Annotated in this window: 55 protein-coding genes (1 of these 55 running past the window's edge); all 55 read right to left on the bottom strand. The window is 35.6% G+C overall.

Annotated features, from left to right (window positions below; genetic code table 11):
• Window positions 1-859: hypothetical protein (locus AB1349_00130; GenBank protein ID MEW6555742.1), on the bottom strand; the 859-nt coding region annotated here is incomplete at its 3' end.
• 73 nt (window positions 860-932) lie between these two features.
• The gene (locus AB1349_00135) at window positions 933-1,076 is read right to left on the bottom strand and encodes a hypothetical protein (GenBank protein ID MEW6555743.1); all 144 of its coding nucleotides are present in this window, start codon (window positions 1,074-1,076) and stop codon (window positions 933-935) included.
• Window positions 1,077-1,245: 169 nt separating this feature from the next.
• Window positions 1,246-1,776 (bottom strand): hypothetical protein, encoded by a 531-nt coding sequence (locus AB1349_00140; GenBank protein MEW6555744.1) that lies wholly within the window; start codon window positions 1,774-1,776, stop codon window positions 1,246-1,248.
• Window positions 1,777-1,983: 207 nt separating this feature from the next.
• A complete protein-coding gene (locus AB1349_00145) occupies window positions 1,984-2,265 on the bottom strand; it encodes a hypothetical protein (protein MEW6555745.1) in 282 nt (93 codons plus the stop codon).
• A gap of 170 nt (window positions 2,266-2,435) precedes the next feature.
• Window positions 2,436-2,702, bottom strand: coding sequence for a GxxExxY protein (locus AB1349_00150; GenBank protein MEW6555746.1), 267 nt, complete (start codon window positions 2,700-2,702; stop codon window positions 2,436-2,438).
• Window positions 2,703-2,709: 7 nt separating this feature from the next.
• Window positions 2,710-4,854 carry a tetratricopeptide repeat protein gene (locus AB1349_00155; GenBank protein ID MEW6555747.1) on the bottom strand — a complete coding sequence of 715 codons (2,145 nt, stop codon included), beginning with the start codon at window positions 4,852-4,854 and terminating at the stop codon, window positions 2,710-2,712.
• Between the two features lie 59 nt (window positions 4,855-4,913).
• Entirely contained in the window at window positions 4,914-6,479 is a 1,566-nt protein-coding gene (locus AB1349_00160; GenBank protein ID MEW6555748.1) for a tetratricopeptide repeat protein, read from the bottom strand.
• 3 nt (window positions 6,480-6,482) lie between these two features.
• A complete protein-coding gene (locus tag AB1349_00165; protein ID MEW6555749.1) occupies window positions 6,483-7,055 on the bottom strand; it encodes a class I SAM-dependent methyltransferase in 573 nt (190 codons plus the stop codon).
• 286 nt (window positions 7,056-7,341) lie between these two features.
• The gene (locus tag AB1349_00170) at window positions 7,342-8,355 is read right to left on the bottom strand and encodes a radical SAM protein (GenBank protein MEW6555750.1); all 1,014 of its coding nucleotides are present in this window, start codon (window positions 8,353-8,355) and stop codon (window positions 7,342-7,344) included.
• 86 nt (window positions 8,356-8,441) lie between these two features.
• Window positions 8,442-10,649: a radical SAM protein gene (locus tag AB1349_00175; protein ID MEW6555751.1), complete on the bottom strand. Its 2,208-nt coding sequence runs from the start codon at window positions 10,647-10,649 to the stop codon at window positions 8,442-8,444.
• Window positions 10,650-10,829: 180 nt separating this feature from the next.
• Window positions 10,830-11,906: a radical SAM protein gene (locus AB1349_00180; protein MEW6555752.1), complete on the bottom strand. Its 1,077-nt coding sequence runs from the start codon at window positions 11,904-11,906 to the stop codon at window positions 10,830-10,832.
• 1 nt (window position 11,907) lies between these two features.
• Window positions 11,908-12,936: a glycosyltransferase gene (locus AB1349_00185; GenBank protein MEW6555753.1), complete on the bottom strand. Its 1,029-nt coding sequence runs from the start codon at window positions 12,934-12,936 to the stop codon at window positions 11,908-11,910.
• Between the two features lie 95 nt (window positions 12,937-13,031).
• Window positions 13,032-13,646, bottom strand: a complete 615-nt coding sequence (locus AB1349_00190) for a hypothetical protein (GenBank protein ID MEW6555754.1) — start codon at window positions 13,644-13,646, stop codon at window positions 13,032-13,034.
• A gap of 563 nt (window positions 13,647-14,209) precedes the next feature.
• Entirely contained in the window at window positions 14,210-14,986 is a 777-nt protein-coding gene (gene dapF, locus AB1349_00195; GenBank protein ID MEW6555755.1) for a diaminopimelate epimerase, read from the bottom strand.
• A gap of 29 nt (window positions 14,987-15,015) precedes the next feature.
• Window positions 15,016-16,227 carry a diaminopimelate decarboxylase gene (lysA, locus tag AB1349_00200; GenBank protein MEW6555756.1) on the bottom strand — a complete coding sequence of 404 codons (1,212 nt, stop codon included), beginning with the start codon at window positions 16,225-16,227 and terminating at the stop codon, window positions 15,016-15,018.
• Between the two features lie 367 nt (window positions 16,228-16,594).
• On the bottom strand, window positions 16,595-17,473 hold the full coding sequence (locus AB1349_00205; protein MEW6555757.1) for a tetratricopeptide repeat protein: 879 nt from the start codon (window positions 17,471-17,473) through the stop codon (window positions 16,595-16,597).
• Window positions 17,470-18,426 carry a patatin-like phospholipase family protein gene (locus AB1349_00210; GenBank protein ID MEW6555758.1) on the bottom strand — a complete coding sequence of 319 codons (957 nt, stop codon included), beginning with the start codon at window positions 18,424-18,426 and terminating at the stop codon, window positions 17,470-17,472. Before AB1349_00210 ends, AB1349_00205 begins: the two co-directional genes overlap by 4 nt.
• 3 nt (window positions 18,427-18,429) lie before the next feature.
• Window positions 18,430-19,725 carry a TolC family protein gene (locus AB1349_00215; GenBank protein ID MEW6555759.1) on the bottom strand — a complete coding sequence of 432 codons (1,296 nt, stop codon included), beginning with the start codon at window positions 19,723-19,725 and terminating at the stop codon, window positions 18,430-18,432.
• Window positions 19,722-21,032: an argininosuccinate lyase gene (gene argH / locus AB1349_00220; GenBank protein ID MEW6555760.1), complete on the bottom strand. Its 1,311-nt coding sequence runs from the start codon at window positions 21,030-21,032 to the stop codon at window positions 19,722-19,724. The genes AB1349_00215 and argH overlap by 4 nt, the downstream gene beginning before the upstream one ends.
• Window positions 21,033-21,159: 127 nt before the next feature.
• Entirely contained in the window at window positions 21,160-22,374 is a 1,215-nt protein-coding gene (locus AB1349_00225; GenBank protein MEW6555761.1) for an argininosuccinate synthase, read from the bottom strand.
• A gap of 34 nt (window positions 22,375-22,408) precedes the next feature.
• Window positions 22,409-22,678, bottom strand: coding sequence for a type II toxin-antitoxin system RelE/ParE family toxin (locus AB1349_00230; protein MEW6555762.1), 270 nt, complete (start codon window positions 22,676-22,678; stop codon window positions 22,409-22,411).
• The gene (locus AB1349_00235) at window positions 22,659-22,889 is read right to left on the bottom strand and encodes a hypothetical protein (GenBank protein ID MEW6555763.1); all 231 of its coding nucleotides are present in this window, start codon (window positions 22,887-22,889) and stop codon (window positions 22,659-22,661) included. The genes AB1349_00230 and AB1349_00235 overlap by 20 nt, the downstream gene beginning before the upstream one ends.
• A gap of 365 nt (window positions 22,890-23,254) precedes the next feature.
• Window positions 23,255-24,484 carry a PHP domain-containing protein gene (locus AB1349_00240; protein MEW6555764.1) on the bottom strand — a complete coding sequence of 410 codons (1,230 nt, stop codon included), beginning with the start codon at window positions 24,482-24,484 and terminating at the stop codon, window positions 23,255-23,257.
• Window positions 24,484-26,625 carry a tetratricopeptide repeat protein gene (locus AB1349_00245; protein MEW6555765.1) on the bottom strand — a complete coding sequence of 714 codons (2,142 nt, stop codon included), beginning with the start codon at window positions 26,623-26,625 and terminating at the stop codon, window positions 24,484-24,486. Before AB1349_00245 ends, AB1349_00240 begins: the two co-directional genes overlap by 1 nt.
• On the bottom strand, window positions 26,622-27,089 hold the full coding sequence (rimI, locus tag AB1349_00250; GenBank protein ID MEW6555766.1) for a ribosomal protein S18-alanine N-acetyltransferase: 468 nt from the start codon (window positions 27,087-27,089) through the stop codon (window positions 26,622-26,624). Before rimI ends, AB1349_00245 begins: the two co-directional genes overlap by 4 nt.
• Window positions 27,064-27,729 (bottom strand): tRNA (adenosine(37)-N6)-threonylcarbamoyltransferase complex dimerization subunit type 1 TsaB, encoded by a 666-nt coding sequence (gene tsaB, locus AB1349_00255; protein ID MEW6555767.1) that lies wholly within the window; start codon window positions 27,727-27,729, stop codon window positions 27,064-27,066. Before tsaB ends, rimI begins: the two co-directional genes overlap by 26 nt.
• Window positions 27,726-29,669 carry a YfhO family protein gene (locus AB1349_00260; protein MEW6555768.1) on the bottom strand — a complete coding sequence of 648 codons (1,944 nt, stop codon included), beginning with the start codon at window positions 29,667-29,669 and terminating at the stop codon, window positions 27,726-27,728. The genes tsaB and AB1349_00260 overlap by 4 nt, the downstream gene beginning before the upstream one ends.
• Entirely contained in the window at window positions 29,651-30,073 is a 423-nt protein-coding gene (tsaE, locus tag AB1349_00265; GenBank protein MEW6555769.1) for a tRNA (adenosine(37)-N6)-threonylcarbamoyltransferase complex ATPase subunit type 1 TsaE, read from the bottom strand. The genes AB1349_00260 and tsaE overlap by 19 nt, the downstream gene beginning before the upstream one ends.
• Window positions 30,070-31,503, bottom strand: coding sequence for a hypothetical protein (locus tag AB1349_00270; GenBank protein MEW6555770.1), 1,434 nt, complete (start codon window positions 31,501-31,503; stop codon window positions 30,070-30,072). Before AB1349_00270 ends, tsaE begins: the two co-directional genes overlap by 4 nt.
• The gene (locus AB1349_00275) at window positions 31,490-31,909 is read right to left on the bottom strand and encodes a hypothetical protein (GenBank protein ID MEW6555771.1); all 420 of its coding nucleotides are present in this window, start codon (window positions 31,907-31,909) and stop codon (window positions 31,490-31,492) included. The genes AB1349_00270 and AB1349_00275 overlap by 14 nt, the downstream gene beginning before the upstream one ends.
• Window positions 31,906-33,495, bottom strand: coding sequence for a glycosyltransferase family 39 protein (locus tag AB1349_00280; protein ID MEW6555772.1), 1,590 nt, complete (start codon window positions 33,493-33,495; stop codon window positions 31,906-31,908). The genes AB1349_00275 and AB1349_00280 overlap by 4 nt, the downstream gene beginning before the upstream one ends.
• A complete protein-coding gene (thiL, locus tag AB1349_00285; protein MEW6555773.1) occupies window positions 33,479-34,453 on the bottom strand; it encodes a thiamine-phosphate kinase in 975 nt (324 codons plus the stop codon). The genes AB1349_00280 and thiL overlap by 17 nt, the downstream gene beginning before the upstream one ends.
• A complete protein-coding gene (locus AB1349_00290) occupies window positions 34,454-34,675 on the bottom strand; it encodes a hypothetical protein (GenBank protein ID MEW6555774.1) in 222 nt (73 codons plus the stop codon).
• 96 nt (window positions 34,676-34,771) lie between these two features.
• Window positions 34,772-35,587, bottom strand: a complete 816-nt coding sequence (locus AB1349_00295; protein ID MEW6555775.1) for a hypothetical protein — start codon at window positions 35,585-35,587, stop codon at window positions 34,772-34,774.
• Entirely contained in the window at window positions 35,587-36,693 is a 1,107-nt protein-coding gene (locus AB1349_00300) for an OmpA family protein (GenBank protein ID MEW6555776.1), read from the bottom strand. The genes AB1349_00295 and AB1349_00300 overlap by 1 nt, the downstream gene beginning before the upstream one ends.
• A 70-nt stretch (window positions 36,694-36,763) precedes the next feature.
• Entirely contained in the window at window positions 36,764-37,729 is a 966-nt protein-coding gene (locus AB1349_00305) for an acetyl-CoA decarbonylase/synthase complex subunit delta (GenBank protein MEW6555777.1), read from the bottom strand.
• Between the two features lie 294 nt (window positions 37,730-38,023).
• On the bottom strand, window positions 38,024-39,952 hold the full coding sequence (locus AB1349_00310) for an ASKHA domain-containing protein (GenBank protein MEW6555778.1): 1,929 nt from the start codon (window positions 39,950-39,952) through the stop codon (window positions 38,024-38,026).
• A 46-nt stretch (window positions 39,953-39,998) separates the two neighbouring features.
• Window positions 39,999-42,659, bottom strand: a complete 2,661-nt coding sequence (locus tag AB1349_00315; GenBank protein MEW6555779.1) for a hypothetical protein — start codon at window positions 42,657-42,659, stop codon at window positions 39,999-40,001.
• A gap of 2 nt (window positions 42,660-42,661) precedes the next feature.
• The gene (acsC, locus tag AB1349_00320; GenBank protein MEW6555780.1) at window positions 42,662-43,975 is read right to left on the bottom strand and encodes an acetyl-CoA decarbonylase/synthase complex subunit gamma; all 1,314 of its coding nucleotides are present in this window, start codon (window positions 43,973-43,975) and stop codon (window positions 42,662-42,664) included.
• A 28-nt stretch (window positions 43,976-44,003) separates the two neighbouring features.
• Window positions 44,004-46,535, bottom strand: a complete 2,532-nt coding sequence (locus AB1349_00325; protein ID MEW6555781.1) for an FAD-dependent oxidoreductase — start codon at window positions 46,533-46,535, stop codon at window positions 44,004-44,006.
• Window positions 46,536-46,658: 123 nt separating this feature from the next.
• A complete protein-coding gene (locus AB1349_00330; GenBank protein ID MEW6555782.1) occupies window positions 46,659-47,060 on the bottom strand; it encodes a hypothetical protein in 402 nt (133 codons plus the stop codon).
• 31 nt (window positions 47,061-47,091) lie between these two features.
• The gene (locus tag AB1349_00335; GenBank protein MEW6555783.1) at window positions 47,092-48,327 is read right to left on the bottom strand and encodes an FAD-dependent oxidoreductase; all 1,236 of its coding nucleotides are present in this window, start codon (window positions 48,325-48,327) and stop codon (window positions 47,092-47,094) included.
• A gap of 111 nt (window positions 48,328-48,438) precedes the next feature.
• Window positions 48,439-48,744 (bottom strand): hypothetical protein, encoded by a 306-nt coding sequence (locus AB1349_00340; protein ID MEW6555784.1) that lies wholly within the window; start codon window positions 48,742-48,744, stop codon window positions 48,439-48,441.
• The gene (locus AB1349_00345; GenBank protein ID MEW6555785.1) at window positions 48,737-49,147 is read right to left on the bottom strand and encodes a response regulator; all 411 of its coding nucleotides are present in this window, start codon (window positions 49,145-49,147) and stop codon (window positions 48,737-48,739) included. The genes AB1349_00340 and AB1349_00345 overlap by 8 nt, the downstream gene beginning before the upstream one ends.
• Window positions 49,148-49,154: 7 nt before the next feature.
• Window positions 49,155-49,838, bottom strand: a complete 684-nt coding sequence (locus AB1349_00350; protein ID MEW6555786.1) for an LptA/OstA family protein — start codon at window positions 49,836-49,838, stop codon at window positions 49,155-49,157.
• Window positions 49,835-50,476: an LPS export ABC transporter periplasmic protein LptC gene (lptC, locus tag AB1349_00355; protein ID MEW6555787.1), complete on the bottom strand. Its 642-nt coding sequence runs from the start codon at window positions 50,474-50,476 to the stop codon at window positions 49,835-49,837. The genes AB1349_00350 and lptC overlap by 4 nt, the downstream gene beginning before the upstream one ends.
• Window positions 50,431-50,982 carry an HAD hydrolase family protein gene (locus AB1349_00360; GenBank protein MEW6555788.1) on the bottom strand — a complete coding sequence of 184 codons (552 nt, stop codon included), beginning with the start codon at window positions 50,980-50,982 and terminating at the stop codon, window positions 50,431-50,433. The genes lptC and AB1349_00360 overlap by 46 nt, the downstream gene beginning before the upstream one ends.
• Before the next feature lie 23 nt (window positions 50,983-51,005).
• A complete protein-coding gene (locus tag AB1349_00365) occupies window positions 51,006-52,052 on the bottom strand; it encodes a zinc ribbon domain-containing protein (GenBank protein MEW6555789.1) in 1,047 nt (348 codons plus the stop codon).
• Between the two features lie 86 nt (window positions 52,053-52,138).
• On the bottom strand, window positions 52,139-52,399 hold the full coding sequence (locus AB1349_00370) for a hypothetical protein (GenBank protein ID MEW6555790.1): 261 nt from the start codon (window positions 52,397-52,399) through the stop codon (window positions 52,139-52,141).
• Window positions 52,396-53,202 carry a 3-deoxy-8-phosphooctulonate synthase gene (kdsA, locus tag AB1349_00375; GenBank protein ID MEW6555791.1) on the bottom strand — a complete coding sequence of 269 codons (807 nt, stop codon included), beginning with the start codon at window positions 53,200-53,202 and terminating at the stop codon, window positions 52,396-52,398. The genes AB1349_00370 and kdsA overlap by 4 nt, the downstream gene beginning before the upstream one ends.
• Window positions 53,203-53,368: 166 nt before the next feature.
• Entirely contained in the window at window positions 53,369-54,103 is a 735-nt protein-coding gene (locus AB1349_00380) for a tetratricopeptide repeat protein (protein MEW6555792.1), read from the bottom strand.
• On the bottom strand, window positions 54,100-55,944 hold the full coding sequence (locus AB1349_00385) for a BatD family protein (protein MEW6555793.1): 1,845 nt from the start codon (window positions 55,942-55,944) through the stop codon (window positions 54,100-54,102). The genes AB1349_00380 and AB1349_00385 overlap by 4 nt, the downstream gene beginning before the upstream one ends.
• Window positions 55,945-56,625, bottom strand: coding sequence for a tetratricopeptide repeat protein (locus tag AB1349_00390; protein ID MEW6555794.1), 681 nt, complete (start codon window positions 56,623-56,625; stop codon window positions 55,945-55,947).
• Between the two features lie 3 nt (window positions 56,626-56,628).
• On the bottom strand, window positions 56,629-57,639 hold the full coding sequence (locus AB1349_00395; GenBank protein MEW6555795.1) for a VWA domain-containing protein: 1,011 nt from the start codon (window positions 57,637-57,639) through the stop codon (window positions 56,629-56,631).
• Window positions 57,640-57,655: 16 nt separating this feature from the next.
• On the bottom strand, window positions 57,656-57,671 hold the final stretch of the coding sequence (locus AB1349_00400; GenBank protein ID MEW6555796.1) for a VWA domain-containing protein. The gene runs 968 nt beyond the window's last position; 16 of the gene's 984 nt are visible here — the last part of the coding sequence; its start codon lies beyond the right edge, outside the window — the gene reads right to left on this strand; it ends in the stop codon at window positions 57,656-57,658.

The raw sequence follows: 57,671 nt of genomic DNA on the forward strand, positions 1-57,671 counted from the left end.
CCTGAGCGCCGAGCGCACCAGCTGGTGCTGGTGTCATTCCAACGGTTGGTGGTGTAGCATCCGGGTCAACATCACCATATGAACCCATAGCCCAGAGTGCAGATGTCGTACCGGAATCATGCGTTTCAACCGCTACTATTATATTTCGTGCTTTTACAGCGGTAGGATCAGGATGCTTGCAGATATTCACAGCGCCACCTGTAAAAAGCCACGCGGTGCTTGTACAACCGATTGCTGCTGTTACCGGTGATGCTTTCCAGGTAATCGTACCATCTGCATACAGTATGCCTACTTGGATATACGCATATGTAACTGCAGCACCAGCGCCCTGTGCCGGTGGTGTAACGTTTTTATTACCTACAACTACATACACCATCCCGTATGTTCGTTCGTTCTGATTGTACCAGATAGCACCATTCGCATTATCTGCCTGAGGGTAGGATCCCGGCGGGAAAACAGCCGTCGCATCTGACCAGGCAGCACCATCAGCGCTGGATTTGTATGCGAATGCTTCAAGTCCTGCATCAATATAAAACACATAAAAATAACCGTTTTTGCCTTTGAACACATGCCGTTGCGTAGACCATTTCGTATTCCCAGAACCCACCACACTCGCCCATACTTTCTGACAGTTAAAACTTAAAACTGTAAAATTAAAAATTAAAACCAACAAAATAGGGACAGTCTCTATTATTCTTTTTGTCATTGCGAAGGAACGAAGTGACTGAAGCAATCTCATAGCTTGCTTCGCTATCGCTCGCAATGACAGACAATTTGAGATAATACGGGCAGGTAAATCTGCCACTACAAAGTGGTATAATTTCTTTATATTCAATAACCAGTCAGGTAAATTATCCATTTTATTGTAGCATATAGAGATTAGAGACGAGCGGAGAGGGTTTTGATTATTGTGTAAATCATTTTTTGAAGTTCTATAATCCGCTCCCGAACCTTTTTACTTTCTTCTTTGTCCTCTGACAAATAGTGTAATTTTCACAAATTTTATAAATTTCTACCGTGAGAGCCATCCCTTTCTGCCATATTTTCAATTCCTGATAACTTTTAACTTTGTCCATTTCCCTATCCTCTCATCTCTCTCTGCTACCCTCTATTTTTCCGAACGCATGCGCACGCGCGCGCGAAAAAAATTCAGTCCACAGTTAATAGTTCATAGTTGACATTAAAAAACTAACAACTCTAAACTCTAAACTCTAAACTGATTTTAAGAATGCCGGGTTTGTAGTATTAAAGTCGGAGATTGTGGAAACGGTAGTAAAGATGGTGAGAAAGTGAGAAGGTGAAAAGGTAAAAAAGGAAAAACAAAAATGTAGTAGCAAAGTTTACTTTGCCTAAAAGAAGTAAGAAGAGTTTTTCAAAATACTTTTTTAGCGTTACAAATATCGCCACTAACCGCTGACCGCTAACCGCTAACCGCTCACCGCTGATATAATGTTTCGCAACTGCGAATAACTTCTGTAATGAACGGACAAGTTGGATTTGCGAATGGATTGGTGTATTGAATGTGAGTGTGATGAGCGAAGTAAGAAACAGCGTCCGAAGTCCGAAGTCCGAAGTCCGAGATTTATTGACATTGGACATTGGACATTGGACATTGGATACATCTCGTTCATCAAGTCCTTCAGCCCAATTCTGGATTGCTTGTTTTACTTCCTCGGGACAATTAGGATTGAGCGTATTTGCAAAACAAAAAGTGGTTCCTCCACTTATTAACAAGGCAAAAACCACAAAAAATATGATTGCTAATTTTCTCAACATAAATAATCGCTCAATTCGGCAACCTGCTGTCCTGTAATTACAGGAGCATAGCTTTGCACCTTCTATATCACGAATAACACATCACGAATATCATCACGAATTTTCACGAATAAAGCTGTTATGCTGTTTATTCGTGTCTTTTTCGTGATATTTGCCTTTATTCGTGAGTCACTATTTGTGATATAGAATTCGCCTTTGTCGGTTTTTTTACAATTTCTTTTTCAGTTCTTCTAACAAAACTTTTATAACTTCATCTTTTGAATTCAACGCATCAACTTTATTACTTACTCCATCAACTTTATCACGCAAACCCTGGAACTCGCTCCTTAATCCCTGGAACTCGCTCTTTAATCCATTAAACTCGCTCCTTAAAGCACTAAACTGAGATTCAAATTTATAATTGAGTTCACCTATACCATTTTTTAACTCCGCGAGTTCAGGTAATAATAACTTTTTTATAGCTTCGGTTGGAATCCTAACTTTTTTCATCCACTATAATTATAAAGAATTTTTGGCATTTTGTCAAGTACTTTTTTTTACAACGCTAAACAGACGCGGAACAGATACGCGGAACTGACGCGGAATACCGACGGGAAATCAAACTCCGAGTTCAGTTCATTTTTAATTGGACGCAGATTTACGCAGATAAATCCAGATGTTCATTTTCTTGCTTTTATTTCCACCATTACTTTGTTATCAACAAGTATATCACATAAATATTCTCCTACCACCTGATGTTCGTAAAAAACTGTTAATGGATATTGAGCTATAGCAGGAATTTCCTCTTTCTCTAATTCAATCATCATTGTTTTTTCATAGACTTTTTCCAGAAATCCATAACCTAATTTGTTATAAACTTTATAGAAAATTTTAATGATTTTCTCAGTTAATTCTTTATATTTAAAATCCTGATATTCTGCGTTCATCTGCGTCCTATTTTTTATTTTTTTCTAATTTATCCATAATCCGTTCAACAGTTGATAGGTTTCTTACACCTGCAGAATCGGCTGGATTTATCTCCAACACCTTTTTGAATGATGCTTCCGCTTCTTTATACATTCCTTTTTGAACATAAACAATCCCTAAATTATTATACGCATCAATCAAATAAGGGTTGAGTTCTATCGCTCTTTTATACTCGGTAATTGCTTCATCAAACCGCTTTGTTTTCTCAAGTAGTTCAATAAACTCCTTATGCATCTCCCAGCCATAAAGCATAAGTTCACATGCAATCCGATACTCTATTAATGCTGCTTCAATTTTGCCGTCCGCCCAATAAATTTGTGCTAAATGCCTGTGTGGTAATGGGAATTCAGGATTTATCTCTATCGCTTTTTTTATATATTGCAACGCTTTTTCTTTCTCACCTTTCAGGTAATATGCCCAGCCGAGATTCGCTTGCGAGTTATCAAAATCAGGATAAATTTTTAGTGCGGATTTAAATTTCTCAATTGCGGTATCAGTACTACCATAAACCATATAGAAAACACCAATCGCATCCTGCAGGAATGGATCTTCAGGTAATATTTTACTAGCTAATTCAAATTGTGCTAAGGCTTCTTGTTCCCTGAGTGCTTGAAGATACGAAACGCCAAGATTATAATGTGCTCTAAAATTACCTGCGGATAGTTTTAATGTTGATTCCCATAGTTGAACCGGGCTAAGCCAATCCAGGTTGCGTTTCATAGAAGCATAAGAATAGGCGAATATAAGCAGCAAAAAAACTATTTTTGACAGGATTAACAGGATTTTTAATTCTTTTAACCACGAAATTATGAAATCACGAAGTTTTAGACTTTTTTCGGAGTTTCGTGTCTTCGTGGTTGAAATTTTTCCTGCCTGCCCGACGGTCGTCAGGCGGATAAATCCTGTCAGAATTCCATCAGCAAATAATTTGCCAAGAATAAGACAAAACCCTATAGATGGAATATAGAGTCGGTGTTCTGCAACAGGTCTTGTAACAAGATACATAATATTTGAAACAGGCAGTAATGTGACCGGTATAAAAACCAAACTGAAAAGCAGTCCATGTTGCCGTTTTGTCCATAAAAAATAACAGACCAAAATATACAACAGGATTGTTGATAGTGCTATCAAAACGCCCGGCTCAGAAACCGATTTCGGCTCAGATAAAAAATGTTCTACAGTAAACCTGAAAGGCAGAAGTAACAGTTTCAGGTAGACGGTGATTGTTTTTCCTACCAGCCCAATATGGGAAACCAAACCGAGTTTAGAAACCAGCCCTGTAACCTCACCTGCTCTTACATAAAAGAACTGGAAACAGAAATAACCAACTGTTATAAGCCAGTAAGGTATCGTTTTTTTTATTGCATTAAGTAAGATTTTTGATTGTTGACTTTTTGTCCACAGGTTGTTTTTGGGTTGAAAACAGATATAATAAAGGATGAGAATCATCGGTAATGTAACCGCCATTTCTTTTGAAAGCAGTGCGAGAATGAAGCAGAGAATAGAGAATAGAGGATAGAGATTAGAGATTAGAGATTTAGAGATTAAGAAAGGTCTATTTTGTGTCAGTTCTGTGTTCTGTTTGGCGTCTGTTCCGTGTTTTAAGTTCCGCGTCTGTTCCGCGTGTTTAATAAACAAAATCAATGAAGATAGATAGAACACAGAACAAATCAAATCAATTCTATTTTTTATCCAGGCAACAGTTTCAACATGCATTGGGTGGCAGGCGAATAAAAGCCCTGTAAAAAACGCAACATTTCTATTTCTAAAAACCAACCAGCAAAAAAGATATACCAGTATAACATTTACAATATGCAAAATAATGTTTGTTATATGAAACCCTTCAGCATTAAGTCCCCAGAGCTTATAGTCAATCATATAACTTATTATTCTGATTGGGCTGAGCGGTTTTAATGGCAATTCTACAGGTGACAATGTTGTTCTATATGCCTGCCAGTAAGCAGGTTTAAAAAATGTAGAAATAGTCGGTGTTCTTATTGATACATTTTGTTTTACCTGTGCTTCGTCGTCCCATATAAATGGCACTCTGACAGTATCTGCAAAAACCAGAATTGATAAAATCGCAAGAATAGCAAAATCTGTTTTTTTCATTGTCTTTCTTTTGACGGGATTAACAGGATTTTATTTATCCTGTAAATCCTGTCAGAATCTTATTCTACCAGACCGGCTTTTTGGAACTCTTTTACTGCCTTTTCAATATCGCCCGAGTTAAAAAATAATAATCCAAGCCCTGTATGCGCAGGCGGGTAATCCGGATAATTTTTTAATACATCTTCAAATATCTGCTGTGCTTTATCGTGTTCGTTCTGTTTGATATATGCTTCTGCAAGATTGGTTTTCGCTCGCGGTGATAGCGGTGATTTCTCGGCTGTTTTCTGCCAGAATACGATTTCATTACGCCAGTCAAAATTTCGCATTACCGTCGCAAAAGAATATGCGAATATGAGCAGCAAAAGAACAACTTCTGACAGGATTAACAGGATTTTTTTTTCTGAATTTTTTTTCTTAAGCAATCCATCAGCAAATAATTTGCCAAGAAGAAAACAAAACCCAATAGATGGGATATAGAGCCGCTGTTCTGCCAAAGGTCGTGGTGCAAGATATATTATGTTTAAAACCGGCAAAATTGTAACAAAGAACCAGAACAAACAGAATGAGAGTTCTTTTGAGTAGTTAAAAACTTTTACTGCGGCAAAACCGAGTCCGCCGACGACAAACAGTGAAATCAAACTGGTCGGCTCAAAAAGCAATTTCGGTATTGTTATGACTCTATCCGCATTAAATGAAAACGGCGACACCAAGAGTTTAAGATACCAGGCGAGTGTTTTGAATACCAAAAGTATATTTGAGTATAGGTCTATTTTAGCCATCAGTGGCAGTTTTAGCCCGGGCTTCACTACAAACTGTGCTAGATAGATATACAAAAATGTCAACAGCCAGAATGGTAGCGTTGAAATTATTCGTTTCTTTTTATTTTCTTGTGGGACAAAGCAGATGATATACAAAACAAGAACTGCTGGCAATGTTACTGCGATTTCTTTAGAAAGCAGTGCGAGAATGAAGCAGAAAAGAGAGAATAGAGGATAGAGATTAGAGATTAGATATTTAGAGATTAAGAAAGGTCTATTTTGTGTCAGTTCCGTGTTCTGTTCTGCGTCTGTTCCGCGTTTTAAGTTCCGCGTCTGTTTCGTGTGTTTCACAAACAAAATCAACGAAGATAGATAGAACACTGCTGTTATCAAATCAATCCTGTTTTTTATCCAGGCAACCGATTCCGTATGCATAGGATGGGTTGCAAATAACAAAGCAGTAAAAAATGCTGTGTAATGTGTAATGTGTAATGTGTAATGTAAACTACTAACAAGAATACGAACAAGGAAATAAACTAAAAGGACATTCAGGGTATGGAATAAAAGATTAGTCAAATGATAGCCAAACGGTTTCCATTTCCAGATTCTATAGTCAATGCTTAATGCTAAAGTCCGCATTGGTGCCACAGGGACATATGCATCTACATCGTGAAACTTGCGGTAGTTTTTCCAGTAGGAAGGTGTAAGAAAAAAAAGCGGATTTTTCAGATGGTTTTGATAATCCTGTTGAGAAATCAGTTCTACAAGCCCTGCATCATCCCACATAAATGGGTTTCTTAATGTATTTGCAAAAGTCAATATTGAAACAATCACTAAAAGTAAAACATTGATATAGGTTTTTTGCATTTTTTACTTTTCGGCGACAACAAGTTGATAGAATATCGGTCCAAACCTTTCAGTTAATTTTACATAGAATTTATTCTCAACTAACAGTGTTTTCAATTGCTTAAAATTATATCTCCTTAAATGGTCGTTCGGCTTGAACCTTAAAAAAGTAGCTATTTTATCAAGAAACGGGTCAACCGCAGTCAATACAATCAGTCCATTTTTTTTTAACACACGATAACTCTCTGAGAGCACTTTTCGGACATCGGTCACATGCTCAATTACCGATGCGATAATAACTATATCAAACTCGTTCTCATTAAACGGAAGATTCTCACCGTAACCGGCTAAAAGTTCTATATACGTGTCTTTTTTTGCTAACCGAAGTTCATCCGAGGGCTCTATTCCGACTGCTTTTTTTAACTGTAACTCAGCGTTTAACCTGCTTAACATCTCGCCATCAGCCGCACCAATATCAAGCACCTGTAAGCCCGGTTTGTAATTTTTTTTTAGTATTCCTAAAACTTTTTCGGTTCTTTTACGAAGCCGGTATCTGGTAAAAAGATTCTTCTGCCGTTTCCTAAGATAACTTGTCATCGTTAAAAAAGCCTCGCTAACGCTCGGCAACCCGCAGAAACCGCAGAATACCCGCAGATTACGCAGAGATTTTTATCTCTTTCTGCGGACTCTGCGGCTTTTCTGCGTAATCAGCGGACAATACTACAGCGAACACAGAGATTTATTTCTTTTTCAATTTAAGAAACTGTATTACAACCAAACTGTCTAATGAAACCAATCCGCATAGTACTGCTGCATCAAAAGGCGTATTTATCACCTTAACCAAGTGTAAAACCAGAAACAAAATCGTTCCCATTAGTTTTTTTTACCCTGTTAAATAGCAGGGCAACCCTCCTTTTTTTATTACATTCAGTACTGATTTGATTGTGCCGAACTTAAATGCAAGTAAAAAACTTAACTCAAGCGAGCCGCAAAAGCCGCAACCACTACAACGAACTTCCGGAAGATTAGCAAATGCATTCTTAAAGCCAACCTTAAGCCAATTTGGCAGTTCTGTTTTATAGCAGATTCGGTCACAAGGATAGACCGTTCCGTCGGTATCAACAATACAGAAAAGTTTACCAGCAGCACAGTGTAATTTTGGATAATCGGGCCAGTAAAAGATATGTTTAAGTCCGAGTAGTGAATTCCTCATATATCCGTTTCCTTTTTGTTTTAGTTCAATAAGTTCTGAGAGCGCTTTTTGATATTTACTTTTTTCGGGATAAAGTGATTCTATATTATCTGTACCGTAACCGAATTTTTTTAACGGCTGGAATGCAACGATAGTCTTATATTTTTTTGCCAAGCCAAGTATAAAATCTAGCTGCTCAATATTTTGTTTGGTCAGGGTTGTAGCGATTGTTGTTTTTATACCGTGTTTTATAGCGGTTTCTATCGCTTTAATTGATTGTGTAAATGCGCCTTTTCTGCCGGATAAAAAATCGTGTGTCTGTTCATCACCGTTTATGCTCACTTTAAGCAGGTCCAGATTTTTAATTTTATGAACTTTAGTTTCAATCCCAGCACCGCGGGAATTCATCTCAGGCGAGATATCCAACGCCCTGCAATAGTCAATAATTTCACCTATATCACTGCGTAAAAGCGGCTCACCACCACTGAAAGAAATTTTTTTTGTTCCGGCAGTTTTCAGTTGTCTGATCAGTTCAAAAACCTGCTCCGTTGTCATCTCTTCAGATTTTGTCTGCCATATATCACAATAAAGACATTTGTGGTCGCACCGATTGGTCAGTTGAATCCTAACTGCAACAGGAATCCTTTTCCCTGCTTTTACTTTCAGAATAGAAACAGCAGAATTTATTATTGCGTTCAGTTTCATACTTTTTTTGACAGGATTAACTGGATTTTGACTTAATCCTGTAAATCCTGTCAGAAATATCTTTTGACTTTATCCTGTTAATCCTGTCAGGGTCTCTTTAAAGCAGAAACAGTTTTTAAACTTCTGAACATAACGCCTAAAGTGAACTTTGACTTCCCGAAAATTCTGTCGTGATAGATTATTGGAATCTCTTTTATTTTTAACCCGTTTCTGACCGCTTTATAGACCGTTTCTATAAGCACTGATGTGCCTTCAACGGACCGAACTGAATCCATGTTTATGGATTCAATTGCTCCACGGCTGTAACACCTGAATCCTGATGTGCAATCAAAAATACCGTTAAGTTTAAGTTTATTCCTGACATATAAATTGGCAAGCCAACTTGCCGATTTTCTTAAAATACTTCTGCCTGTCTCGGCGCCACCTGGGACATATCTTGAGCCGATAACTATATCAAAATAATGTATCCAGTAAAGAAATTCTGAAATATAGCCAGGGTCATGCGATAAATCCGCATCCATCTCTATGATTGTCTCCGCACCTGTAGATAATGCAGCTGAAAAACCGGCTTTAACCGCGAGACCTCTTTCATTCCAGTGATTATATTTTTTACTTTTTAGAAGATGTACCTGTGGATATAAAACCGAGAATTGTTGAACTGCTACACCGGTGTCATCAGTAGAATTATGGTCAACAACATATATCCGAATTGACGGGTACAACACAATAATTTTTTTCAATAAGCCGAGTATATTGTCTCGCTCGTTGAATGCCGGGATAACAACAGCGACTTTTGTAACAGGTTCAGTTATTATATTTTTATGTAACTGCTGATGGGCTAATTTTTGGATAAACCTTGAGCCCATAGCAATACTAACATCCGTATAAAAATAATGAAAAACCATTCTGATAGCAACTTTTATATATCTTGCCAGTTCACTGAAAGATTTTGTTCGTTGAAGCGTTTGAAAAATATAGCCGGGTCTGAAATAGAAACTGTAATATGCCCGTTTTAATAGTTTCTCTATTTTTGCTTGATTCATTCTTACCCATGGTGTAGGGATTCGCTGTTCGCCAAGTTTCATCAAAACAAAATCACGCCAGTAATCAGTGCCTGTATTTTTTACCAGTTGTTTATGAAGTTCGGTAGCGGGTTTCGCAATTGTTCTACAAATCTGAACATAGTCAAGCGCCAATTTTTTAGCGAATTTTACTGTATCGGTTACCGTATCTTCCGTATCGCCAGGGTTGCCTATCATCAAGAATCCAAGATTTCTTATGCCGAATTTTTTAGCTGTTTTTATAACAACCGCCGTTCTGTTGTGTGTTATTCCTTTATTCACTTCATTCAGTACCTTTTGCGAACTGGATTCTATACCCCAGAAAATCATCCTGCAACCGGATAAAGATGCTTCTTTTAAGATTTCGTCGTCAACAACATCAACTCGCGTTCTGCAACTCCATTGGATATCAAGATGCCGGTTTCGTATTTCCTGAAATAGTTTGATAGATTTCTGTTTGTCCACAAAAAAAGTAGCATCAAAAAAGTCAATCTCTCTTACACCATAATCATAATAACATTCTTCTATTTCGCGGATAACATTTTCCCAGGTTCTCTCTCGGTAATGGTTTAGTGCAGCGATTGCGCAGAACCTGCATCTATACGGGCAGCCGGTAGAAGTAAGCATAACGGTAAAATTCTTATTTTGTGAAACAAAAGAATGATAGCGGTCGTTCGGCAGAAGATGTCTTGCCGGGAATGGATAAGTATCAAAATTAACCAGTTCTGTATCTGGTGGATTGATATGAACTCCACCATTATTATCGCGCCAGCATAACCCTGGAATATTTTGATACGGTTCTGAATTTTCTAAATTCCGAATAAACTGCGGTAATGTGCGAACCGCCTCGCCAATCAGCCCGAAATCAATCTCTTTATGCGACATTGTCTCAGTCGGATAAAGTGACATATTTATCCCGCCGACAAGCACAGGCAATCCCGTTGCGAGTTTCAAATACTGTATCCATTCCAATGTCTCCTGAAAATTGTATGTATCCAGCCGGAATGCAATCAGGTTGGTGTTAAACATTTTTATTTTTTTCAGGACCTGCTCTTTTGATAACCCGAGTGCATGCGCATCTATTAAGATAACATCATTCCCAGCATGCTCTAAAATCGAGGATACATAGGCAAGAATAATCGGCGGTGATAGAGTGAATTCCTCGTCTACAACTTTCAGGTTTTCAGAAAATTTCCTATGATGAAACGGCGGAAAAATTAGCGCTACTCGCATAGCAAACACCATCCTTTTTTATTAAGTTCTTTAATTTAACCACGAAAACACGAAAACACGAAATTTCTACGAAACTTTAGTTTCGGTTATACCGCCACTAAAGTGGCGTAGAAAGTAGCCTTACTGATATCAATTCTATCTTTCTGTGATTCTGTACTTCAGTGGTAAATACTTTTATCGTTATATCATAATGGCTCTGATAATCAATGGTAATAACTGATTGATATTAAAAAACGAATTTATCTGCAGGTTACATTCGTTAGTGCACCAGCATCTGCCGTCGGCTATGTATTCTCTCGTTTTTTCGGCTGCATCCGAAAACCACAGAGACCTGAAATTGTAATCATAATCCCTTAAATTACCCAATTTCTTATCCAGAGATTCACAGGGATATACATCTAACGAACTATCTATTACCGTACTTAATCTGCCGGCATAACAATCAATCGGATATTTTTTCGTATTCACAATTTCAGTAACCAATTCGCTTATTTTTGTCTTGTATGCTGAATAAAACTCGTAAAAACCGAATCCATTCTTTTTTTCTTTTAACAAATCATTGAGAATCTGAAAATACAATTTCTGATAATCCGCTATATTTATATCATTAGTCGAGCTATCTGTAAAATTTCTACGGCTAAAGTTTAACCCAACAACATCCGGTGACAAATTATTTTTTATGTATGTATAAGTATCGCTGAGTGTGTCTTGATTCAACTTTGAGAATGTTAGTAGGATACCGAGTTTAAAATTTGGATATTTCTGTTTCAATCCTTTCAATACAGTAAATGTTTCAATATCTTTATTAAAACTACCGTCAATTGCTCTGATATTATCATGCTTTTCACCAATGCCGTCAATAGATATTTTAACTAAAATTTTTGTCTTACCTGCAATCTTAAGTATCTTTCGGGTTGAATCAAAAATCTTCTCCGTAAAAAAACCGTTGGTCGGAATAGAAATTCTGGCAACTTTGTTTATGTTAACAAATAGTCCAGCGATTTCTGACAAATCCTCTCTTAAAAACGGCTCACCACCAGTCAAACTCAAAAAACTGAACCTGCCTAAACTGGGAATTATTCTTTTTAATTCATCTAAAGTAAACTCCACATTTGCTTTGTTCAAATTCTGTCGGTAGAAACAATGCTGGCAGTTCATATTACATCTGTTTGTGACAAAAAATGTTACCTGTTCCGGTAGAACACCATTATGCAAAAATATCTTTTTTGACCATCGTATTTTATCAGAAACAGCCATATTAGTATCTTTTTTTTATGGGAAACATCAGCAGGGTACTGAAAATCGCCATCTGCGCTATCAGCATCTCAAAATAATATACGAAAAAACAGCCGACAGAAATAAATAATCCTTTTCTTTTCCTGATAAGATTCAAAAAATCAAAATTCAGAAAAATAAATAACAGAATCAATGCGATACTCACATAAAGGAAATACTGGCTTTTGGATAACGCCGCACCGGTAACACTAGCGGCAATCAAAAACGACAAAAAAATGCTGATAAATTCGGGCATCATTTTTTCCTTTGGGTTCAGCGAATAAGTTATCTCCACAGAATTTTCTGGTATTGCCGTTTTCGGTTTAAAATAATTATTCAACAATAAATTCGTTTTGGCGTATACTTTACGGTAATCAGTTCTTAAAAGTCTGGTAAATGTATACCGTTTCAAATGTTTCACACGAAGATTTTTATCCAATAGAATCTTATAACCGTTTTTTACCAGCCGCATACCGAGTTCAACATCTTCAACTCCTTCATACTGTGGATTAAAACCATTTATCTTTTCAAACACCTTTTTTTTAATTGCAAAACAGTAACTGTTAATTCCGTTAATCTGACTACGGTTTATTTTTTCAATTTTATGGTATTTGTAATAATTTCTGGTCAATGTGGATACATTGTTATCGGCTGCTTCTTCCGTATAAACCCCCTGTATAACATCGGTTTCCGGGTATTTTTCATATATTTCGGCGATTCGGTGCAAACAATTTTTCTGTAACATAACATCGGCGTCAAGAAAAAGTATTACTTCTGCATCAGCATTTTTGGCACCTTCGTTTCTTGATACGGATGCACCGGAACGCTTACTTAAATTCATAATTTTACACGGGAAGTCCTTCAATCTGTCCGATAAACCGTCTTCCGAACAATCATTAACAACCGTCACATCGTATTCTGGATAATTCTGGACATAAATTGCACTTAAACACTGCTTAATGGCATCGCCAGCATTGTGCACAGGCACAACAATAGAAATCTTTTTAACCATAATAACTTATAACCCATCACTCACATATTGAGATTTTTTATTCATTGTAAGTAATCGGTTATTAGTTATCACATTAACTGCCGGGTGTTCGGGTATTAAAGCCGAAGGTTGTGGAAACGGTAGTAAAGGCAAGGTGATAAGGTGATAAGGTGATAAGGTGATAAGTAAAAACAAGGAAGTAAAACAACAAAACCTAAAAGAAGCAAGAATAGTTTTTCAAAAAATTTCTTTAAAACCGTAAATATAACTGCTAAATCTGCAATCTGCAATCTGCAATCTGCAATCTTCAAATAGTGTTTAGCCACTGTGAATAACTTCTGGAGCAAATTCACAACCAGGATTTGTGAATGAACCGGTGTATTGAATGTCAGTGTGATGAGTGAACTCAAAAAAAGCGTCCGAAGTCCGAGGCCGGGGATTCGAGACCTGTCATTCTGAGCCGAAGGCGAAGAATCTTGTGTGTTAACACCAGGATTCTTCACTTCGCTGACGCTCCGTTCAGAATGACAACCTTCTACTCGCAACTCGCTACTCGCTACTTGCTGGTTTTGGGTATCTCTTTCATCCAGACCGCTGTCCCAATTCTTGATTGCCTGTTTTACTTCATTAGGGCAATTGGGATTGATAGTATTTGCAAAACAAAAAGCACTCGCTAACCCTATTAAGAAAGCGGCAGAAACTATAATAATAATAATTTCTCGTTTTGACATTTTTTGTTCAATCCTTTTTTTTCGGCAGTCAAGCCTCCAAAAATAGCAAATAGCTTCTGGCTTATAGCATATAGTTTTTATAGAACTATTCTGCGAAACTTTACCCCGTATCTAATACGGGGCGATGCTAAAGCCTCGTAGAATAAAACCTTACCGAAATTGCAAACTGTTACAGAACCACATTTGCTATTTTCGTTTAACTATACTTACATCGGCTCGGTACTATGGTACTATAATTATAAAGAATTTTTTGAATTTTGTCAATTACTTTTTTTGTAGTTTCTGTAGTCAAAAAGAAAACAAGATAACACAGTCTGAAGCCTGCGGCTACCAACCAACAAGGTAGCCGCTCCGATAAATCGGAGCCGCAAAGGACGGTAGAAAGCTTTTAATTGAAATTTCTGGGTTAAAAAGAAGTGTAAGCACGAAACAAGCGAGCAACCACGAGCAGCAGTGTGTCTCCCGATATTCATCGGGTTCGCAATGATACAGGAAATAGATGTCAACCAATTTTGTGGATATCAAAAATGTAAGCATTTGCTTACATTTTTATTATTCTCTTTTTAAAGAATGTAATGGACTTTACCTTCAAAAAAGGCAGTTCTGCCATTGTAATATATTTTTAACGTTTCACCGCCTTGAGTAAGCACATTGACCGGTGAACAGACATATTTTTTTAGGATAGAAATTATTGCTGAGGCAACGACACCTGTTCCACAGGCGAGTGTCTCGGCTTCCACACCGCGTTCATATGTTCTGATTTGCAATTTATTTCTGCTTAAAACTTTTACGAAATTAACATTTGTGCCTGATGGCTGAAATCTCTTGTGCCATCTGATAGCCCTGCCTAAATGTTCAACATCAACATTTTTAATATCTTTAACAAAAATTACTGTATGTGGCACGCCAGTATCGGCAAAAGATGCTTCAAACTTTTTGCCGGCTATTTTTAGCAAAAAATCTAACCCAAAATTTTTGGGTTCAGGCATCTTTATTTTTACAACTGATTTTTTTTTTACTTCGGCATTAATCAAACCAGCATCCGATTCAAAAACCATTTTTGCTGAAGAAATTTTATTAAGGTATGCAAAAAGTGCTATACATCTGGCACCATTACCGCAAAAAGCAGCGTGACTACCATCAGAATTGTAATAAACCATTCTGAAATCAGTATTTCGGCGCAAAGATTTTTCAACAAGCAAAAGCCCGTCTATATCTTCTCTGCGGCAGTATTTTTTTGCGAATACCGACGGATTGCTTACAAGTGGTTTTCTGTTATCAATCACAATAAAATTATTACCGCTACCCGACATTTTTGTAAGATTCAAACTTTTTTTCATATTTGTCGTCTAAAAATGTAAGCATTTGCTTACATTCCAATTTTATCGCGTTTTCTTAATACCTCCCACTTTTTTTCTTCAGCCAGTACTTCTACAAGATGGGGTCGCAGGTTATAATTTGACGACATTGAATACCCGTAGGCACCAGCGCATAAGATAGCAAGAAAATCATTTTCTAAAACCGGCGGTATTGTTCTATCTTTTGCAAAAATATCCGACGATTCGCAAACAGGTCCTACAATATCCCATTTATGTGTTGTCCCTTCTCTTCTTACAATCGGGATTATTTCGTGATATGCATTATACATCGCAGGACGGAGTAAATCATTCATTCCAGCATCAACTATTAAAAAATTCTTTTTTGCTGTTTTTTTGATATAAATTATTCTTGTCACTAATATGCCGGATTCACCGACAATAAATCTGCCCGGTTCTAAAATAACGGTACGCTTTGGGGGTAGGTTTGACATAATCGCATCTGCATAGTCCGTTGGATTGATTATTTTCTCATCCTTATATTTTATTCCAAGCCCACCACCCATATCAATATATTTCAGTTTTATTCCGTCTTCTGAAAGTTTTTTAATATAGCATCCTACTTTTCGGGAGGCAAGCACAAACGAGTCTAAATCAGTTATTTGGGAACCAATATGAATATGAAGTCCGACGATACTGATATTTTTAAGCGATTTTGCTAAAATATAGCCCTCTTTTGCTTCTTCAAATGAAAGTCCAAACTTGTTATGTAAAAGCCCTGTTGTAATATGCGGATGTGTTCTGGGATTTATATCCGGATTCACTCTGAACGAGATTCTCGCAATTCTGCCGACTGATTTTGCAATTTTGTTAATTTTGTATAATTCCGGAATAGATTCAACATTAAACATTAAAATATCCTGTTTGATTGCTTCTTTAATTTCATCATCTCTCTTCCCGACACCAGCAAACACTATTTTTTGACAACTGATACCACATGATATTGCAAGTTTTAACTCGCCAGATGAAACAATATCACAACCACACCCGTTTTTAGCAAGAATTTTTAATAGTTTCGGATTAGCGTTCGCCTTGACTGCATAGCATATAATATGTTTTGTTTTTGAGAATGCGATATCAAGCAGTTTATAATTTTCCAGAATTTTATTTTTGCTGTAAATATAAACTGGAGTGCCAACTTTATTTGCAATCTCTAAAACTGAAACACCATCCATCAATAACAAACCGTTTTCATACTTTAGCATATTTATCCTTTTTAAGTTAGTCAGGGCTTCGCCCTGAAACCTGTTTTTGACTAGATTAACAGGATTTTATTTTTTGCTACTGAATTTCACTGAAATATTTTCAAATCTAAATTCTGTGTATTTCTGTGTGATTCTGTGGCTTGTGTATTTCTGTGGCTGTCTTTTTATCCTGTAAATCCTGTCAGAATCTTTTTTTGCCGACTGAAGTCGGGTATAAATCTTTTTTTCAGTGTTTTCAGTGGTTCCGTGGTGAAAAGAACCAAAACGGTGATTAAAAATCACCGACTACAATTCATACGTTTTCAGCAAAATTGAACTGTTACCACTGATTAGCATGTTGGTTTTATCTGTGTAATAGAGAAATTTGTCATTCAATATATTTCTGTAAAGCAATTGCAAGTTTTTTAGAAAGCGTGTTTTCTTCGGTATTTAACAAAACTGCCAGATTTTTTTTAGCTTCTGCGATATTATTCTTTTTTAGATAAGTTAGTGCAACTAAAAAATGCGCATTCACCGCTGTAAAGTTAGAAATTGCGATATCTGGATTTTTTTTCATATTAATATATCCTTCTAAAATTCGGGAATCAAACGATGTAGTAAAAAATGGTTCTGATTCAGCATATTTACCAGTTAAAACATTCAACTGTAAAATACTGTTTTTTATACTATCGGTTGGACATAGTGCCAGCGCCCTTTTGTATAAATCAATAGCTTCGTTATCTCGCCCGGTATTTTTATAAATAACCGCAAGCCCGTTTAATGCTTCAATACTGCTGTTATCAAGTTGCAGTACTTTTTTATAGTATTCTTCTGCCTTTTCGTATAGCAATTTTTTATAATAAACCGCACCCAGCCCGAGATAAATCCGTATATCTTTTGAGCCGTATTTTAATGCTTTATTATATTCAAAAATCGCTTCATTATGCATATCAGCACCGCGATATGCCTCCCCTAATTTTAGAAGGACAACCGGGTTTTTTTTCTTAATTTTTTTGGCATCAGTATAAAATGTAATTGCATAACTGTACTCGCCACGCATTAAATACTCATCACCTTTAGAGATATAGAATCTAATTTTTTCTTTTTTTGATTCTGCATATAAAAAGATGGAAAGATAGAAAGATAGAAAGATGGAAAGATAGAGAGATGGAAAGATAGAAAGATGGAAAGATAGAAAGGAAAATCTATTGCCCAACCACCTAGCCATCTTACCATCTATCCATCTATTAGAATAGTATTTTTTCATTTTAGAAATACTATTTTATCAATAAACTTTTCAAGTATTTTATCTTTGATAGCATTCGCCTTACTTCTTGTGGCAACAAGCCCTGCCTCTATACATTCTGCTGACCTGTCAAGTTCTATCATACTCACATTTTTTATATTCGGTATTATTACAAAATCGGCATTTTTTATCTGATTAGATACCAGGAATCCAGCTTGAATATTTATCGCCTGAATGAGTGTTTTCATAACATTATCTATATTAAATAATGAATAATCTACCTGTGGCCAGACAGCAATTACAAAATCGGCAGCCATTACTTTTGCGATATCAATCGGTAGATTATCAACCAACCCGCCGTCTACAAGCAGCCGATGTCGGTATTCAACCGGCTTAAAGAGACCCGGGATTATTGCAGAAGCACGCATTGCAAATGCTGCCTCGCCTTCCTTAAAAACGATTCGTTCACCAGTTTTTATATCACAGGCGATACAGGCAAACGAAATTTTTAACTCGTCAAACCTTTTTTGCCTGATATGTTTTTCCAGATATTTTTCAAGTTTTTCTGTGCTTAACAGCGATTCCGCAGTAATAAGTGTTAGCAGTTTAGTTGCTGAAAGATTTGATATTTTATTCCAGCCAATATCAGTCCCTATCCGTTCTATATCAGTTATCGCCATACCTGTCGCATAGAGCCCGCCAACAAGCGCACCGGCACTGGTACCAACAATAATATCAGTCGGTATATTATTTTCTTGAAGCACCTTTAAGACGCCGATATGACTCAGACCTCGTGCGCCGCCACCACCTAATACTACCGCGATTTTAGGCCGCTTAGAGTTCAATGCTAAAAAATCTTTCCATAATAAATCTCTTAATAAATTATCAGATTGAGCATAAAGGCAGGTAAAAGGTAAAAGGTAAAAGGTAAAAAGTAAAAGGTAAAATCTCAAACTGCGAAGAACAGGATACATTTTTTATTCAATAATTTTGCCGATACTGGTTTCTAAATTGATTTTTGCGATTATAACATCTTTCAATGCATCAATATATTCAAGTTGGATATTCATCGCTGTCTCTAACATTTCAATAAACTCAAGATATGTAAGTTCTTTTAATACCTCATCTGTTACAGTTGTAGCAAGTTGTTCTTTTTCGTTAGTTTTTTGTTCAAACTTTTTAACTGCAAACTCGTAATCAACAAAACATTTTCTTACCTCGGCCTGGATTGAGTCGGTAATACTTGCTCGGTTAATCTGTGTTTTTCTATATTGGTACTTTTTTTGTTTTATTCGGGCAAACTGACCAAAACCATCAAATATCGGTAGTGTAAAATTTATAGTTGCATTCCACGCTCTTTTTTCAAATGGCAACTGTCTATCTTCAAGTTGATAGTTGCCACCGAGTGTAATTATAGGATACCTGCCGGATAATGATAGGTTTACTGAAAGCGCATCCATCTGTTCCTGAAGTTGCGTTTTTTTAAGTTCAGGCCGATATTCAAGCGCCCAGGCAATGCATTTATTGAGGTCTACCACAGCCTTTTTGTGCTCTAACTCGCCTTTGATTGTGAATATCGTATTTAACTCTATCCCGATAGAATCAAGAAAATCAATTTCTGCCAGTTCCAGTTCTTTCTGGTTTTTGGTTTCTGCTGATTTTATTTTTTCAATTTTTTTTTCAGATATAAATCTGTCTTTAGGGTTTAAAGACTCATTTTTTCTATTTGATATTTTTTCAATAGTTGCTTTATAAATCTCAACTTTTTTCTGGATTGATAGAAGTGTATAGAAATTTTTTTTAGCCGATGAGCCTGTTTTGTTTTTGATTACCTCGTAATCACTTTCAGCCGATTTCAATTCTGTTTCTGCAAACTTCTTTGTAGCAGAAATTTTGGCACCACTCCATAATATCTGATAGAGCGAAATTTTGGCTGTATAATAATCTTCAATGTTATCAACCAGTGGCTCAATTTTTTGTGGCAGGATAGTGTTGCCCAAAATAGGCGAAATCAACAGCGGGCTTTCGGCTTTGAATTTGGAATAGTTGGCGTTGAACTCCAATTGCGGATACATTATTGACCGCGCTTCTTTCAGCCGTTGTCTGGCAATCTCTATATCCTGTCGGGCGGATAGAAGTTGCTGGTTGTTTGAAATCGCAAGATTAACACTATCGTCAACTGTTAAAACTCTTTCTACAAGTTGCTGGGAATAGAGACAGGTAAAAGGTAAAAGGTAAAAGGTAAAAGGTAAAAGGTAAAAAAATTTTTTCATAATCTTTTAAGTTGCTGTTTTACAGATGATAGCGATGTGCCGCCGTAGGATTTTCTTTTTTCAACAGATTTCCTGAAGTTTAACATATCAAAAACTGACCTGTCAAATTTTTCAGAAAATTTTTTCCATTCTGTAATTGATAAGTCATCAAACTTTTTCTGGTTTTTTATACAATAATCCACAAGTTTAGCAACAATACTATGCGATGTTCTAAACGGAAGCCCTTTGCAAACAAGATAATCAGCAATATCAGTCGCAAGAATAAAGCCATTCTTACAGGCAGAAAGCATTCTGTCAGGGTTAAGTTTCATTTCTGAAACCATTCCCGCACAAATATCAAGTATATTTTCTATTGTCTCAGCAGACGAAAAAAGCGGTTCCTTATCTTCCTGCATATCCCTGTTGTAAGATAACGGAAGCCCTTTCATAACGGTTAAAAACGAAATTAAATTACCGTAAATTCTGCCTGTTTTTGCTCTCACAAGTTCTGCAAAATCCGGGTTTTGTTTCTGCGGCATCACAGATGAACCTGTTGTAAATTTTGCTGAAAGTTTTATAAATCCAAACTGCTGTGAAGACCATATAACAATTTCTTCAGCAAGCCGTGAGCAATGCATTGACACTACTGCGCAATCAAACAAAAACTCAATTATGAAATCTCTATCAGCAACGGCATCCACAGAGTTTTCTGAAATTTTTGAGAATCCTAACTGGCTGGCAACAAAATTTCTGTCAATATTGAACTCTGTTCCTGCAAACGCTGCAGAACCTAACGGACAGATATCAATCCTTTTATAGCAGTCATAAAACCGTTCTTTATCCCGTTTTAACATCCACACATATGCGAGAAACCAGTGACTGAATAATACCGCCTGTGCATTTTGCAGATGTGTAAATCCGGGCATAATTATATTTAAATTTTTTTGAGCAATTTTTTTGAGCATACTGATTGCCTTATCTATTTTTTCAATAATTATCTTTATCTCGTCTTTCAAATAAAGCCGTTCATCAAGCGCCACCTGGTCATTTCTGCTTCTTGCAGTATGCATTTTGCCAGCAACATTACCGATTCTTTTTTTGAGTTCTACCTCTATTGAAGTATGAATATCTTCATCAGTAAATCTTAATTTACCAGCATTGAAATCTTTCAAGATTGAGTTAAGCCCGTTGATAATTTTTGTGGCTTCTTTTTGTGTAACAATTTTGCATTTAGCAAGCATTTTTACATGCGCAATGCTCCCTAAAATATCATACTTCGCAAGTTTTACATCGTAAGAAATTGATGAGACAAACTTTTTTAGTTCCATAATACCTGTTAACAGCAAATTCCAAATTCTAAATTCCAAGTTGACCCGAACAAGTTCGCAACTCCAGTAGCCTACCCCTTAAGGGGTAGGCTACATTGGAATCCTCAACTTGTTGAGGACAGCTTTTTTATTTTCCATTTCTCAAAATCGCTTCAACTTTCTGCGATAGTCCGAACAGATTTATAAAGCCCTCCGCATCTTTCTGGTTGTAGATATTTTTTTCTCCCCCCCCTTCAAATGTAGACAGTTTTTCCCAGTAAAGTGATTTTGGCGAACTTCTTCCTAAAACAATGCAATTACCTTTGTAAAGTTTCAATTTTACAGAGCCACAAACATTTTTTTGTGTTTCGTTTATAAATCCGTCTATTGATTCCTTTAACCGCGAATGCCACAAGCCATAATAAATCAGTTCTGAATATCTTTGTGCCAGAATCTCTTTGAAATGCGAGGTTTCTCTATCCAACACCAGCGATTCAATTTCTTTATGCACAGTATACAAAATAACCGCCGCAGGACATTCATAAACACCTCGGGACTTCATACCAACCAGCCGGTTTTCAACGAGATCACATCTGCCAATACCATTTTTGCCACCGAGTTCATTTAACTTTTTGATTATTTTAACAGAGTCGTATTTTTGGTTGTTGATCTTTACCGGGACACCTTTTTCAAAATAGATATCTATGATTGTCGGTTTATTGGGTGCCCGTTCGGGTGAAACGGTCATTTGGAACATCCCCCCCTTTTTATCATCGGGTGCGTTTGCTGGATTTTCCAAAATACCACCTTCATATGAAATATGCCATAGATTCGCATCGGATGAATACGGCTTCTCTGCAGTAACTGATACTGGTATCTTATGTTTTTTAGCGTATTGTAATTCATCCTGTCTTGATTTTAATTCCCACTCCCGCCATGGGGCAATAATTTTTATAGACGGCAGCAACGCTTTGAATGTAAGTTCAAACCTTACCTGGTCGTTACCTTTACCTGTTGCACCGTGTGAAACTGCATCCGCCTTTTCTTTTTTTGCAATTTCTATAACCTTTTCAGCAATTAACGGTCTGGCAAGTGCTGTTGCTAAATAATACTTTCCTTCGTAAATCGCATTTGCTTTTAATGCCTGGAATATATACTTTTCTACAAATTCTTTTTTTGCGTCTATAATATATGCTTTTACAGCACCTGTTTGCAGCGCTTTTTTGTAAATTTTTGATAAATCCTCGTCGGGCTGACCTACATCAACAATACAGGCAACCACATCAGCATGATAATTTTCGTTCAGCCATTTTATCATCACCGAAGTATCTAACCCACCTGAATATGCAAGAACAATTTTCATAAAATCTCCATAAAAATAGTATTTTTTTAAAAATTTACCTATACACTTCTTTGCGATGCTTAATTCTGTAAACAAATATACTCTTGGCAGTATCATCAATTCTGTAACAGCATCTGTAATTGCCGAACCGTATCCGATAAGCATCTTGCTGAGATAAAAGTTTATTGCAACCCCGTGGTCTAGAATCAGATTTTAATACAAGTAAACCTGCTTTTATTTTGGCGAGCGTTTTTTTATCTTTTATGTCGTCTAAATCCCGTTGTGCTGAAGGCAGAAGTAATACTTTATACTCCTCTTTTTGCAAAATAATCCTCCAACGGTGTAGCAGCAGATTCTTCAAATCGCAATTTCATCATATCCGCTGAATCTTCCAATAACTCTTCTCGTTCAATTTTTTCTTTAATAGCATGGCTAATAAACACCCCTATTTTAATGCCTTTTTCTTTACAGTACTTTCTTATTTCAGTGATTGTATCCTGAGGTAATTTTGCAGCAAAGGATATAACTCTACTCATTTTTCCCCCTTGTTAGAGAAAAGTTTACTTTCTATTATTAGTATATAGAATATTTTACTTTTTGTCAATAGTTTTTTTGTTTTGTAAATTTTTTTATATTTAAGGTAAGGACATTAGGCAGGTTTTACCGTCTCGGAATTGGCTTTACCACTGAATACTCTGAAGTCACTGAACATACTTTTTTTCTCGCTATCTTCTGTGTCCTCTGGGGTTTCTTTCGTTTAGCCTGGAAGCCTCAGTTGAAAGTTTTCTACCGTCTAAATGCATCTAACTTTTTTGTTCGTGGTAGCCGATGCTTCAGTGCCACCGATACTGAAGCCCACAAGGGGCTGAAGTATCGGCTACAAAAGGCACTTCAGCGTCGGCTACCGATTACAATTGAGTAATTCAGGTTCAATAATTTTTTTTAGTACTTTCTGGGCTTTAAGGAGTGCTTCGGCGAGTGGTGAACGGATAACTGCCTGAACAGATGCACCAGCACGCTGACAGGATTTTTCGGTAAATTGAGTAACAATTTTGTTATGAATAATTTTTAGCGGTATTCTTTCCTTGATTCTCGGTAGATAAACAATCCTATCCGGATTCAGCTTGTTTTTTCGTGGAATACCTGTAATCCGCTGAGCATAATAACTGATATCCGGATGGTTTTTGCCGATAATTTTTTCAGCATACTCAACCGCTTGGGCATTTTCAATATACTCCAACTCTGATAGATACGCTGCATCACCGCATTTTATCTCATCGTTGGCTGATTCAATATTTTTGTAATGGACCGGTTCTATATCTGACAATTGAAACTCGCATTTATCAACAATCTCCTGGCTATTATCTAAAAATTGTTGTGGCATCCCGGCATCCAGCATTTCTTTTTCTGATTTCAACCAGTAATGATGCGAATCAATTTTGAACGATGAAATTTTATCAAATCTGGTTTTTATAACTAAATCGTGTGAAAGCCAATCATCAATCTCTAAATAATGCACATCATTTGTAGCAACGGGCTTGACATCGTATTTTTTAGCAAGTTCTAAAAGCGCTTTGTTTGATATTTCCTCGTCGGTAATCCCGTGTTTCCCAATCTCAACATAAAAATTTGTTTGAAATATATTTTTGTATCTTAAAAAAATTTTTTCGGCTTCCGGAAAACCACTCTTTATGTAGACCTGTGATATCTGGTTAAAAAAACAACTTGTTGTCGCAATCAAGCCATCAGAATATTTTTCCAGCAGTTGCCAGTCAACAAGCCCGCGTTTCTCATAATAGTTATTCTCAAGCCAGCTATCTGAAACAAGTGATACAAGATTCTTATAACCGATAGGATTTTTAGCGAGTAATAGCAGGTGGTATCTGCTTTTATCCTTTTTGTAAATTGATTTTTTAGCATCATCAACAAAATATACTTCAACTCCAAAAATCGGTTTTATGCCATATTTTTTACAAATATCCGAAAACTCATACATAAACGGCATCTCGCCATGCTCGGTTATTGCAATTGCGTTCTGTCCAAGTGTTTTTGCTTTTTTTATACCTTCTTCAAGTTGAAGTGCACTATCAGAAAACGAGCCAATAAAATGGTTATGCAGATGTGAAAACATTATTTCTCAGGCAGATTAAATAAATCAATTTTTAGGTTCTGGTTAAAATACAACTTTTTAAGCAACAAGTTAGTTTTTACATTAAGCGTGGGATTACTAAAATCAAGCCGATGCGGAAAAATTATTCTGCCGGCTGGTTTATAGTCGGCAAATTGTATCACAGAACCGTTGTCAAACTCCAGTTCGGTAATTGTATGCGATTTCTTGTCAATTTTTAAGTTGACAGTACTATTTTTAAAACTATAAAGATTTTTTTCTTCATTCACAAAATTCAGTTCATCAAAACATTCGGTATCAAAAATCTTGAAAATATCTCTAACCCAGCAAAAGTCGCTAGTTAAGTCATACATTGTTTGAGATGGTGTAATATACACGATTGTCCCCTGTCGTAATAGAATAAGCCCTTGCGGGACTGAAAACAGCCCTAAAATTTCTACTCTGAGTTGTTTAGGTTTCTTGAAGAAAAACGGGCCATTGATACTGTAGGATTTGTTTTTATAGTTAGTTGTGGCTTTTACAAAGCCGGCAATATCTTGCAGGTTTTTGAAACATTTTAACGCACGATTTTTTACCATTTCCGACGACCATTCCAGATTTTTTTTATATTTTCTTATTTTGTTTTCTATCAGTTTATTTCTTTCTAACTCTAATAACAATGCGGTTTCCCAGTTGTCAACCGCATTCTGAACATCGCCAACAGATAAGTAGCAATCGCCGAGATGGTCAAAAATTATAGGGTCATCCAATTTCTCAGATGCTTTTTTTAACAATTTTAATGCCTCGTCATATTCTGCCCGACGATAATACACCCAGCCAAGCGAATCAATATATGCGGGATTTTCAGGTTCTAACTCTAACGCTTGTTTAATAAACTGTTCTGCTTCTACAAGTTTTACATTCTTATCCGCCCAGGTATAGCCAAGATAATTATACGCCTGCGAAGTGGTTGTATCTATTTCTATAACCTTAAAAAACGATTGCTCTGCCAAAGCCCATTTTTTCAGTTTATCATAAACCACACCGAGTTCAAAATGATATTTAGCATTTTGTGGCTCCATTTTGAGTGCTTTGTTAAGATATTTTTCTGCTTTCTTGTAGTTATTCAGAACCTCGTAATTCATCGCCAGAAAAAAATATACATCCGGATTTTCAGAACCTAACCTGATTGCTTGTTCAAACGATTTTACTGCCTGTTTGGTATTTTCTAAAATTGTAAAAATATAGCCCTTCTGTATGTATGGTTCAGGCAATTTTTTGTTTAGATGAATTGAATGGTCAAAATATTTTAGTGCCTCATCATATTTTTTTTCATCAAGCGCAATCAAGCCAAGATAGTAATCAACCCAGTGATTTGTTGGAATAGTTTCTTTTATTTTTAACAGATATTTTTTAGCAGTTAATAAATCCTTATTAAGAATTGAAAGCCCGGCAATTTTTAGCATAGGTTCGGTATCTTCAGGAAAGATATTAAGTAATTTCTCGTATAATTCAATTGCTTTTTTGTAGTCCTTTTTTTCTTCGTAAATCCCAGCAAGCGCAACCAATGGAACAATAGAATTGGAGTCCATCTCATATGCTTTTTTAAGATACGATTCGGCTTCAACGGGCTTATTAAGTTTGTGATACAGAATTCCGATACTTACATAGATTTCTGGTGATTCCGGCTGTAACTGAAGATATTTTTCAAAATATGTAATTGCTTTTTCGTAATTTTTAATTTCAGCATATAGAACAGCCAGGTTATAAAGTGCTTTTTCATTTGCTGGTTCTGTTGACAAAATTTTTTCATATGCAGAGATAGCATCTTCAGGTTTTTTTTGATAAACCGATATTTCGGCAATAAGTTCAGTTGTTAATTTATCTTCAGGCTGCTGTCTGGCTATTTCAGAAATCAGTTCAGATGCGGAGTTTATATCGCCTGTTAGAAAATAGAGGCTCAGCAGTTGTTTTTTGAGATATATTGAAGCAGAATCATACACTGCAGATTTTTTATACTCGTCTATCGCTTTTTTAGAATCACCCATCAGTTCTGCGATATTGCCTAAAATATAATGATAGTATGCATCGGATTGGGCAGAATGAAGACAGGTAAAAGGTAAAAGGTAAAAGGTAAAAGGTAAAAGGTAAAAATACTTTTTCATATGATTTTTGCCATAATTACTGCATCGTCGGTATTTGAATAGTATTTTTTACGAATACATATTTTTTTAAACCCGAAGTTTTTATAGAGTGTTATCGCAGGTAGATTGGTATCCCGGACCTCAAGATATATCTTCCCATTTTTTTTTATATTAAATGATTTTACAAAATCTATTACATATTTCAACATCGTTTTCCCAAAACCCTGGCGCCTATAATTTTTTGAGACGGTAAAATTTGTAAGATGTATTTCATCATCTATACACCAGAACACAACATAGCCGACAATTTTGGAAAAAAGTGTCACTACAAAAAAATATGAGAATTCAAGTTGCAGTTCTTTGTAAAACATTTTTGGTGTCCACGGGTCAGGATATGCTTCGTTTTCAATTTTTACTATTTCAGGTATATCGCCGGGAGCAGCAAATCTGATATTTAAACTATCTGTTAATTTTTTTTTGTTCATCAACATATGCATGTCTGATATACAATGGCAAAACGGTTTCATAGCCACCTGTTATATTTTCCTTCTTCTTGAATTTTTTATATGCTAAAAAGCCAACTGTAGAAGCCAATTGTTGGACACAAATAAAATTCGTTTCCATAAAATTTGTTTCTGTTGCGATTTTTTTTAGTATCTCAGGTTCTCCTGCGAGCACTGATTTTTTGCCAGCAAGTTTTTCCAAATTGCTTATTTTTACTATTTTGTATTCCGTTTCTCGCTTTAAGCCAGTATATTGGGCTGTATAGACCTCTTCACGAAACGCGTCAACTATCGGGAAAATGCGGCTTGTAAAATTTATTCCTTGTATTGCTGAATATACTAAACAATCCAAACTGGATATTCCAACAACTGGGATTTTTAAGAACTGCCCGAAAACACGAGCTAACGAAATACCTATTCTTATACCTGTAAAAGAACCAGGACCTGTATCAACTGCAACAGCATCAAACCGGTGTTTTTTTGTTATACCATTAATAATCTCAAAAATTTTAGATGACGATTTTTTTGGCAAAAAGATATTTTGCTCTGTAATTATCTCGGTATCACAAACCAGCGCAGCACCACAGGTATTACCCGATGTTTCAATTGCAAGTATTTTCACTCAGCTCTTTCTCCATTGTTTTTCACGCATCCTTCTCGTTTTATTTCAGGAAGGGGGCGGGGTTTATAAATTTTTCTGCTGAAAAATAAAATTGAAAATATGGAAACCAAAATTCCGATTGTAAAAGATACTGGCATAAAAATAAAAACTATTTTTTTGGAGTTGGGGTTGACACTTACAGCACGGGTTAAAACATCTGTTTCTTTTATTCGTGCTGGTAAACCATCAACAAAAACTCGCCAGCCTGGATAGTTATAATCCGAAAGAATAATTGTGCCATCTTTATTTATATCTTTTTCTATTTCTATTTTACTATCTTGATATTGTAAAAACTGTAAAGGCAATTTTTTTTGTGTTTTTTTATCTACAAAAATAGCGTGTGAAATATAATCGTTATTGCAATAAATTTTCAATTCCGGTAGAAACAACGGTAAATAAATTTTTTCAACCAATACCAATCTTCTATCATTCAATACAGATGATGAGAAAATATATTTTACCGTTGATTTAGCAAGTTTTAAATACTCTGACTCGTTAACTGGTGCAAGTGGTGAATAAATATTTATAGAACTGATATTAAAAATTGTATTTATATTTGCTGGTAAATAGTTCAGATAACTTTTTTGCGATATATAATTGGTTTCCGGTTGTGTAGATAGAATATAGTTTCTAATCCACGCTTTCTTGCTATCATCTATCACTAAAACTTTTGGATTTTCTTTATCGTTTCTTAAGAACTTGACTGAAGCAGGTGGTAAAAAATAGTTCAGATTCAATACCTTATTAAAATCAAAACCAAAGTTTATCAGTTCTAAAAGAATGATTGAAAAAACTATTATTTTAAATCTTTTTAGTGTCTGAAATCCGGATGCTGAAACTATAGCAAGCGAAAATGCGACAAAAACCAGAAAACGCTGTGGTAAACGAAAAAAATTGAAGCAGGGTATATACGAAACCAATTTGGAAATTAACGGGAATACAAGTAAAAAGAGAATTATACCGATAACAATTCCATAAAAAAATTTGACAAATTTTTCTTTTTTATTTTTTATAAATCCGATAATCACCAGCAAAAGTGTCATAATTCCGACAAACGCACAATTCTCATATAAAATGCTATGATAATATCTGTAAGTACCTCGTACAGGATTACCAAATATATAAGGATAAATAAATAACAAAAGGTCTTTTACATAATAGCCCCAAGAAAACATATCCGCAGATACAACACCTTTAGTCCGTATAGAGTGTGGAATAAGTTCAATCGTAGGCAAAACCTGGCAAAACGCAATCTCAATTGCAAAAACAGCCGATAATAGAAAATTAAGTATATCTTTAATTTTTCTTGTATTAAATAACAACCAGAAAAATAAAACTATTCCGGTATAATACCCAATTTGTGGGAAACCTGATAACAATTGTAACGCAAAAATGGCAGACAAGAGTAGATACTTTTTTCTTATGATAAATAGAAACCCTAATGGAATCCATATACATGAATTTAATAAATTCATATGTTCAGCATGGCAGGCAAAAAAACCTGAAAGGCAGAAAATAACTGCCGCTAAAACTGCGGATATTTTTTTAAGTTTTACTTCTTTTACAAAAAGGTACATAAAAAATCCTGCAAAAAAAATATGCAAAACATATACATAATTATACGCAATCCACTGCGGAAAAATCGCAAAAAGAATATTTAGTGGATAAAGAAAGCCACCCTGCCCTTCCGCATGAATAGGAAAACCTAAAAATATATTATTATTCCACAGTGGAAATTCACCTGTATACAGAGAATTACCAAAGAAAAAACGTGCAGGGAAATACATCTTTGTAATATCATTGACACCAGCTTGCTGGGCTGAAAATAGTCCGAACATTAAAATTGTTTTGAAATGCAAAACAAAAATTAAAAATAACAATACTATTGATACCGCTGCCATTTTATTTCTCTTGTGTTTTCATTCTTAATCTCAATCTTAATCTCAATTCTTTTTTTAGGCGGATTTTTTTTGCCTAATTTTTCTGCCCATTCAATTAAAGTAATTCCGTCACCATAAATATACTCGTCAAGCCCTAAATCATTTATTTCTTTTGCCGAATTTAAACGATACAAATCAATATGATAAACCTGAAATTTCCTTTTGTACTCATTTATAATTTTGAACGATGGGCTATTGACAACATTTTTTACTTTAAGCCCCTTACAAATCCCTTGAACAAGCACAGTTTTTCCAGCACCGAGCGGTCCAATAAGATATACAATATCTTTTTTTTTAAGTGTTCGGGCTAACTTAATGCCGAATTTTACAGTAGATTCAACTTTATTTGAGATAAAATTTCTCATTGTCTTACAAAAATATACAGATTATCATGCCACTGTCCGAAATCTTCAAATTTCTTTGTAAAAACAAAACCTTTTTTTTCCATTTTTTCAAGTATATCTTTTTTTTGCAAACCGAATCTGTGCATATCAAAATCTTCAATCGCAATCAATTTTATTTTCGGGTCTGAAATATAGTCCGCAAAAATTTCGTTATTTACTCTTTTATACCGTTTGCATTTATCGGTTGACCAGCCGACCTTGTGCGAGAAACAATCTTCGGTAAATTCATCCGGAATAAAACGACGCGATTGAACCGCTAATAAAGTGGAAAATGTTAAAATCGTTTCGGATTTTTTTGTGTTGTCTGCGATATAGCCAGCAACTTCATCAATTTTTTTTATCGGATTTTCTTTCTGCAAAAGATGATGTTCATTTACCAAAACAACCTGCTCCGCAAAATTCAGTAGCAAGACTACTATTAGTCCAACCGCTATGTATTTTTTTCTTCCGAATACATTTGCAAAAACATAGCCGAGAACAATAAATAGAAACGGTATATTTAGAACATTGTAATAACTTCCTCTATTACTAATCGGAAAAAGATGCGTAATAAATAATACACTAAAACTCAGCAAAATGAAAACAATTTTGCTCAAATGCTTATTTTTTCGTTTAAGAAAATATATACAACTTATAAGAAAACTAATCGCTAAAACTGTATAATCTTTTAAGTTTGCAAGAAATGTATCCAGTATTGTAATTATCCTTTGCTTCATACTTATAGAACCAAGATGCCCGCCAAGTATATTATATAAAAATACATCCGATGATTTAAGAATAAAAGGTAAAAAAATAATGGAATAAAATATAACCGTAATTGTGAATAACAGCCAAACTATTTTTTTCTTATTTTCACTTTCTATTATCAAATAAGCGGCTAAAATCGGAATTATTACTAAAACACTCAAACGGATTGCGGAAACGAACAATATTACCAAATACGACAATATGGTTTTATTTTTACATACTGCAAAAAACACCGCCGAATAAAGTAAAAATGCCGTAACTGCATATGTTGAAACTACGATATAATGTATGAGAATATAAATAGAAGTTATACAAAATAAAAAATAGATGGATTCAGCGGTTTTGCCGCCGAGTTTTTTGGCAATCAAACCACCGAATATAAGTCCTGATAAACCAAACAAAGTTGTAACGATTCTATTGATGTAAATATCCTGCCCGAATACAATATTGAGTAATCCGTAAAAAACCGGAAATAACGGGCCCTGAACATGCGCAAAATCAAGATATGGAATTTTACCTTCAGAAACCAGTTTGCCCGCATAAAGATAAACACCTTCATCAATTATAACTGCTCTATGTGATATCAATACAACCATCAGGATTGCTAAAACAAGTATTAGAAAATTTATTTTACTTAAAGACATCTCTTGGCCTCGTTGGTTTTGAAAGATTATGAATCACCGTAATATCGCCAATTTCTGAAATTTTATAACTTCCGTGACATCTTTTCCTCTTGGCGTAAAATTCCGTCTTGCAAAAGCCGGGCAGAAGCCATAAAAAATTCCCCAAAACAATCCCATATACAGTCCCAAAAAGTTTGAATGACAATGCAATTAGAAATGCCTCTATAAAAGTACCACCACCGTAAGAAACATTGTAGGGCTTTATTGTTGTCTTGCCAGTTTCAACCAATTCTTTTGCTATCAAACCATATATCGCTTCCTCGCCAGAAGGATATTGATAGGTTGTAGAAAGCAAACTAAACCTTAATATCCCTACAGATAATAATATCGTAACAATAGCCAAATTTTTTATATTTTTTTTTGTCACCGTATCTCGTAAATTGTAAATTTTTCTACCGGTATTCTTGAGAATGAATACGGCAGTAGCCCATACATATTTAAGTGAAAACCTGCCTGTGCTAACGGACTCATCGTTTTGAATGGATTCTTCGTTAGTATATACTTTTGTTCAACAAGTTTTAATCTTTTAACAATCACAGGATGAATTTTCTGCGGAACTGGTAAAACAGGGCAGACAATCAAAGAACCACTCGCATAATTCTTACTGTCTGATTCTACCGCATAAAATCCATTTCTTTCCATATAATACTGAAACCCAAGATGTCCTGTAAAATAGACACTTTTGTCAGCGTATCCTTTTTTGATATATTCTGAAATGTTTCTATATGAATTGGCTAAAATATAATCTGATTGTGCAATCAAAAACGATAAAATAAGCCCGATAATAACCGTGGTAATCAAAAATATTTTATGTTTTAGGCATATGTCTGAAATTTTTACAAAAAGCAAAATTACAGGCGGCAAAAGTGGTAACAGATACCTGACTGCGATTATTGCTGAAACTGCTACAAAAAAAAATAGATACAAAAAAAACCAGCTCACCAGAAAAATTATTTCTTTTTGATAATCCCATTTTTTAAGCGAGCGAATAAAAACAAAAAACAAAAGAATTGCTGACGAGCTAAAAAGTCCAAAAAGAAAATTTTGTAGTTTAGTGTATCCAAGTAAATCAAAAAAAAAGGTTCCTGTTGCAAAAACTACTAAAAAAAGCCAGACAGCACTTTTTTTTAACTGGTAACCTAACCATAATATACTCAATGGAAAAACAAAAGCACCACCAATATAAGTAAGTAGTGGGATTTCTTTTACAAGCCCAAAAGAGATACCAATACTGACTGATTTTTTCAGAATCTGGAGTTCGTTATAAACAAATTTGTTATGTAATGACCATGCAACTAAAAAAAGAATCGGAATTATAAAAAAACCGATATTTTTTTTCAGGGTTTTATTCAGCAGAAACCAAACAAAAAGCAGTCCGAGATTTATTAATGCTACAAATTTTATTAAAATTGTAAACCCGAGCAGGAGCCAGCCTAAATATTTTTCACGAATACAAAAATAAATTCCCCATACTGAAAATGTAATCAGCGGTACATCCAGCATTATATCGGTTGCATTTACAAAAAACGCAGGACTTGCTATCAAAAGAAGCGCAGAAAAAAGTGGATCTGTTTTCAACTTTCTCGCCAAAAAATACATACCCACAACGGAAAGTATCGCAAAACAAAGAAATGCCAAATGCAGTGCTTTTTCATTTTCGCCGAAAATTTTTATAACACCTGCCAGAAAATACGATATAAGCGGAGGATTATTAGCAACATCCCATCCTGAATAATTTTTGTCAGCACAATTTATTGTGAAACTAAACGGTTTTGCTGGCTCCTTTAGAATCTGCCTGGCAGTGTAAATATAAAATATAGCATCAGAAGAAATTGCTTTATTATAAAATGGGAATAAAAGCAAAAATGTTAAAAAGCAGAGAAATCTGATTTCCGAACATTTGTTCGGTTTTGTATTTCCGAACATTTGTTCGGTTTTATTTGAAATGGTCATAGCCGTTATCCTGTAAACTAATTTTTTTATTATTAGAATCCAGATAGATAATTTTTCTGTTTTTTGTTATTTTGCCGACCTCATAAAATCTTTTGCAAAAATATGATTTTTTAGACGGTGAAACTGTAAAGAGAAGTTCGTATTCTTCACCACCAAATAAGACAAAGTGTGAAGTGTGGAGTGTGAAGTGTGAAGTAAAAGCATTCAAAGACGTGGAAACAGGAATTTTATCTAAATATATTTCACAGCCAACTTTTGATTCCTGACAGATAAACCGAACCGACTTATCAAATCCGTCGGAAGAATCAATCATTGCTGTAGCGAACCCGCTTTTGGCAATAAAAAGCCCTTCTTTTACTTTGGGGTAAGGTCGCAGGTGCTTTTTTTTGAGTTCTTCGTAACCTTTAAATTTCTTTTGCAACAAATACAGCCCTGCAGCAGAATCACCAAAAGTGCCGGTAGTAAAAATTATATCGCCCGGTTTCGCACCACTTCTTAAAATACCAGCGCCATAATTCTGTTTTCCTATAAGTGTGATTGAAATTATTATACAAGCAGGAGATTTTACTGTATCACCGCCAATAATATCAACATTGAACTCTGTGGCAAGTTTTTTGAGCCCTTTATAGAGTGCATCTATACCAGCAACTTTTACAGACGGCGGAAGTCCAACAGTCACAAGACAGTAAAGCGGCACTCCACCCATTGCGGCAATATCAGACAGGTTGACCGATAACGCTTTATATCCAATATCAAAAAAACTGTAATACTTCTGGGAAAAATGGATATTTTCTACAAGAGTATCCGTTGTAAAAAGCAGGTTTTCGTTTTTGCTCTTTATAACAGCACAATCATCACCTATACTTACTATTACATTATCATTATGAGTGCCGCTTGATAGTTTTTTTTTTCTGATTTTTTCAATCAGGCCGAACTCACCAAGTTGGGTTATTTTCAATTATTTCTTTTCCTCAGCCTTTTCTTTCATTTTATCCTTGACTGCTGAAATACCCGCTATAATAGCAAGCACTCCGCCAAGAACAAGTCCTGAAGAAACTGTTCCTTTCAGACAAACAAGGAAATCATCCCACATATAAACGGGAAGACCGAAAAGCGGCCCTCCAAACAAAAGTACGATACCGACTATTACGGCAACTAAACCACCGAGAACTGCTAACATTTTTGCTCACCTCCTTTGTAACGACAGAAATTAAGAAAATAGAAATTGAGAGATTAAAGGAAACTTCGTAGCCATTTTTCAGTATTTTCAGTGCTTTCAGTGATTCTCATTTTTAATTTCTAAATTTTTCAGATCTCCATAAATGTTTAAGTTGATATTTGCTTTTTTAAAAACTACTATTTTTGTCTTGTATAAACTGGCTAAAAAAATATTGTTGAACAACTCACCATTGCCTCTAGCATACAGGTTAAAACTCATTTCACTTAAATTAAATAATTTTTTAATAATCCCAGTAACAGCTAGATTTTTTTTGGTACTATTAAAAACTAATTCTTGTATCCGGAGTTGTTGTTTTGTAAAATTATATTCTGCTTTTAGCATAGCGGGAATATCATTGACATTAAACGAAAATTGTATTGGTAAAGAACGGTTAAATGAAACATTTTTGATAATCCCGTGTAAATTGGTGATGGTGTCAAGTTTTGCCCAATCAATTCTGCCGTTTTCAACCACCAGTTCGCCTATTAGTAGAGTATAACCCGGTGAAACAAATTTTTTGTTTAAATTAAAACCTTTTGTTATCTGAATTACAGGATTTATTATTTCTATTTTATTAAATGTTAACTGTTTTCTGACTAAAGGGAAAAAAATGGGTGAAATTATTACCTTTTTAATTACTATATCGGATTTGTCAGGAAAAATAATTTTTATATTGTTTAATATAAACCCACGAAAACTAGCCGATACTTCTTTAATTTCTGTTTTACCGCCGATGATTTCTGAAATCCATAATTGAGCATAATTTTTTAGTACTTTTGATGGCAGAAAAAATTTTACCAAAACTATAGAAGTACCTATTACAAAAAACAGTATTAAAAAGAACGCTAAAAAAAACTTCTTAATACCTGTCATTATTTTTTCAAGATTATTATTTCAACCCGCCTGTTCTGTTCGCGGCCATCGGCAGTTTTATTGTCTGCGATTGGTTTTTCTTCACCATAACCAATCACTTGAAGACGACTTTTATCAACATCATATTTTGTGATTAACATATTATAGACCGCCTGTGCCCTTTTTTCAGATAATTTTTTATTATATGCATTACTACCATAACTATCAGTATGTCCCTCAATCAAAACCTTGTTTTCCGGATAATCCTGCATAAGCTTTACAACCTCGTTCAGTGGAGTAAAAGCGGTTGGTTTTAATTCGGATTTACCAGAATCAAAAAGTACTGACGAGGCAAGATTCACAACCAGCCCTCTTTTCTCTTCTTTTACCGCAATCGTTTTTACTTCCTGCACTACCACTTTTTCAGGCACATTAACCACTACTTCAACTGGTTCGGCTTCCGCTTTATTCCCAGCAGCATCGTATATGGTCAACTTTATTTTGTAGACATCATTTGGAACGACATTTTTGTAATAATCGTCTTTACCATCCCATTTGAAATTTTTCGGTACATCTGTTGTTCCTTTCATAGAGATGACATCTATCCCTTTAGAATTGACAATTGACAACTGCCAGAGTGAAATTCCAGAAGGGTCGTCGGCAATAAAAGTACAATCACAAAAATCATCCACACTATCGTTATTGGGCGATATACCAAATGTTGATACGGAAATACCAGCAAAAGGTTCAATCGTATCAACATTTAGCCAGAGTTCATTAGACCGTGCAGGATATTTGCCATCAATAGTCATAACGCAGACATATTTACCGTCAGGCATAACCGCATTTTTGTCATCAGTTCCATCCCATTCCAATACAGTTGGAATTGTTTCTTCGCCTGAAAATGTTTTTACCGGAACACCTATATCGTTCTTTATTTCAAGTGCCCATTTCTTTATCTTGCCAACATCAACAGATGTAACAAATCTTGTTTTTTCATAAAGCCCGTCTTGATTAGGTGAAATAGTTTTGGGCAGTGAATCTAAATTAACCATACCAACTTTTTTGGCTAATAAAAAATTACACAAACCCACAACACAAACTACACAGATTAAAAACTGTTTCATACACCCTCCAAATTAATGGCAAATTTTAAATTCTAAATTCTAAATTTAATATAAGTTTGGTTACACTTCCTCATTGCGGACAGGAGTGCATTAATTTGTGAATATAATTTTTAATTTCTTTAACTGCAGCAGGGTGGTTCATAACGAGAATATCGCTGCCGGCTTGAATATACCCGCAGGCAGTTATGATTTCCCAGTTAATACCTCTTGTTTCAAGATTTCCCCACTCGGGCTTTTCGGTTTCGTCTGCTTTACATTCTTTAGTTTTCCATGTTTCCTGACCAATGAATGTAATTACTGGTTGTGCCATCATTTTGTCATTCACAAGTGCAGCAAGCCGTGTTCGTTCAATTATAGAATAGCAGTACTCAAACCCGTAACCAAGTCCACCCGTTGAAGGATGAATAACAATTCTGTCTGCTGAAAATCCTATATCGGTAATCAAAATATTTAACTGTTTTTCAAGATTTATATCAAGCGGTGTCTCTGCAATTAAAGAATGTCCACCTGCCTGCGCAGCGGCAACGAATGTTTTATGATTTTCTTTGGTTGCCATACCGAACAAGCAGTTTTCACCTTTTGCTGCCTGGCTTATATCCATAATAATCAACGAGTCTTTCTCATTATTCCCACAGCCGACGATTATTAAAGGAACCGAAGTAACAGCCAAAACATCTTTTACTGTTTTTGCTACTTCAGATGCATCCGCGTTTTTACCGTCTGGGTTTGCACTTTCTAATCGCAAACATATCAAATCAGCACCGAGTTGCTCGCATTTTTTAGCCCACTGTACTGGATTTTCCAAAACATCACCATACTCATTTTTAAGAATATCAGGCCAATCAGTTGGCTCAACATCCCAGACCTCCATAGCAACTGCAGGTAGATTAGGGATTTGTCCTTCAAAAAAAAGGAACGGCAGTGTATTGCTACCACCTATTTTGATTTTTTTAGTCCGTGTTCCACCTTCCTCTTTTATAGCGCCGATTGTCAGTTCATAAATTTTTCCTTGCCATTTTTCAAGAACCTGCTCCATTGTAACTCCTGATATAACAGTAAATTCTAAATCCTAAATTTCAATTAGACCATTTGGGCTAATTGAAAAATCAAAAATTACCGACGACCAATATTCAAATGTAAGCATTTGCTTACATTCTCAAACAGAACTCTGTTAAGATTTAAACTCCTAAAATCAAGTTTTTAATCACTATTTATTCGTAAATCGAAAATTCACGACTACAAATTTCAGCAAAATTTACTTGTTACCAGTACTAAACCTGCCTGCCGGCAAGACAGGGCGAGACAGGTAGAAAGTAGTTAAAACCATTTCCTACTTCCTCCTTCCCGCCATTCTTACTGACGGGAATAGTTCCATATTTGTATGTGGTAAAAACAGGGCTGCGGTATAATTATTCATAAATTCTGGGTCAGCACTTAAATCGATATAGGTCATTTTTTGTGCAATCTCTTGGGCTTTTTTCATTGCATTTTGTGATAGCAGGCACATTTTAGCACCCGTTATTGAACCATTCCCGATGAATATAAATCTTTCTTTTGGCAAATCCGGCAATAGCCCGAGTGTTATTGATTTCTCAATATCAAGCGCATTTCCAAGCCCACCTGCAATAATGACCCGTGCAAGTTGGTGGAAAGAAACCCCCATTTTTTTTAGCAACAGTTCACAGCCAGTAAAAATCGCACCTTTAGAATGAATCAGGTTTTTTATATCCGCCTGAGTTATTGAAATGTTTGGGGTGATAAAAAACTCAAATTCATCTTCGGTTTTTCTTAAATACTTTGATGAGAGAACCGCAGTTTCTATAAAATTGCCGGATTTGTCTATCACGCCATTTGTAAAAAGCTCAGCGACAACAGAAATTATCCCTGCGCCGCAGATACCGACTGGTTTTTCGTTACCGATTGTTTCAATTTTGAATTCTGGTTCTGACTGGCTTGGAGCTTGGATTTTGAATTTCTCTATCGCACCTGCTTGTGCTCGGATACCGTGTTTTATCCCGCCACCTTCAAAACAAGGTCCTGCAGATGTAGAGCAACATACCAAAAAATCTTTGTTACCGAGCACAACTTCGCCATTGGTACCTAAATCAACAAAAAGTGTAAGTTGTGAAAAATTAGCGAGACCGCTTGCCAAGACACCGGCGGTAATATCGCCACCAATATATGATGCTATATTCGGTAGAGTTGCCAGTAACCCTCTTGGATTTATTTTTATACCTACCTCAGCAGCACGGAGCACAGGAAAATTGTTTGCAACAGGTATATATGGTGACCGCCGGATATTTGACGGGTCAACTTTTAGAAGCAAGTGAATCATTGTAGTATTACCTGCGCAGACAATACAGTTTATATCGTTAAGTGGTATTTTATTTTCAATAATATGTGAAATAATAAGGTCGTTGATTACCTCAACAACTGTGTGGTGCAGTCGGTCAAGTCCTGAAAGTTGACCCGCTTGAATTATTCTTGTAATCACATCTTCACCAAACGAAATCTGGGGGTTATAGGTTGCTTTCGCAGAGATAATCTCTTGTGTGTTCAAATTAACAAGATACGAAACGATTGTAGTAGTTCCGATATCAACTGCAACACCAAAATTTTTTTTAGATGTATTGCCAGGTTCAACAAGCACGACTTCGGTTGTGCCATTCCGGTTACCGACTGTAACAGTGATTTGGAAATCGGATGGAGGCTGTGATCTTAAAAGTGCGGGCAATTTTTTTATATTAGCGAGTCCCATCTGCATTACAGGGTTAATGATATTAGATTTTTTTATCTCTCTAAATAACCGTTCAAGGTCAGCAGTTGAATCATCTAAAGATGGTTTCGGTAGTTTCAGAAACAGTTTGGTTGAAAGCGGGTTGTATTCAAACACTTTTTCTTCAAAAACAGCAGGTTCAATTCTAGCGGTTTCTGCAGGTGTATAAATTTGGGTTAAAATTTCTGGTTTTTCAACACGGGTTTCTTCCGGGATAAAAACTTCAATATCACCATCATCTTCTTTACAAACTGTTCTACAGGCAAGGACATAGCCGTCTTTTTTTTCTTTATCAGACAGGATTGCAGAATCACTTATTACCTGCCCTTTTGTAATTTTTATCTTGCATCTGCCACAAATACCCTCGCCACCGCAGGAGTTATAAATCTGGATACCTGCCATCATTGCAGCAGTAAGCAAATCAGTTTCAGCGGGAACTGTTATTTCTTTATTATACGGCAAAAACTTTATTGTACAGGACATGGTATTCAATACCAAAACTTTTTGAATTCTTGTAATTCGGCAATTTTTAATCGCCGAACAGTTTATCAAATATGTTTTTTTTCTTACCCTCCACATCACCCTTTTTTTTGGCTTCTTCCTGTTGTTTTACCTGCCATTCTAACAGTCGTTTTTTTAACATCTCGTTTTCTTTAAGTACTGTTTGATATTTAATCTGCCAGTTTGTTTCAGTCAACATTATTTGTTTTTTAAGTGATGCTGTTTGGCTTTCTAACTCCTCAATTTTCTTATTTAATATCTTTTTCTGTTCCTCTATTCCTTGCCGGACAAGTTTTTCTATTTCATTAGTTTTTTCTTGTAGTATCTGTTGTTTTTCTTGCTGTAGATTAAATATCTTTTCATTCAGTGAGATTCGCTCATCATTCATTTTCTTGTGTAATATTTCCGTTTCGGTTTCAACCTGCGAGAGCCGGTTTAGAAGTTCCTGTTCTTTCTGTTTCGTTTTTTCAATATGTTTCTCGTTTTCTGCCTGTTGATTTATAAGCATTTGCTCAAATTTTTGCTTCTCAACATTCGCGGATTCTCGCAGTTTTATTATTTGCATTTGCTCTATCTGTAATTGTTCTTTAACCGTTTTGAGAAGTTGTTCGCGCTTTTCTATTTCAATTTGCCAATTAGCATCTTTCTGGATTATTACTGCTTCTAATTCATTCTGTTGTGTTACATCTTTTTCTACAACACTCTTTAATCTGTTTATTTCTGCTCTTAATTCATTTATTGTCTGCTTTTTTTCTTCAAACTCTTTTCGCCAGTGTTCGTCGTTTTGCTTGAACTCCTGTATAAGTGCTAATTTTTCTTTTTCATTATTATCTATTCTGTTTTTGAAACTATTTATTATTCGTTCCTTTTCCTCTTTCTCTATTTGATACTGTGTTGCTTTTTCTCGTTCAACCAAAATTATCCCGCCCAATTTGTTTAAATCCTCGTCGGTATGTTTTATTTCCTGTTGTAATTGTTTTATCTTCTGTTCAAAACTCTGCACGATGGTATCTTTTGATTGTAATTGCTCATTGAGCAGTTTTATTGTCAGGTCTTTTTTTTGCAACTCAGTTTGAAGTTGGAAGGTCTGCTGTAACATTTCTGTTTCTAATTTTTTTATTTCGTCTTCTTTAAGGTTAAGTTTGGCAACCAACTGACTATTATTTTCAAGCATTTGATTTTTCAGAGTATAGATTTCTACCTCTTTATTTTCTACTGTTGTTTCTAACTCTTTTAATTGGTTTTCTAATGTTTTGAGCATCTGGTCTCGTTTCTGAAGTTCAATTTGTAACTGTGTATCTTTCTGTAATATCTCGGTTCCTAATTCACCTTTTTGTTTGATATTTTCTTCTATTGTCTTTTTTAGTTTACTGATTTCACTCCGTAACTCATCTATTGTTTGTTTTTTCTCTTCAAACCCTTTTCGCCAGCGTTCGTCGTTTTCCTTAAATTCCTGTAAAAGTGTCTGATTCTCTTGCCCTAATTCTACTATCCGTTTGCTTAAATTGCTTATTTCTTTCTCTTTCGCTTCATGCTCTACACACCATTGCGAAACCTTTTGCACTAGTTCTAAATCTAACTCTGCCCGTTGTTGCTCTAATTTGTTCGTTTTTAACTGCCAATCTCTATCATGTTCTTCTAATGTTTTATTAAATGTCTCACGCACTTCTTTTATCTGTTTTTTTAATGTTTCTATTTCCTGTTCTTTCTGTTGAACCGTCCCTTGAAACTGGTCATTAATTACATCTTTTTCTCTATCATATTTCTCACGCTCGGCTAAAATTATTGCACCTAATCTGTTCAAGTCGTTTTTCTCTCGGTTTAATTCTGTCTGTAATTGTTTTTCTTTTTCGTCAAAACCCTGTATAAGCGAGCTTTTCTCTTTTTCAAACTCTTTTTTTAACTGCGAACTCTCTATTTCAACCATTTGTAATTTGTCGTTCAGTAATTTTATTGTTTGCTCTTTTTTCTGCAACTCGGTTTGAAGTTGAAAATTCTGCTGTAACATTTCTGTTTCTAACACACTTTTTTCTTTTATTATAATACCGAGATTTTTATGTGTTTCGTTTAATTCTTTGCGTAGTTCATCAATTTCTTGCTGTCTGTTCTGCAGACCTTCCTGCCAGCGGTTCTCTTTTTGAACAAATTTATCTATCAGTGAGTCCTTCTCTTTATCAAAATTATCTTGTAACTCTTTTTCACGAGTTCTGATTTTCCCTAATGCTTCAACTCGGATTTCTTCCCGCTGTCTATCCAGTTTCCTAATTTCTTCTTCTTTTAGTTGAAATACATCCTGCCAGTGCTTGTTATTTTCAAAAATCTGGGTTTTGAGATTCTGGATTTCAATATCTTTATGTTTAATTTTTGTCATTAACTCTGTGATTTCCTGTTTGTATGGTATTTCTATCTCTTTAACTTTTGTCTCTGCTTCTGCCAATTTTTGGGTTATTTGAATTTGTTGCGATTTAATTTTTTGTATTTCATCTGACCATTGTATCAGTTTGTCTTCTAATTCTTTAACTATATCTGACAGGATTCTTTTAATATTTGTTGCAACTGCAAAAGCACGAATATCAGTATCAGATTTCCCGGGTTTTGTTATTTTTTCTTCGGTATAACCAAAACCAGTTTTCATTTTGGTTTTTATTTCTAACAGCAAGGCGTCTATCTCGTCTTTATATTTTTCCATAATTATTTCCAAACAGTTTTCAGATATTTTGGAATACCTGACGCTTCCTTAGGCCCAACCAGAACCTGCCAGCCGGTAGTATCTTCCAATTTCCCGCTCATCACGGAGACATATCCGGGAATGATTATTTTTTTATGTGAGACCTTACTTGCAATTTCCGTTTTTTTCATCCAGGTATCAACTATTTCAGCATTAAACTTATCCGCAGCCCAAGCAGTTAAAACAGACATACCATCGGAATCACAGACCAGAAGCCACGCAGGCATTTTTGAGTTTTCTACTTCAGGCACGACGGTAAAAAATGTTAACGAAAAGTTTGTTGTAACTAAAAAAGGTGATTGAGCATCAGGTGTGCCAATGGTATAAAGTTTGGGCTCCATCATTATAGGTTTCTGCGGGTCAGTATAGATATTAAGCCGAAGTGTAATCAACGGCAGGATATCTTCAACTTTATCGGTTTCTACAACAAGTATGTTCGCATATTTTGTAATATATGTTGACGCTTCAAATATATCTTTGGCAAATGCAAGGACAGGATAGCCAAGCGGTCTAAAATTCTTTTTTAGTGCCAGCCGTCTGATTTGTGTAAAATCCTGCACACATTTTGATAGTTCCCGAGAACCGCAATCAAGCACAATATCTTTAATACCTGATGAAGATGCCTTTTGAGAAAGTGAAACAAGTTTTTCAATATTTTCTCCATATACGCAAATCGGTACTTTATACTTTTTTGCCAATCCGAACATTTGTTCGGATTGCTTTTCAGTTGCACAATAAATCAGTGGTTTTTTTTGAGAAATATTTTTCAGCACCTCATCTATTGCCGTCGGATTTTCACTAATAAGAATTAAAGGCAATTTTATTTTATCAGAAAGTTCTTTTGATATATCTGCGAATTTTGATATATCATTTGAAACATTTTTAACCGCAACAAGGTCTATGCTAACCAGCATTCCAACTCTTTCAAACTGAAGTTTTTTTATTTTTTCTATTTTAGTTGAAAGATTGGGCTCGTTATCGGCGACAGATACAGCAATCGCTGTTGGATGATAGAATGTTTTTTCATGACGGAAAAGCACTGTCTCGCCACCGATTTCTACTTTTTTTTCACCTTCGCCAATTGTGATTGTTGCCATTGGTGGAAGCGATGCGGACTCTAAAAGTTGTTTTGCCTGTTCAGTTACATCCGGACATTTATCCAGCGTAGTTTTTTTTCCAGCGAGTGCCATTGCAAATGCCAGACAGGTAGGGAATCCACATTTTTTACAATTTGTTTTTGGCAGATGTTTGTAAATATCAAGCCCTGAAAGCGCCATAAAATCCCTCCAAAAAATTATATGAGTTTTATGCTTCTTTCAATGCGGATTTTTCTTCAGCAGTACGATCTCGCATAGACAACGCGCCTGATAAACATTTTTGAACACAGATACTGCAACCGATACATTTTTCCGGGTCGGTTACTGGATGTTTATCTTTATCAAATGAGATTGCCTGATATGAACATCTTGTGCAGTTCCCACAGGAAAGACATATATCTGTATTACAGGTTGATATTTTTTTTACCGGTGATAGAGCCATAAAATCAGTAATCGGCTTTGGCAGTGCGATTCCTATTAGTTCTTTCATTGATTTTATTCCGCGTTCTTTCATCAGGTAACTTGTCCCACTAACAAGTTCGTCAAAGATTGAGTACCCGTTTTTCATTACGATTGTGCAGAACTGTACCGTTTTACAGCCAAGTGCAAGAAAGTTACAAGCTGCCTTGTAATTCATAGGTCCACCATTGCCTGAAACCGCAACACCTAAATGTGAAACATTTGCCAGAGTTAAATAACTTATTGGTAACACCCCTTCACCGCTCATCCCGACAATAATTCCTTCTTCCCAATTTGTTTTATTACCCGGTCTAATACACAAAGTTGGGAAAGTATTGGCAAGTGTAATACCAGCTTTTTTATTTGGATATTTAGCAAAAACTTTTTTTATTGCGTTGATGATTACTGCGATTGAGGTAACCGCTGCAGTTAATTTGAAAAGTTTCGGAATCTCAGGATTACTTATCTCCATAATCCAGTCAATAATTTTGGCAGTTAATGCTGCATTCTGCGAGACGATATCGCCTTCAGTTCCATCGCCACCCTGCGGGCAGGAAAGCGAGTATTCAATTCCCATCACACCGGCATTTTCAAGTTTTTTGGTGTTTGATTGCCAGCCTTTTTTATCGTTTTCATCATTACATGTAACAGGCCCGCCTGTAGAAGCCATTGTAAGCCGGTCAGGAAATTCTTTAACTAATTTCTGGACTTCTCGGCAAACCCTGTCAAGCGGATGACCTGAAACATTATCGCAATTTCCATATGTTAAATTATTAAACAGATGCATATATTCACCAGGGATATGGATTGGGACATTATCAAATGCGGTTTTCATTATCCCACCAGACCAGCCGGCTTCATAACCTTTTTTCATCTGCTCGTAACCGTCAGATGGTGGTGCAGCAGAAAGCAAAAACGGTGATGATATTTTTCTGTCAAAAAAGTCAGTTTCAAGTGAAACAGGCAGATGAACATACCCTTTAAGCACCGTTGTGTTTTTTACTTTATTCTCAATTTTTGGTTTTTTAATATTATTTACGAATGCATCAATTTCTAATGCTGCGTTTTTACCAGCAGCAACTGCTTCTACAACAGTTGTTGGTCCTTGAATACAATCACCTGAATAAAAGACAGTGGGATTATCCGTGTTATTCAATTTTGCTTTTGCACCAATTGCTACTATAACTGTTGATATATCCGTTCGGGTTTGTTCGGTATCAGGAATTTCTTTTATGTCTTTGAGGTTAAACTTTACACCTTTAGGTAGTGATACTTTGATTGTTTTTAAGCCAGCGATAGCATTACCTTTTTTAAGAATTGAACCAACTTTTGTTCTGCCGGTCAGTTCTATATTGTTTTCCAAAAGTTCGTTCATTTCTTTTGGTGTAAGTGGCATTTCACCGACGGTTTCTAATGCAATCATTTCAACATTAGTAGCACCATTTAGTTTCGCAATCATCGCACAATCCGCTGCGGTTGCACCACCACCAATCACTGCAACTTTACTATTCGCTTCGCTCTTAAATTTATATTTCTTTGGGTTTCTTAAATAATCCAAACCAACAATAGCGAGGTCTTCATTTTCTATACCTAATTTGATTGGTTCTGTAAGCCCGACTGCTACGAGAACTGCATCATAACCACCTGTTTTTTCAAGCAATGTATCCGGATTTTCTATCTCTGAATTCAATTTTAGATTTATATCACCCAGCGATGTTAGAAATTTTATATCTTCTTGAAGCATCTCTTTTGTAAGCCGATATTCCGGGATAAGATTACACATTCCGCCAGCAACTTTTTCTTTTTCGTAGATATCAACTTTGTAACCGAGTGTGCCGAGTAGTGACGCAGCACCTAACCCAGCAGGACCTGAACCTATTATTGCCACTTTTTTGCCATTTGATTTCGGCTTGACAAATTCTGCTATTTCGCCTAACTCTCTTGCTTTTTTTACAATTGTCGCCTGCACTGCTGGGATATTAACTGCAGAATCAAATTTTTTATGCACACAGGCAGCCATACAGAACCGGTCAGGACAGACCAACCCGCACACACCACCGAGTGGATTATTTTTCATTATTTGTGCCGCAGACCGTTTTATATCTGAACTGCTAAAAATACTGGCAGCCATAATGAAATCAGCTGCAGAGCAATCGCAGGGACATTTATCCTTGCAAGGTTTCTCCTCGCAGAATTCACATTTAGCAAATTCATTTTTTAACTGTGCATCCGTCAAAAAAAATTTTTCATCAAGTTTAGCAACCATATTTTCTCCAATCATAGCGCACCTCTGAAATGTCATTGCGAGGGCACTGAAAGTGACCGTGGCAATCCCATATTAAGATTGCTTCGGGCTTTGCCCTCGCATCATTCTATTATTCTTATCAATAAGTTGCCTTTTTTTTCATTTGAGTAATAACAGTATACCACAACCAATCGCTAGTAACCCGCAGACGCGTGCTAACCAGATTGAGATTCTTACTCCACACATTGCCACTGTCTCTGGTGTTGCAAATGGGAACAATATTGTCAACACACCAAGAAATATGACGGTAATATTAAATGCTGTTTGTATACCAACGGTTCCAAAAATTATAATTGCAATGATTGAGCCGAGAACAAGTAGCAAGAAAAGAATAGCATATTTTGTGACATATTCTGCAAATCTTCTGAAATTACTTTCGTATTCTGGCAGAATATAAAACGTTCGTTCCTGAGGTTTTAAACCAATTCTATTCGGCACTTTTACTATAATTTCTTTTAAGTTATCACTTTTTCTATTTGTCCAAATACATCGTTTCTTCATCTTCTTAAATCCTTTCTTTTGTGTCCCATATTCACAAATACTGATTTCTTAGCGCAATGGGAATATTATATCTGCGGAGTTTGATATCAGCAAATTTTTCTTCTGATACATCTTTTTCTGAAAGAATTAAGTTATTCATAAACCCGCTGCCTGTGACATCGCCGACATTGATATAGCCAACTAATTTATCATCTTTAAGCACAAATTTTTTATATTTATTTGCCGTGTTAACAACAACCTCTTTGAAACCTTCTTCTTTGGGACGAGAAATACCAAAAGAAACCGCAGGGATACCAAAAAATTCACCGATATTCATCGCATATCCACCTTCATAGCTAATTTTTTCACCTGCCATATTTAGCCCGGCAATTTTTCCCTGTACAACAGCATTAGGCCACATAGCATTGATACGGTTATCTTCATAGAGTGAATCCCATCCTTGTGCAACATCGCCTGCCGCAAAAATATCCGGGATGTTTGTATTGAGGTATTTATCTACAATTACTCCGCGGTCAACTTTTACACCTGAACCTTTAAGAAAATCAATGTTGGGCTTCACTCCTTTACCGACAACTACAAGTTCGCAAATTATTTTCGTACCATCATTAAGTATAACACCTGATACAGATTCTTTGCCAAAAATCTCTTTTACATCAGTATTAAATTTTATTTCAATTCCTAATGATTCTGCTTTTTTTTGAACTATTGCTGAAGCCTCGTTATCAAGCATCTGTGAAAGCAGCCGATTTGAAGCAACAACGATTGTTACTTTTAGTCCTCTTTTTATTAAGGAATAAGCTGCTTTGCAAGAAACAAGCCCACCACCGATAATTATTGCTCTTTTTGTCTTTGCAATCCGTTTAACTATCGCATTAGCATCTTCAATAGTTCTCAAACCAAACACACCGCTAAGTTTTATTCCAGGTATATCAGGAAAGGTTGGTGTAGCGCCGGTTGCTATTAGCAGTTTATCGTAAGAAATTTTTTTGCCATCATCAATTTGAATCTTTTTTTCTTTTACAAAAAGTGTTTTGACCTTTTTTCCAAGTAAATGCTTGATTTTGAATTCATCATAGAAATTCCGGGGTCGCATTAACATTTCATTTTCTGTTATTTCGCCTGCAATATAACTGCTTGTAAAAATGCGACAATAAGGTCCGAATCGCTCATCGGAGATAATCGTAATCTCGCTTTTTTTAGCCGTTGACCTTATTACCTCGGCAGCGGTTACGCCAGCCGCACTGTTTCCTATAATAACATATTTCATTGTTCGCTTTCGCTCCATCACGAATATAACCAAATAATAACCGAATTAAACCAAATATTCGGTTATATTCGGTGTTATTATTTGGTTTTCATTCGGGTTTTGTTTCGCGTTTTATTCCAGCATATAATCTTCAAACGGGATTTTTTTCTTTCTTAAATCCTCTTTCCACTTTTCTTTAGCTTGTGGCATTTTTTGTTTTGACATTTTTACCCATTTTGAGTTGGGCGGTGAAAATTGTTCAACTGCAGTTTGATACCACACATATGCCATCTTCCAGTCGTTATTTGCGGCTGCTTTTTCTGCTTCTTGGTAAGAATGTCTTGCACGAAACCAGACATCAAGATATATCATAACATACATTACAACTACTGTTAAAATTACTGTAACCGCAGTTCTAACCCATTTTTTGTTAAACATTGTTCCTCCTTTCGGTTTCTAAAACTTTTTTTATGTCTAAAACAAGGTTCGCTATATCTATCGGCTTGGAGTAAAAACCTTTTACATTCGGCTGCGACTTTAAGAACTCGTAGGTTGTTCCGTCGGTAAATTTACCGGTAATAATCATAACCGGTATTTCTTTTGTAGTTTCGTTTTGCTGAAGATTCTTTAGCACCTGAAATCCACCCTGCTTGGGCAACATCAAATCAAGAATTATTATATCGGGCTTGAGATTTTCAACTTTCAGTAGCGCTTCTGTTCCATCGTAAGCAACAAAAACAGTAAGGTTTTCTCTTGAAAGAATATGCTTGAACAGTTCTACAATATTTTCATCATCATCAACAACAAGTACTTTTTTGCTTACCAAATTTTTTAACTGCATCTATGTATTACCTTACGATTTTGGTTTTTACATTACCAATAATAGAAACTGTTTCTTTGTCAACTGCAAGCACGATTTTGTCACCGGAGTACTCTGAAACACCATCGGCATCAGTTCTGACTATTTTTGGTGGACCGCCTAAAAGTAAAATTTCGTTTGTTTTATGGTCGTAAAATGCTTCCTTACTGAATGCTTCTGTTTCCGATTGAGAAATTTTAACATTTTGGATTGCATGGAACCGGTCGCCGAACTCAAAAATCTCTAATTCTTCACATTTTAATTCAATAACATCTGTTGTGTTCTGGCTTAATGTTCTTTTTACTTTTACATTCTTTTTCAAAATACCCTGTCCGTTATTTTTGTTATATTCTGCTTCATCACCCCAGGAATATGTAACGGATGTGCCACTGGAATAACAGATATAGATATTTCCGGTGCCTGAAATCACACTTGTTTTTTCGTTTGATTTCATTTTATCCGCAGAGATTGTAAGGTTCTGCTGTGTAAATTTTACATTCCCAATAAATTCAAGAATCTCGCCTTTAGATAGTATCTTCATCTGGTCACCGGTGATTGTTGCCTGTTCACCAGCATAGAGGCAGTAAATAAGTGAATAAGTGAGTAAGTGAATAAGTGAAAGACACATAACCACATAACCACTTAACCACTCAACCACTTTATTTATCTTCATTTTTTTATTACTTTGACATTTTTTAAAATTGTTATATCTGATAGGTCAGCATTCGCTTCTAAACCGATACCTGTAATCGTCACATCCTGTTTTTCCTGACGGATAGGGCTATCAGATAAGACCTTGCCAGTTTTTTCAGAATAGTTTATTGATTCTGTAAAAATTGTTGTCGCTCTTGATAACGAAAAAATTACAACATTCCCGGAAGCCTGAATATCGCCTGTTTTTGTCTGCATTCCCGCATTATCCGCTGTGATGATAGACGATATTTTTTTATTGTTTTCGTAAAAAGTCATTTTTATTTTTTTTGTATTGATACTATTTCTTTTTTCGTATATATCACCTCTATCAGCGACAAAATTCCATTTTTGGTTTTCAAGTTCATATTTATCTATTGAAAAATTTTTTACAACCTGGTCAGGAAACGAATCGTTTATAACAATTTTTTCAACTTTTCTACTACACGAAAATTGCATAACCACAGTGACAGCGAGCCACAGCGAAAAAAATACGTCAACAAGATAACCTGAACAGGTTCGGGACCCCAGAACTGAAATTCTACGACACTTCAGTGTCGGTTCTGATTCAGTTTTTATTTTTGTGTATCTGTGGTATAATACTTTATAACTTTGCCCCATATGCCCTGTGCCTGAAAAATCAGTTCAACAACCTCTCTGAAAACACCCTTGCCACTTTCAGCATTTGTTACATAATCAACCCGGCTTTTTACTTCCGGTGGCGCATTTTCAGGACATGCAGAAAAACCAGATTGTAAAATTACAGATAAGTCAACCAAATCATCGCCGATAAACGCAATTTCATCTATTGTTAGATTTTCTTTTTTTAATATCTCGTTTATTGCTGAAATTTTATCCATACATTTCTGATACAGATAATGAATACCGACCTCTTTTGCCCTGTTTTCAACCTGCTGTGTTTGCCGACCTGTAATCCAGGCGAGTTTGATATTTTTAGCAAATTTTTTTAATAGCGTAAATGCAAACCTGTCGTATGTATCCCAGAATTTTATCTCTTCACCGTTGTTTAATATAATGATTTTGCCGTCAGTTAAAACACCATCTACATCTGTAGCAATCAATTTTATTTTTTTTGCTTTATTTAGAATTGCTTTTTTAATTTTCATCTTTTAATTTTTCACTTTTTCCTTTAACCTGCCTTTCTCGTGTTTTTTTCTATATCTAAAAACAATAAAATTGTTTCGGCAATTGCATTAAATGTAATAAAGACCATATACGAGCCCACAGATATACCAATCATTGCTAATAGCGAACTAAAAATACTTTTAGCAAGCAGTATAACAAAATAACCAAGCGCTGTAATCAGCCCGATAATCAAAACGAACCGAGCAAGGAATCGGAAAACATTTGAGATCCGGTAAAGCGCTCCATAGCGTCTCGGACTGGCGATTTGAGGTGCTTTCAGAATATTCCCGCAGTTGATACAATACCCGCTAACAGGCGTCTCTTTGTTACAGATTGCACATATCATTACTGTTTCTTCTTCAGCAATTTTTTCATCAACACCGGGCGTGAACCGTTCTGCCATTCCTAAAAACAAAAATATAATTCCTGCGGTAATCGCGCCAGAAAAAGCATCAGAAGTTACCAGCATACCTGTTGTAGTCGCCTCGTATCTTAACCGCAAAAATAATTCCCAACCAACCGCACCGCCAATCGCACCACCTAACGCACCGCCGATAAATGCTGAAATCCGTTTTCGGCGCTGAGCGGTAAAAAGCCCTATAAACGCACCTGATATTAACCAGGCAACGCTACTGGCAGTAGTGTATAACGAAAACTCTAAATTACTTGATTTTTCCGGTATAAACAACCACATAGGAACATCGTTTTTCAAAATAAATATCGCAATAATTCCGCCTATAAATCCACCAATAAGCCCGCCCAAAATTCCTGAAATTATTTTGCCAGTAGATTTCTCCAATACGCCAACAACAATCCCAATAAATATTGACGAGACGATAATTCTTAATATGACATTGACGGTTTCTGAAATTTCTAAATTGACAAAATTAAAAAGCCGCGCACAAAGAATCCAGCCAATTAAGCCCGCAATTGCGCCTGCAAGTGTTCTTCTTAAAAGCCACGCTACTGTGGTAAGCACAAAATTCATCCCACAATTTCCACAGTATCTTGAACCTTCTCTTACTTCTGCATCACAATTTGAACATCGCATTTTTCCTCCCAAAAACGGTAACTAAAAATTATAAATTAAAAATGTAAAATTATGGAATTTATTTTCAGTCTTCAATTTTTCATTTTTCATTTTACATTTTTCATTGGTTCAGTCTTTTCATACATTGGATATTCTGATTCCCAAGTTGGTAAATTTCGGTCAAACTTATCAAGAAAAAAGCGGGCAACAAAAAACAAAACAATCACAATAGCATAGATTATTCCTAAAACTTTTAAGTGCCATTTCCAACTCGGTCGCCACGGGATATAAGTCAAATCCACACCACAACCCTTACAGAATTTCGCAGAATCCTTGTTCTCCATCTGACAGTTATAACATTTAATCATTTCAGCACCTCATACAAAAAATTTTTCAATTCGGATAGTTTTATTGAGTTGGGGCCGTCGGAAAGTGCTTTTTCGGGCACAGGATGGACTTCTAAAAAAAGTGCATCTACGCCAACGGCAATAGCCGCTTTTGATAATGGCAGAATAAATTCTTTCTGTCCACCGGTTCTATCACCAAGCCCGCCTGGAAGTTGAACACTGTGCGTAGCATCAAACACAACCGGATAACCAAACTTTTTCAGTATCACAACAGACCGGAAATCAACTACAAGATTGTTGTAACCGAAACAGGTACCACGTTCTGTTAACAAAATTTTTCTATTACCGGTAGATTCAATTTTTTCTATCACATTTTTCATATCGGCTGGTGCAAGAAATTGTGCTTTCTTTATATTTATCGTCTTATTGGTTTTTGCGGCGGTAACTATCAAATCTGTCTGCCGACATAAATATGCAGGGATTTGAATTATATCCGCAACTTCCGCTACAAACCGGACATCGTGAGTGCAGTGAACATCAACCAAAATTGGGATATTATACTTTTGCTTAACCTTTGCCAGAATCTTAAGCCCTTTTTTAAGCCCGGGACCTCTGAATGATTTTATTGATGTTCGGTTTGCTTTATCATATGATGCCTTAAAAATAAATGGAATTTTTAGATTCTGCGTAATCTCTTTTAATTTTTCTGCGATATCTGCGGTACTTTTTTCGGTTTCAATCACGCAGGGACCTGCAATCAAAACGACAGGATTCCCACCCTCACCACCAACTTTTATATTACTGATTTTAATTTCTCTAAGAATCATTGGATAAGGACTATCAGGCAGGGAGACCCTGCCATTACTACAGTGCCACCGATACTGAAACTTCTACGAAACTTAGCGCTTATTCTATACTGCCACTAAAGTGGCATAGAAATCAGGGTATGCTCGGTAATGATATTTTACATAATTTTCAGCAGTTTTTCAATCAAATTATTTCAATATATTTTTTTTCTACCCAGCCACGAACACCGAGTGATTTTACGCCTATCTCTAACCACTCGCCCCCCTCGCCTGATGTTCCTAACAGTATCACCTTTTTACCTTCCGGCACGGTAAAGTTAACCTTGAAATTAGTATCAGGTCCTGACCTAACCTCAGCGGTATTGATAACAACTGCTTCCTGCCGGGCTTGTTGACGGTATTTTATCAAATAGAGTGCTGAAAAGAAACCAAAAAATAAAACTGATACAACAACCAGCCAAAACATTTTTTTAAACGGATAAACAAATTTTATAGAAATAACAACTACAAAACTAAACAACGAAATCGCAAATAATAATCTTAACCTGTTTATATTAAACCTTGAAATCAGTGATTGCTCGTAATCCGGGTCTTTTATCAGTTGTGCAATAAACTTTATGTTATAATTAACATCGTCATCCGCTGGCGAAATTTTTCTTGCTTTTTCATAATAGACCATTGCTAAACCAATTCTACCCAGTCGGAAATAGGTGTTGCCAAGATTATAAAAAAGGTTTGTAGACGGATACGATTTTTCAATTATTAAAAACTGTTCAAGTGCTTTTTCATAGTTGCTCTTTTTGTAAAACTCGCAGCCGGTAGAAAAAATTTCAGTTTCTGAAACAGCATAGAGGTGATTGCAGATTGCAGATTGCAGATTGCAGATTAAAAACAACAAAAAAATTTGTAATTTTTTCATATTTCCCATTCTTTTTCAATCTCGGAAATAATACTTTTTATTTTTTTTATCTCGGTTGCCAAATTAACATTTTTGTCTACCGAGGGTGCAAATCTCATAAAATCAGCATTTTCAAGTAGTTCTCTAATTTTTTTTATAGCCGTTACAGCAAGATTTTTTTGTGCTAATACATTTTCAATCTCGCTAAAAGTAAAGCCTGACAGATTACTACTCGTTTTATCAGAAAGATATTCTACGACTGAATCAAATACAGTCCCGTAAAATTCTTTAACATCAATAGTATGTTTAATTTTATTTATGTTTTTTTCAAACTTTTTAAAAGCCTTTTTACTTCTAATAAACTCGTAATTTTTAGAAACAAAAAATCTGTATCTGTTATATCCTAATCTACCAAAAAAAACCAACACCGAACAAACAAGCAATACATCTGCGATAATTTTTTCAGATTTCCAACTGATATTTTTGTCCAATTCAGTTTTTATAAACCTTATATCCTGACCGACAATATTGATACCGGAAGCAATCACAGGCAGGGTTGGGACTGCTGATATTTTAGACGGTAAAACTTTCAGATTAACTACTGGTGTTTTTAGTTTCTGGTATTCTTTTTTTTCAGGATTAAAATACGAAAAAACAACCTCCGGGATTATCAGATTACCAGCCCGGTCGGGAACGAGTACTGTCTTAAACACTTTAGAGCCGGTAACTTTATAGTTGGCTTTTGATATATTAACTGACGAAATCGTATCATATTTTCTTACACCGATAATACTGGGAAATTGCGGCTCCGGAATTGATTTTATATTACCTTCACCTGAAATTGTAACAGTTAGCGTCACAGGATTGTTTGCTTCTATTTCTTTTTTGTCAACAGAAGCGCTGATATTATAAGCGCCTACAGCACCTGAAAAATCGGCTGGTTTATTTTCAGTCGGCAATGGTAGAACCTCAACAGATAGCGGTTTTGACTGAACAACGACAGATTTGCCACCACCAAAAAACCCTCTAAAAAAATCATCATCAAAAAAACCGCTAAACGGGTCTCGTGTAAAATCCTGAACACTCGCTTTTAAGGACGCCGAGCCAAGCGCATATTTTCCGCTGGTAGTTGGGAACAATTTTGTTTTTATCTCAATAACATTGTATCTTTTACCGTTAATAATTGTTTGATAATTTCGTTGTGGTGGTAAATCTTCAACAATAAAACCGGTGAAATTAGGCGGATTATATTCCGGATTTGAAAACAGATTTCGTGAAGTAAAAAATCTGAATGTATAGGTTATTCCTTCATTAACAAAACATTTTCTTTTGTCCAATTCGGCTGTTACAAAAAGTCCTTGTGCTTTTTCATCATCAAGTTTGAATTGTTGAGTATCAACAGGTTTCTGCGATTGTCCGCTTAACACTTCAATATTTATTGGGTTAGTTGTATAATCTTTTCCACTGACGGTCAATTTTACAGGTCCGATTGCGAATTTCCCAGCACGATTCGGTGAGAGGATAAAATTATATGTTATAGATGCCGATACTCTGCCATTAACAAACGAGATATTTTGTGAAGTGCCTGATGAATAAACATTAAAATCGGCTAACGGCGGAAGTTCAGGTTTAGGGATATTTGCAACATCGCCGGCGACGGTGACCTGCAGAGTAATTGATTCGCCGAAATTAACCGTGTTTCTGTCAACAGTTGCCTGGATATTTATATCCGCATAAAGGCAAGACAGAAGTAAGAAGCAAGAAGTAAGAAGTAAGAAGACAGAAGACAGATGAAAGATGACAGATGAAAGACTCTGACTTCTGACTTCTGACCTCTGATTTCTGACTTCTGATTTTTTCATCTACCAATCCTTTTCGGGCATTCCAAACACTGGCATTTTTACATTCGCTTTTTCTTTAGGTCTCTTTTCTTCACCTGCTGATTCAAGCAGTCGTTTAGCATCCTCTTTTGACATTTTCTGTTGTTTATCTTCGCTTTTTTCTTTATCTTGCTCTTCCTTTTTTTTGTTTTCTTGTTCCTTTGTTTTTTTGTCTTCTTTTTTCGCCTGCTGTTTCAACTTTTTGTCAATATTCTCTTTCAATTTCTTCTGGACAAATTCTATATTGAATTTTGCATCGCTATCGTCGGGATAAAGTTCCAGCGCCTTTTTATAAAGTTGTATGGCTTCAGGCAGCTTCCCTAATCTGAATAATGTATTACCTATATTGTAGTATGCTTTTGCCTGTAATTTAATATCTTTTGAATATGTTGCCTTTTCATAATTTTTTAGTGCATCTTCATATGCACCTGTTTTGTAATAGACATTACCAAGATTAAACATTGTTTCTGGTAAATCGGGCTTTTCGGTTTCTGCCTGTTTGTATTTTTCAAGTGCAGTATCATATTTTTCCTTTTTGAATGCAATGTTGCCTTTACCTAAATTACTTCTCACAGATGGATACAGACCTGTTGAGAAAACCAACATAAACAACCATAGATTCACTCCGAATAGGAATTTTTCTCTGAATACCACAGATTTCATATACTAAACTCTTTTCTTGAACCCGTCGGGTAAAAAGAGTTCAACCAATAAAAGAAACAGTCCTATAGCTACAAAATAATAAAATTTGTCTTCATAACGTTCGAACTTCTGTGCTTTAAGTTGTTTTGTCTCCATATCTGAAATATCGTCTGCTATCCGCGTAACCTCTATCTCACCATCAGTTGCCTGATAATACTTGCCATCGGTTTGATATGCAATTTTTTGTAAAGCTGCTTCATCTAATTTTGTCATTATCGTTTCACCTTTTTTATTTTTTCTATAACCAACAACATTCCCTGTTTCATCCCGTTCAGGTATTAACTCGCCACGAGTTGTTCCAAATCCGATTGTAAAAATTTTTATACCTTCTTTTTTTGCTGCTAATGCAGAAGCCACAGGGTCGCTTTCGTGGTCTTCACCATCGGTTAGAATTACAAGTGCTTTATATTTCCGTTCTTCTTTTACAAAATTTTTTACTGCTAAATCTATCGCTTCGCCAATTGCGGTACCCGGAACAGGAATAAGTTCAGTGGTTAGCGAGTTCATAAAAATTTTACAACTTGCTGTATCAAGTGTTAACGGACACTGTAAAAACGGTTTCCCTGCAAACGCAATAATACCAAGCCGATTGCCTGAAAGTTTATCAATAAGTGAGCGAAGTTCCAGTTTCGCTTTTTCAAGTCGGTTAGGTTGAATATCATTAGCAAGCATACTTTTTGAAACATCAATTGCAATTATTACATCCACACCGTATTTTTTTATCTTAACAAGTTTTGCACCAAATTTTGGACCTGTAAGCGCAAATAGTAGAAAAAATAAGCCAATAACTTTTAGAACTTTTTTTAACTCAATTATTCTGGAATCGTATCTTACAAAAAGCTTCTGGATATTTTCTGTAGAAAAAAGTTCCCTTAAAAATATCCGTTTGTTTTTTTCAGAGGTATATTCTAAAATTATGACTACTGGAATAATAAGAATTAGAAAATAAACAAAAACTGTTGCTGCAAATTCCATAATTTTTTAGGAAAAGTTATGGCACTGTTTTA

It is taken from the genome of Elusimicrobiota bacterium (genome assembly GCA_040757695.1).
Taxonomy (GTDB): domain Bacteria; phylum Elusimicrobiota; class UBA8919; order UBA8919; family UBA8919; genus JBFLWK01.

Excerpts from the sequence above, each read along its gene's own strand:
- AB1349_00260 (MEW6555768.1), bottom strand. The coding sequence starts at position 29,669 with ATGGCAGCGGTATCAATAGTATTGTTATTTTTAATTTTTGTTTTGCAT.
- AB1349_00225 (MEW6555761.1), bottom strand. The coding sequence starts at position 22,374 with ATGAAAATTGTTCTTGCATATTCAGGTGGGTTAGATACTTCGGTGATG.
- AB1349_00190 (MEW6555754.1), bottom strand. The coding sequence starts at position 13,646 with ATGTCAAAACGAGAAATTATTATTATTATAGTTTCTGCCGCTTTCTTA.
- AB1349_00295 (MEW6555775.1), bottom strand. The coding sequence starts at position 35,587 with ATGACAGGTATTAAGAAGTTTTTTTTAGCGTTCTTTTTAATACTGTTT.
- AB1349_00160 (MEW6555748.1), bottom strand. The coding sequence starts at position 6,479 with ATGCAAAAAACCTATATCAATGTTTTACTTTTAGTGATTGTTTCAATA.
- AB1349_00345 (MEW6555785.1), bottom strand. The coding sequence starts at position 49,147 with ATGCAGTTAAAAAATTTGGTAAGCAAAAAAGTACTTGTTGTTGATGAT.
- AB1349_00280 (MEW6555772.1), bottom strand. The coding sequence starts at position 33,495 with ATGACCATTTCAAATAAAACCGAACAAATGTTCGGAAATACAAAACCG.
- AB1349_00385 (MEW6555793.1), bottom strand. The coding sequence starts at position 55,944 with ATGAAAAAATCAGAAGTCAGAAATCAGAGGTCAGAAGTCAGAAGTCAG.
- AB1349_00390 (MEW6555794.1), bottom strand. The coding sequence starts at position 56,625 with ATGAAATCTGTGGTATTCAGAGAAAAATTCCTATTCGGAGTGAATCTA.
- tsaE (MEW6555769.1), bottom strand. The coding sequence starts at position 30,073 with ATGAGAAATTTTATCTCAAATAAAGTTGAATCTACTGTAAAATTCGGC.
- acsC (MEW6555780.1), bottom strand. The coding sequence starts at position 43,975 with ATGGCGCTTTCAGGGCTTGATATTTACAAACATCTGCCAAAAACAAAT.
- AB1349_00140 (MEW6555744.1), bottom strand. The coding sequence starts at position 1,776 with ATGTTGAGAAAATTAGCAATCATATTTTTTGTGGTTTTTGCCTTGTTA.
- AB1349_00305 (MEW6555777.1), bottom strand. The coding sequence starts at position 37,729 with ATGGAGCAGGTTCTTGAAAAATGGCAAGGAAAAATTTATGAACTGACA.
- AB1349_00380 (MEW6555792.1), bottom strand. The coding sequence starts at position 54,103 with ATGAAAAAATTACAAATTTTTTTGTTGTTTTTAATCTGCAATCTGCAA.
- AB1349_00395 (MEW6555795.1), bottom strand. The coding sequence starts at position 57,639 with ATGGAATTTGCAGCAACAGTTTTTGTTTATTTTCTAATTCTTATTATT.
- AB1349_00330 (MEW6555782.1), bottom strand. The coding sequence starts at position 47,060 with ATGAAGAAACGATGTATTTGGACAAATAGAAAAAGTGATAACTTAAAA.
- AB1349_00170 (MEW6555750.1), bottom strand. The coding sequence starts at position 8,355 with ATGAAACTGAACGCAATAATAAATTCTGCTGTTTCTATTCTGAAAGTA.
- rimI (MEW6555766.1), bottom strand. The coding sequence starts at position 27,089 with ATGAACAAAAAAAAATTAACAGATAGTTTAAATATCAGATTTGCTGCT.
- AB1349_00360 (MEW6555788.1), bottom strand. The coding sequence starts at position 50,982 with ATGAAAATTAAAAAAGCAATTCTAAATAAAGCAAAAAAAATAAAATTG.
- AB1349_00245 (MEW6555765.1), bottom strand. The coding sequence starts at position 26,625 with ATGAAAAAGTATTTTTACCTTTTACCTTTTACCTTTTACCTTTTACCT.
- AB1349_00315 (MEW6555779.1), bottom strand. The coding sequence starts at position 42,659 with ATGGAAAAATATAAAGACGAGATAGACGCCTTGCTGTTAGAAATAAAA.
- AB1349_00240 (MEW6555764.1), bottom strand. The coding sequence starts at position 24,484 with ATGTTTTCACATCTGCATAACCATTTTATTGGCTCGTTTTCTGATAGT.
- argH (MEW6555760.1), bottom strand. The coding sequence starts at position 21,032 with ATGGAACTAAAAAAGTTTGTCTCATCAATTTCTTACGATGTAAAACTT.
- AB1349_00135 (MEW6555743.1), bottom strand. The coding sequence starts at position 1,076 with ATGGACAAAGTTAAAAGTTATCAGGAATTGAAAATATGGCAGAAAGGG.
- AB1349_00235 (MEW6555763.1), bottom strand. The coding sequence starts at position 22,889 with ATGAGTAGAGTTATATCCTTTGCTGCAAAATTACCTCAGGATACAATC.
- AB1349_00210 (MEW6555758.1), bottom strand. The coding sequence starts at position 18,426 with ATGTATCCTGTTCTTCGCAGTTTGAGATTTTACCTTTTACTTTTTACC.
- AB1349_00310 (MEW6555778.1), bottom strand. The coding sequence starts at position 39,952 with ATGTCCTGTACAATAAAGTTTTTGCCGTATAATAAAGAAATAACAGTT.
- AB1349_00150 (MEW6555746.1), bottom strand. The coding sequence starts at position 2,702 with ATGAACGCAGAATATCAGGATTTTAAATATAAAGAATTAACTGAGAAA.
- AB1349_00205 (MEW6555757.1), bottom strand. The coding sequence starts at position 17,473 with ATGAAAAAATACTATTCTAATAGATGGATAGATGGTAAGATGGCTAGG.
- AB1349_00365 (MEW6555789.1), bottom strand. The coding sequence starts at position 52,052 with ATGCGATGTTCAAATTGTGATGCAGAAGTAAGAGAAGGTTCAAGATAC.
- dapF (MEW6555755.1), bottom strand. The coding sequence starts at position 14,986 with ATGAAAAAAAGTTTGAATCTTACAAAAATGTCGGGTAGCGGTAATAAT.
- AB1349_00300 (MEW6555776.1), bottom strand. The coding sequence starts at position 36,693 with ATGAAACAGTTTTTAATCTGTGTAGTTTGTGTTGTGGGTTTGTGTAAT.
- AB1349_00335 (MEW6555783.1), bottom strand. The coding sequence starts at position 48,327 with ATGAAATATGTTATTATAGGAAACAGTGCGGCTGGCGTAACCGCTGCC.
- AB1349_00180 (MEW6555752.1), bottom strand. The coding sequence starts at position 11,906 with ATGGCTGTTTCTGATAAAATACGATGGTCAAAAAAGATATTTTTGCAT.
- lysA (MEW6555756.1), bottom strand. The coding sequence starts at position 16,227 with ATGCTAAAGTATGAAAACGGTTTGTTATTGATGGATGGTGTTTCAGTT.
- AB1349_00215 (MEW6555759.1), bottom strand. The coding sequence starts at position 19,725 with ATGAAAAAATTTTTTTACCTTTTACCTTTTACCTTTTACCTTTTACCT.
- AB1349_00325 (MEW6555781.1), bottom strand. The coding sequence starts at position 46,535 with ATGATTGGAGAAAATATGGTTGCTAAACTTGATGAAAAATTTTTTTTG.
- AB1349_00185 (MEW6555753.1), bottom strand. The coding sequence starts at position 12,936 with ATGGTTAAAAAGATTTCTATTGTTGTGCCTGTGCACAATGCTGGCGAT.
- AB1349_00370 (MEW6555790.1), bottom strand. The coding sequence starts at position 52,399 with ATGATTAAATGTTATAACTGTCAGATGGAGAACAAGGATTCTGCGAAA.
- AB1349_00340 (MEW6555784.1), bottom strand. The coding sequence starts at position 48,744 with ATGTTTAACAAAAAATGGGTTAGAACTGCGGTTACAGTAATTTTAACA.
- AB1349_00270 (MEW6555770.1), bottom strand. The coding sequence starts at position 31,503 with ATGTCTTTAAGTAAAATAAATTTTCTAATACTTGTTTTAGCAATCCTG.
- AB1349_00165 (MEW6555749.1), bottom strand. The coding sequence starts at position 7,055 with ATGACAAGTTATCTTAGGAAACGGCAGAAGAATCTTTTTACCAGATAC.
- AB1349_00155 (MEW6555747.1), bottom strand. The coding sequence starts at position 4,854 with ATGAAAAAAACAGATTTTGCTATTCTTGCGATTTTATCAATTCTGGTT.
- lptC (MEW6555787.1), bottom strand. The coding sequence starts at position 50,476 with ATGGGGCAAAGTTATAAAGTATTATACCACAGATACACAAAAATAAAA.
- AB1349_00145 (MEW6555745.1), bottom strand. The coding sequence starts at position 2,265 with ATGAAAAAAGTTAGGATTCCAACCGAAGCTATAAAAAAGTTATTATTA.
- AB1349_00350 (MEW6555786.1), bottom strand. The coding sequence starts at position 49,838 with ATGAAGATAAATAAAGTGGTTGAGTGGTTAAGTGGTTATGTGGTTATG.
- AB1349_00290 (MEW6555774.1), bottom strand. The coding sequence starts at position 34,675 with ATGTTAGCAGTTCTCGGTGGTTTAGTTGCCGTAATAGTCGGTATCGTA.
- AB1349_00175 (MEW6555751.1), bottom strand. The coding sequence starts at position 10,649 with ATGCGAGTAGCGCTAATTTTTCCGCCGTTTCATCATAGGAAATTTTCT.